The following is a 57347-nucleotide window of genomic DNA, read 5'->3' on the forward strand; positions in this document are numbered from 1 at the left end:
GTCCAGCGAGCTGGCGGTTGCCACCACCGTTGCCTACGCCAAGAAAATGGGCAAGAACCCGATCGTCGTCAACGACTGCCCGGGCTTCCTGGTCAACCGCGTACTGTTCCCGTACTTCGGCGGTTTCGCCAAACTGGTCAGCGCCGGTGTGGACTTCGTCCGTATCGACAAGATCATGGAAAAATTCGGCTGGCCGATGGGTCCGGCGTACCTGATGGACGTGGTCGGCATCGACACTGGCCACCACGGTCGTGACGTGATGGCTGAAGGTTTCCCGGACCGCATGAAGGACGACCGTCGCTCGGCCGTTGACGTGCTCTACGAAGCCAAGCGCCTGGGCCAGAAGAACGGCAAGGGCTTCTACGCCTACGAGACCGACAAGAAGGGCAAGCAGAAGAAAGTTGCCGATCCTTCGGTACTGGAAGTGCTCAAGCCAATCGTCTTTGAACAGCGCGAAGTCACTGACGAAGACATCATCAACTGGATGATGATCCCGCTGTGCCTGGAAACCGTGCGCTGCCTGGAAGACGGCATCGTCGAAACTGCCGCCGAAGCCGACATGGGTCTGGTCTACGGTATTGGTTTCCCTCCATTCCGTGGCGGTGCGCTGCGCTACATCGACTCGATCGGTGTTGCAGAGTTCGTTGCCCTGGCTGACCAGTACGCTGATTTGGGCGCGCTGTACCACCCGACCGCGAAGCTGCGCGAAATGGCCAAAAACGGCCAGAGCTTCTTCGGTTAAGCGCCCCCAACTAGAGTGAGAGTGAACTTATGAGCTTGAATCCTAGAGACGTCGTGATTGTCGACTTCGGTCGTACTCCGATGGGCCGCTCCAAGGGCGGCATGCACCGCAACACCCGCGCCGAAGACATGTCGGCGCACCTGATCAGCAAACTGCTGGAACGCAACGTCAAGGTTGACCCGAGCGAAGTCGAAGACGTTATCTGGGGCTGCGTCAACCAGACCCTGGAGCAGGGCTGGAACATCGCGCGCATGGCGTCTCTGATGACCCAGATCCCGCACACCTCGGCCGGCCAGACCGTCAGCCGTCTGTGTGGCTCGTCGATGAGTGCCCTGCACACTGCAGCGCAAGCGATCATGACCGGCAACGGTGACGTGTTCGTCGTCGGCGGCGTCGAGCACATGGGCCACGTGAGCATGATGCACGGTGTCGATCCGAACCCGCACATGTCCCTGTACGCGGCGAAAGCCTCGGGCATGATGGGCCTGACCGCTGAAATGCTCGGCAAAATGCACGGCATCACTCGCGAACAACAGGACGCTTTCGGCGTGCGCTCCCACCAACTCGCCCATAAAGCGACCGTGGAAGGCAAGTTCAAAGACGAAATCATCCCGATGCAGGGCTACGACGAGAACGGTTTCCTGAAAACCTTCGACTACGACGAAACCATTCGTCCGGAAACCACCCTGGAAAGCCTGGCGGCATTGAAGCCAGCGTTTAACCCGAAGGGCGGCACCGTGACAGCCGGTACTTCGTCGCAGATCACCGACGGTGCTTCGTGCATGATCGTGATGTCGGCGCAGCGTGCACAGGACCTGGGCATTCAGCCTCTGGCGGTGATTCGCTCGATGGCAGTGGCAGGTGTGGACCCGGCGATCATGGGCTATGGTCCAGTACCGGCCACACAAAAAGCATTGAAGCGCGCAGGTCTGAGCATTTCCGACATCGACTTCTTCGAGCTCAACGAAGCTTTCGCCGCACAGGCCCTGCCAGTGCTGAAAGATCTGAAAGTGCTCGACAAGATGAACGAGAAGGTTAACCTGCACGGCGGCGCGATCGCCCTGGGCCACCCGTTCGGTTGCTCCGGTGCGCGTATCTCCGGCACTTTGCTCAACGTGATGAAGCAAAATGGCGGCAACCTCGGGGTAGCCACCATGTGCATTGGTCTCGGCCAAGGCATCTCCACCGTCTTCGAACGCGTTTAAGCGTTTCGTCGATGGAAGCCGGGGCCAAGTGCCCCGGTTTTTGTTTTTCCGGATTTATTTTTGTTTTTATTTTGAAAAAATTTGAGTGAGGGCCAAAGCATGCCGATACAACCTGGGCTCTACCAACATTACAAAGGTCCGCAGTACCGCGTATTCAGTGTCGCGCGGCATTCGGAAACCGAGGAAGAAGTGGTCTTCTACCAAGCCCTGTATGGCGATTACGGCTTTTGGGTACGTCCCTTGAGCATGTTCCTGGAGTCGGTCGAAGTTGACGGCGAACAGGTGCCACGCTTTGCTTTGGTGCAGGTCGAAGAAAGCCTTTTTACCAAGCCATAAGCTGAGTTCGCGCTAACCCCTGCGCTTGACCTCATCTTGTTGCCACTATATATAGCGGTGCCGCGTCAGGCGCCAACCGCCTTTCACTTCTCGAATTCAGGAATTTTCTGATCCATGGGCAAATCGCTGGTCATTGTGGAATCCCCGGCTAAGGCCAAGACCATCAACAAGTATTTGGGCAACGAATACGTGGTGAAGTCGAGTATCGGCCATATCCGAGACCTGCCCACCAGCGGTTCGGCTAGCGCCAGCAAAGAGCCAGCCGCCAAGCGTGGCAAGGCTGCTGCGGGCGAAGCGCCGGCCTTGTCGCCTAAAGAAAAGGCGCGCAAGCAGCTGGTCGCGCGCATGGGGGTCGATCCGGATCATGGCTGGAAAGCCAAGTACGAGATCCTCCCGGGCAAGGAAAAGGTCATCGAAGAGCTGCGCCGGCTCGCCAAAGATGCTGACACCATCTATCTCGCAACCGACTTGGACCGCGAGGGGGAAGCCATTGCCTGGCACCTGCGCGAAGCCATCGGTGGTGACGACACCCGCTACAAGCGCGTGGTGTTCAACGAAATCACCAAGAAGGCGATTCAGGAAGCCTTCTCCAAACCAGGCGAGCTCGATATCGATCGCGTCAACGCCCAGCAGGCGCGTCGTTTCCTCGACCGCGTGGTGGGTTACATGGTTTCGCCGCTGCTGTGGGCCAAGATCGCTCGCGGTCTGTCCGCCGGCCGTGTGCAATCGGTTGCCGTGAAGCTGGTGGTCGAGCGCGAGCGTGAAATCCGTGCGTTCATCCCCGAAGAGTACTGGGAAGTTCACGCCGACCTCGGCACCGCCAAAGGCGCGACCGTGCGTTTCGACGTGGCCCGCGAGAAGGGCGAAGCCTTCAAACCGCTCAACGAAGCCCAGGCCATGGCCGCGCTGGAGAAGCTCAAGGCTTCCAGCTACAGCATCGTCAAGCGTGAAGACAAACCGACCAGCAGCAAGCCGTCGGCACCGTTCATCACTTCCACCCTGCAACAGGCCGCGAGCAACCGCCTGGGCTTCGGTGTGAAGAAAACCATGATGATGGCCCAGCGTCTGTACGAAGCCGGCTACATCACTTACATGCGTACCGACTCGACCAACCTTTCGGTTGATGCCGTGGCGATGGCGCGTACTTATATTGAAGGCGAGTTCGGCAAGAAGTACCTGCCGGAAACCCCGAACGTCTACAGCAGCAAGGAAGGCGCACAAGAGGCTCACGAAGCGATTCGTCCTTCCGACGCCAACACCGAGCCAAGCAAGCTGTCGGGCATGGAGCGTGACGCAGAGCGGCTCTACGAGCTGATCTGGCGCCAGTTCCTCGCTTGCCAGATGTTGCCGGCGCAGTACCTGTCGACCATCGTCACTGTCGGTGCGGGCGATTTCGAGTTGCGTGCCAAGGGCCGTATTCTCAAATTCGACGGTTACACCCGTGTCATGCCGCAAATCGCCAAGCCAGGCGATGACGATGTACTGCCGGACATGGCCCAGGGCGACGCGATGAAGCTGATCAAGCTTGATCCGACCCAGCATTTCACCAAGCCGCCGGCGCGTTACTCGGAAGCCAGTCTGGTAAAAGAAATGGAAAAACGCGGCATCGGTCGTCCTTCGACCTACGCGGCAATCATTTCGACCATCCAGGACCGTGGCTACGTGGCGCTGCACAACCGTCGTTTCTATTCGGAAAAGATGGGCGACATCGTCACCGAGCGTCTGTCCGAAAGCTTCTCCAACCTGATGGACTACGGCTTCACCGCCGGCATGGAAGAACATCTCGATGACGTGGCCCAGGGCGAGCGCGACTGGAAAAACGTGCTCGACGAATTCTACGGCGACTTCAAGAAGAAGCTCGAAGTAGCTGAAAGTCCGGAAAGTGGCATGCGTGCCAACCAGCCGGTAATGACCGACATTCCGTGCACCACTTGCGGCCGTCCGATGCAGATTCGTACAGCATCGACCGGCGTGTTCCTCGGTTGCTCCGGCTACAGCCTGCCACCGAAAGAACGCTGCAAGGCGACCGTCAACCTCGTACCAGGCGACGAAATCGCCGCGGACGACGAGGGCGAGTCGGAATCGCTGGTATTGCGTGGCAAGCATCGCTGCCCGATCTGCAGCACGGCGATGGATGCCTACCTGCTCGATGAGAAGCGCAAGTTGCACATCTGCGGTAACAACCCGGATTGCGATGGCTACGAAATCGAAGAGGGCACCTATCGCATCAAAGGCTACGAAGGTCCGAGCCTGGAGTGCGACAAGTGCGGCAGCGAAATGCAGCTCAAGACCGGCCGTTTCGGCAAGTTCTTCGGTTGCACCAATCCCACCTGCAAGAACACCCGCAAACTGCTGAAGAGCGGTGATGCGGCGCCGCCGAAGATGGACCCGGTGAAGATGCCTGAGCTGAAATGCGAAAAGGTCAACGACACCTACATCCTGCGCGATGGTGCTTCCGGCCTGTTCCTGGCGGCCAGCCAGTTCCCGAAAAACCGCGAGACCCGTGCGCCGCTGGTCATGGAAATCATCCCGCACAAGGATGAGATCGATCCGAAGTATCACTTCCTCTGTGAAGCACCGAAGAAAGATCCGGACGGCCTCCCGGCTGTGATCCGTTACAGCCGCAAGACCAAAGAGCAGTACGTGCAGACCGAAGTCGACGGCAAGCCGACTGGCTGGAAAGCGTATTACGACGGCGGCAAGTGGACCGTTGAAGACAAGCGTCCAGCTGCGAAGGCTTAAAGCGTCGCGGTAACTGAAAAGGCCGCATGACAACCCTTGGGGTTTTCATGCGGCCTTTTTGATGCTCCTGTAAAAAGGAGGGCTTGCGATCAGATCGGGTGATCCACGACACTGTCCGACCTGTGTGAAGCAATTATTTCGCTGTGGAGGCTGCCGTCATGGCCCACGAACTCTATACCCGTACCAACCAGAAGATTTATTTCGCCGGCCTGTCGCTGGAAGCGCTCGCCAAGGCTGAAGAGGGGCGGGCGATGAATTCCCTGGCGCTGATTCAGGCTAACCGCGAATCGGCGTTGTTTCACCTGTACGGCGCGCTGCTGGGGCTGTGTCACGAAATCGCCGGTTTCTATCGTTTGCCTCAAGCCAATGCGCCCCGGGCTGAATCTCTGCTGACGCGCGAAGTGCTGGACAGCATCGCCATTCCTGAAATGGCCGAGATGGTTGAACTCGCCAACAATCCGGAAACCTGGCTGGCCAAGCTGCTAGCGGCTAATGCTGCGCTGTTTCAGCCACCGAGGGCGCCGCGCAAGCCTAAAGGTGACGTGACACAGCCGCTGATCGTGGCGGTAAATCTGGACGAAGAAGAGGCGCCCAAAGAGCTGAGTCGTGAGGAACTGGAGAGTTGGCGTCAGAACCTCAAAAGCCTGGCGATCCGCTTTCGCGAAGGCTTGAACGAGTGCTGAAATAGGGAATGTTTTAACGGATGGCCTACAAGGCTGTCTGTTCAGGGAAGAGTGTTGTCAGAAATTTCTCTTCGTGATGGCATCTGGTCAAGATCCCGAGCGAAGCCTGGCTGATGCCTATATAATCCCCGCCTTTCGTGGAGAACAAACCTTTATGCCAACGTCCTTTCTAGAAATTGTCGAGTTGCCAGACGGCCGTATCGAGCTGCGTAGGGCTGAGGACGAGGGTTCTCTGGTTACTTTGGATTTCTCCGAGGACGCCAAAGCATTCCTGCAAGGTCAGCATGTCGAAGTCGCCAAAGCGATGTTGAGTGTCGGCGTTCAGATGGCCGGACGCTTGGTTGAAGGTGAATTTGAGAAGGAAGAGGGTTCACGGGTTCTTCATTGATACCCGTCCGTCGAATTTATCCACTACCGCTCCAGATCGGCTTCTCTATCCTTTGAGAAGCCCTGCGTTGTTCAACGCGCACCCTTAACCCAATCGAATATTCAGGCTTTGTGCGTCCCCGGTCCGGGCGGCGCTGACTAGCTGTTGCCGCGAAGTAGTGCTCAGCGGATTGAGCCAGCTGACGACCGTGTGACTGCGACCTAGACGAAGGGCTTCGCAGGTCAATTGCTGGGCACTCTGGGTTCCGCGTGGTTGCAGTATCAGAATGCGTTCGCGATTGAGGCCTGCATCCCGTAACCAGGTCTGCGTCAGGCTGGCAGGTGGGGCGATTAGTGTCAGCCAGCGCGCGTCTTGATCGTCGCTCAATTCCCGGAGGATTGGAGCCAGAAGGTTCAGGCAGTTCCCGGCTGCACCACGCAGAGACAATTCACTGAAAACCTCGGGTTCGGCGCTCCAGGGCGACTCGACCACTTCCTTCAGAATCGGCGCCATCGGCTGCGCCAGGAATGCCTCGAACAGCAGTGGCAGTTGGGCTTGCTGTGATGTGTGTGGGAACTGCATAAAGCCTCCTTTAGCGGCGAATCACGCCAACGCTCAAGCCTTCGATCACCAGTTCCTGATCTTTAAGGTTTACTTCGATAGGGGCGAAATCCGGATTTTCGGCAATTAGCCAGACCTTGCTGCCGTCACGCTTGAAACGCTTGACGGTCACTTCGTCGCCGATCCGCGCCACCACGATCTGGCCATTGCGGGCCTCGCGGGTGGTATGGACGGCCAGCAGGTCACCGTCGAAAATACCCACGTCCTTCATGCTCATGCCGTGCACTCGCAGCAGATAATCGGCGCGTGGATGGAAGAAGGCAGGATTGATGTTGCAGGATTCTTCAACGTGTTGCTGGGCCAGGATCGGCGCGCCGGCCGCCACTCGACCAATGATCGGCAGGCTGGACTCATCGGCCTTGGCTTCGAAGCCCGGGATGCGAATTCCGCGAGACGCGCCCGGGGTCATTTCGATCGCGCCCTTGCGGGCCAGTGCCTTGAGATGTTCTTCCGCCGCGTTGGGCGATTTGAAACCCAGTTCCTGAGCGATTTCCGCACGGGTCGGCGGGTAGCCGTTGTCTTCCAGGCAGCGTTTGATGAAGGCAAGAATCTCGGCTTGGCGTGGCGTCAGCTTTAGCATATTGATCGCTCTGTTTTTTTATACAGTGACTGGGATTATATACAGTGAAACGGTCTTGGCAATGCCCCTTTTTTTGCCGGCCGCCAGACGGTCGATCAGCCTGCTGATTGAAGCTTTGCGGTTGTATGGTTAAATGTCTGACTGACCATTCCCAAAACGAACTGCCAGGCTTGACAAGGCACAGGCTGAAACGTATGTTTCAAACAAGTGTTTGTCAGGCGGAGTAGCCATGGCCCAGTCGGAAACCGTTGAACGCATTCTTGATGCTGCCGAGCAGTTGTTCGCGGAAAAAGGTTTCGCTGAAACCTCATTGCGTTTGATCACCAGCAAGGCCGGTGTCAATCTGGCGGCGGTGAACTATCACTTCGGTTCGAAGAAGGCGCTGATCCAGGCGGTTTTCTCACGATTCCTCGGGCCATTCTGCATCAGCCTCGATAAAGAGCTGGAGCGGCGGCAGGCCAAGCCCGAAATCAAGCCCTCGCTTGAAGAACTGCTGGAGATCCTCGTCGAGCAGGCCCTGGTGGTTCAGCCGCGTAGTGGCAACGATTTGTCTATCTTCATGCGGTTGCTGGGGCTGGCCTTCAGTCAGAGCCAGGGGCATTTGCGTCGTTATCTGGAAGACATGTACGGCAAGGTATTTCGCCGCTACATGATGCTGGTCAACGAAGCCGCGCCGCGTATTCCTCCCATCGAATTGTTCTGGCGCGTGCACTTCATGCTCGGTGCGGCGGCGTTCAGCATGTCCGGCATCAAGGCGCTGCGTGCGATTGCCGAGACTGACTTCGGGGTAAATACCTCCATCGAGCAGGTCATGCGTCTGATGGTGCCGTTCCTCGCGGCCGGCATGCGTGCAGAGTCCGGTGTCACCGACACGGCCATGGCTGCCGCGCAGTTGCGTCCACGTAGCAAATCGACACCGGTTGCCGCCAAGGTTTGACCGCGCACGGGTGGGCGCGGCAGCTTACATCCGCTAAGCTAGCCGCCCATGCCGACTCTCGTTTTTAATCCGCTCCCAATTTTTATCGCCGACCTGCCGGGCACAGCCCTTGGCGGCGTATCGGCGCGAGCCGGATTTATCGTTATCAAGGAATCTCTATGACTTCTGGCCTGCAAGGCTCGTTGATGGTGGACGTCGCCGGTACCTGGCTGACGGCCGAAGATCGCCAATTGTTGCGTCAGCCCGAAGTGGGCGGCCTGATCATTTTCGCTCGCAACATCGAACACCCGCGTCAGGTCCGCGAGTTGAGCGCATCGATTCGCGCCATTCGCCCCGATCTGCTGTTGGCGGTGGACCAGGAAGGCGGGCGGGTTCAGCGTCTGCGTCAGGGTTTTGTCCGGTTGCCGGCCATGCGTGCGATTGCCGATAACCCAAATGCCGAATATCTGGCTGAGCAGTGTGGCTGGATCATGGCCACCGAGGTGTTGGCCGTTGGCCTGGATTTGAGCTTCGCGCCGGTCCTTGATCTCGATTACCAGCGCAGCGCCGTGGTTGGCACCCGTTCGTTCGAAGGCGATCCTGAGCGTGCAGCGCTACTCGCGGGTGCATTCATTCGCGGCATGAACAATGCCGGTATGGCCGCTACCGGCAAGCATTTCCCCGGTCACGGTTGGGCGGAGGCGGACTCCCACGTGGCGATCCCGAACGACGAGCGCAGCCTCGACGAGATCCGCGCCAACGACCTGGTGCCGTTCGCCAAACTCAGCAAACAATTAGCCGCCGTCATGCCGGCTCACGTTATCTACCCGCAAGTCGATTCCCAGCCCGCCGGTTTCTCTCGGCGCTGGTTGCAGGACATCCTGCGTGGCGAGTTGCAGTTCGACGGGGTGATTTTCAGCGACGACTTGTCCATGGCCGGCGCCCATGTGGTCGGCGATGCCGCCAGCCGAATTGAAGCGGCCTTGACCGCCGGTTGTGACATGGGGCTGGTGTGTAATGATCGCGCAGCTGCCGAGCTCGCCTTGAGCGCCGCCCAGCGCCTGAAGGTCAAGCCGTCCGAGCGAATCGCGCGGATGCGCAGTCAGTCGTTCGCATCCACTGAATACCGTCAGGACCCGCGCTGGCTGGCAGCCGTCGGCGCGCTCAAAGAAGCTCAATTGATTGATTAAGGACTGTTCGTTATGACGGTTTACGCGATTATCGGTGGTACCGGCCTGACTCAGCTCGAAGGTCTGAGCATTCGTCAGTCATTGGCGGTCGACACCCCTTACGGCGCGCCTTCGGCCGACGTGCAGATCGGCGAGTACGCCGGCAAGGAAGTACTGTTCCTCGCGCGCCACGGTCACCCGCACCGCTTTCCGCCGCATCAGGTGAATTACCGCGCCAACCTCTGGGCGCTGAAACAGGCCGGCGCTGAAGCCATTCTCGCGGTCAACGCCGTGGGTGGTATTCATGCGGCGATGGGCACCGGGCATTTCTGCGTGCCGCATCAGTTGATCGACTACACCAGCGGTCGTCAGCACACCTATTTCGCCGATGACCTGGAGCAGGTCACGCACATCGATTTCAGCTATCCGTACAGCGAGCCGCTGCGTCAGCAATTGATTGCGGCACTGGCGGCTGAAAGCGTTGGTTACAGCAGTCATGGCGTGTATGCCTGCACCCAGGGCCCGCGCCTGGAAACCGTGGCCGAGATCGCGCGTCTGGAGCGTGACGGTTGCGACATCGTCGGCATGACCGGAATGCCGGAAGCGGCATTGGCCCGTGAGCTGGAACTGGATTACGCCTGTCTGGCGCTGGTGGTGAACCCGGCGGCGGGCAAGTCGACGGCAGTGATTACCATGGCCGAGATCGAGCAGGCGCTGCATGACGGGATGGGCAAGGTGAAGTCGACGTTGGCGCGGGTGCTCAAGGGCTGAGTCAGGCTACATCAACGAGTTGGCCCTATCGCTGGCAAGCCAGCTCCCACAGGTCTTGAGTCGATCACCGAATTCGTGATCAATACCGAACCTGTGGGAGCGTGGCTTGCCCGCGATGCGATCTGTCTGGCTACACACATCTCAGCGCTTCTCCAACTTATCCGGCAACGGCGCAAACAACGCCTCGATATCATCATTCTGCAATTTCCAGTCCCCAGCCTGACGCCCATCCAGCACGCCCGCCGCAAGGTCGGATTTCTCTTTCTGCAAATGCTGAATCTTCTCTTCCACCGTGCCACGCGCAATCAGTTTGTAGACGAACACCGGCTTCTCTTGGCCAATGCGATACGCGCGGTCGGTCGCCTGGTTCTCCGTCGCCGGGTTCCACCACGGGTCGTAATGAATCACGGTGTCTGCTTCCGTCAGGTTCAGGCCGACGCCACCGGCCTTCAAGCTGATGAGGAAAATCTGACGCTTGCCGCTCTGGAAATCCTTCACGGGTGTACGGCGATCGCGGGTCTGTCCGGTCAGCAGTGCATAGGCCACACCGCGTTTTTTCAGTTCGTCCTCGATCAATGACAGCATCGAAGTGAATTGCGAGAACAGCAGGATGCGTCGGCCTTCTTCGAACAACTCTTCGAGCATTTCCATCAGGCTGTCGAGCTTGCCCGAGGTGCTGCCGCGAGCCGGCAGTGCGGCATCGTTTACCAGGCGCAAATCGCAGCACACCTGACGCAGTTTCAGCAGCGCTTCAAGAATGATGATCTGGCTGCGAGCCACGCCTTTGCGGGTGATCTCGTCGCGGACTTTCTTGTCCATGGCCAGGCGCATGGTTTCGTACACGTCACGCTGGGCTTCGTTGAGCTCGACCCAATGGATGATTTCGGTTTTCGGCGGCAGCTCGGTTGCCACCTGTTCCTTGGTCCGGCGCAGCAGGAACGGTTTGATCCGACCGTTTAGGTGCTGAAGTCTTACTTCGCTGGTGCGCTTTTCAATCGGCACGCGGTAATCGCGGTTGAAGCTTTTCACATCGCCGAGCCATCCCGGCAGCAGAAAGTGAAACAGCGACCACAACTCACCCAAGTGGTTTTCCAAAGGCGTGCCGCTCAGGCACAAGCGCTGGCGGGCATTCAACTCACGGGCGGCCTGCGCGGCCTTGCTGTTCGGATTCTTGATGTACTGCGCTTCGTCCAGCACCAGAACGTGCAACGGCTGCGCCGCCAGGCGTTCGACATCCTTGGGCAGCAACGCATAAGTAGTCAGGATCAGGTCGTAATCCGCCAGGTTATCGAAATGCTTTTTGCGGCTCGCGCCGTACAACGCCAATACCTTGAGCTGCGGCGCGAAGTGCGCCGCCTCATCGAGCCAGTTGGGGATCAGACTGGTCGGCATTACCACCATGCACGGGCGGTCGAGGCGACCGGCGATTTTCTCGGTGAGCACATGCGCCAGGGTTTGCAACGTTTTGCCCAGGCCCATGTCATCCGCGAGAATCCCGCCAACCTCCAGTTGCCGCAGTGACTGCATCCAGCTCAAACCTTCAAGCTGATACGGGCGCAACGTTGCGTTCAGGCCTTCCGGTGCGACGGCGGTGTAGTCCTTGATGTCGCGCAGGCGTTGGGCAAAGGTGCGGATCTGTTCTCCACCCTCCCAAAGCAGCGGTAAGTCTTCCAGCGGGTTCAGGCGCGTGGCGTCGGCCTTGCTCAAGCGCAGTGCGGTTTCGCCGGGCCCCTGAAGATAGAAATCGCCGAGTGTCACCAGTACCGGCTTCAAACGGCCGAAGGGCAGGGCGACTTGCAAGGGGCCGTACTCGGAGTTCGGGCGGTTGGGAATGTTGACCAGAATCAGCTCGTCATCGCGACGTCGGGCCAGGCGCTCCGGGTTGAGAATTTCGGTGTGCGAGCGCATCAGGTTCAGCAGGATGGGCAGAAGGCTGAGCCGCTCACCGTTGACGATGATCCCCAGTTCCAGGTCGAACCAGTCACGTTCCGGCGCCTGTTCAACCGTGGCGTACCAGTCGTCCACCGCCGTCAGGTCGAAACCGAAATCCTCGTTGATCTGCAATTCCCAGCCCTGGGTGCGCAGCTTCGGCAATTCATTGAGGGTGAAGGTCAGCCAAGCACTGTCATTGACCATCTCGAACAGTTCGCCAGCGCTTTCCGGCAAGGCTTTGCTTTGGCGGGTGGCGATCTTGAAACCGAGAATCCGCAGTTGTTCCCGGTAGGACTGTTCCACTTCCGGATGCCGCTTTATGCGTAACGTCTGTGTTTCCTGTCGGATCAGGATGTCGGTGTTTTTCTGTCCGGAAACGTACTCGTCCAGATAACTGAAGGACAGCGCCGCTCGATGCTGGATGTAACGCTGCATCCGCCCGTTGCGCGGTTCGAAAGCACTGAATTCAATGCTCGCCAGCCACAGGCGCGGTACCGGTTGCACATTGTCTACCAGCACTTGTGGCGGAGCCTTTGGGCTACGGTTTTCCAATACGGCCTGGAGTTTTTCCAGCAGCTCGGCGTCTTTGGCGGCAGCGGGGTAGTCGAGGGTTTCCTGCACTTGCAGCAATACCGCCGCGCAATGTTTGCAGTTGCTGTGGACGGGGCAGGAGCACGTGGCATCGACCATCAGCAAAGTGTCTTTGGCTGACTCGCGCAAGCGAATGGTCTGACGGTAAACGTTACCGCCAGATCCCTCGCAAGCAGCAATGATCGTAGCGTCGCCGGCTTCGACGATCCTGACGCGGTTTTCCAGTGCGTAGCGACGGCCACGCTCCAGGCTCTGTTCCTTGAATCGGCTGACCCAGGAAGGTGCCAGGGGTTTGCTCAGGGTCGCGGACATGGAGGCTTCGATCAGTCTGGGACCACTTCAGGGGCTTCCCGGGGAGCGGGCGCCGTCAATGAAGTGATCTTGATCAGCAGGCCGAGATGGCCGGCGTCGAGGAAATTCAGCTGACCGTTTTTGGTATGGCTTTCCTGTTTCAGGCGTTCGCTGGCGGTCACGAGGCCATCAGAGTTGAACTGGTTGACCCAGAAGTCGGCGTCAACATCGGTGAAGCGCCCCAGTTTGACACTGAGGGTGCCTTCAATCGGAAACTGGCCGAACTGTTCCTTGCCGTCGCTGATCGCGACTTTGGTGGCTTCCTCGCCAAGGTTTTGTTGCCAGGCCTTGTGCAGCAATACGGTGTAGTCGTTGCTGGCGGTGAGCTTTTCCACTTCAGGGTTCAGGCTTGGCGTGCGAAAGCTGTCAGGGTTGATGCGTTGGGCACCGGCATCCCAGTCTTCCGGCGCTGCGCGGCTGTCAATCGCCGGCACGGCATTCTGCCGCACCAGAATCATTTCAATCTGATACAGGTCATCGGCAAACGCCGTGGGTGCGACCAGCGCTGTGATTAACGTTGTCAGCAAGGTCAGTGAGCGAAACAGGCGCATGCGGCGTCCTTCAAGCAGTTTTCGGGATGAGACGCTCGAACAGCGCCTCTACAGTATTAAAGCGCTCTTCCGGGCGTTCCATCGGGACCTGGAATTTAAACATCGTCGCGCCTTCGAATTTGTAGCGTTTTGGCTGACTCTGGATCAGTTTGATCAGGGTCAGCGGATCGACCGGTGTTTGCGCCGCGAACTCGATTCGCCCGCCCTGCGGGCCGCCGTCGACTTTCTTGATGCCCAGTAACTCGGCCTGCAATTTCAGGGCGGTGATGCGCATCAGGTTCTTGGTCGGCTCCGGCAACAGGCCGAAACGATCGATCATCTCCACCTGCAAATCCTTGAGACCTTCTTCGTCGGTGGCCGAGGCGATTCGCTTATAGAGAATCAGGCGGGCGTGAACGTCCGGCAGATAGTCTTCGGGAATCAATGCAGGTACGCGCAAATTGACTTCGGGTCCGCCGCCCAGCGGTTGATCGAGGTTCGGCTGTTCGCCCTTGCGGATCGACTTCACCGCACGTTCGAGCATTTCCATGTACAGCGTGAAGCCGACCGCCTGGATCTGCCCGCTCTGGCCGTCGCCGAGCAGTTCGCCAGCGCCACGGATTTCCAGGTCGTTGGTGGCGAGCACGAAGCCCGCGCCGAGGTCCTGAGTATTGGCAATAGCTTCCAGACGCTTTTCCGCGTCCGCGGTAATTTGCTGGCGCGGTGGTGTCAGCAGGTACGCATACGCCTGGTGGTGACTGCGTCCAACACGGCCGCGCAACTGGTGCAGTTGCGCCAGGCCGAATTTGTCAGCGCGCTCTATGATGATGGTGTTGGCGCTCGGTACGTCGATGCCGGTCTCGATGATGGTCGACGCAATCAGTACGTTGAAGCGCTTGTGGTAAAAGTCGCTCATCACCTGTTCGAGATCGCGTTCGCGCATTTGCCCGTGGCCGATGCCGATCCGTGCTTCAGGCACCAGTTCGGCCAGATCGGCGGCGCATTTCTCGATGGTCTTGACGTCGTTGTGCAGGTAGTAGACCTGACCGCCACGCAGCAACTCACGCAGCAGGGCCTCTTTGACCGTGCTCTTGTTCTGCTCCATGACGAACGTGCGCACCGACAGGCGACGGGCTGGCGGCGTGGCGATGATCGACAGGTCGCGCATGCCCGACACTGCCATGTTCAGCGTGCGCGGGATCGGCGTGGCGGTCAGCGTGAGAATGTCGACTTCACTGCGCAGCGCCTTGAGCTGTTCCTTCTGGCGCACACCGAAACGGTGTTCTTCGTCGATGATGACGAGGCCGAGGTTTTTGATTTTCACGTCGTCCTGCAGCAGCTTGTGCGTGCCGATGACGATGTCGATCTTGCCTTCGGCCAAGTCCGCGACCGCCGCGTTGACTTCCTTGGTCGACTTGAAGCGGCTCATCACTTCCACGGTCACCGGCCAATCGGCAAAGCGGTCACGGAAACTGTTGTAGTGCTGCTGGGCGAGCAGGGTGGTTGGCACCAGAATCGCCACTTGGCGACCACCATGAACCGCGATGAACGCGGCGCGCATGGCGACCTCGGTCTTGCCGAAGCCCACGTCACCGCACACCAGTCGATCCATCGGTTTGGGCGCAAGCATGTCTTCGCGCACGGCTTCGATGGTGGTTTGCTGGTCGGGGGTTTCTTCGAACGGGAAGCCGGCACTGAACGTGGCATAGTCGGCTTTCGGATCGGCGAAGGCATAACCTTCGCGGGCGGCGCGGCGGGCATAGATGTCGAGCAATTCCGCCGCCACGTCGCGCACCTGTTCGGCGGCCTTGCGCTTGGCTTTCTGCCAGGTCTCGGAGCCGAGACGGTGCAGCGGGGCCAAGGCGTCGTCGCTGCCGGTATAGCGTGCGATCAAATGCAGGTTGGCCACCGGCACGTAAAGCTTGGCGCCTTCGGCATATTCCAGCGCGAGGAACTCAGCGGCCTGGTTGTCGATTTCCAGCGTAGCGAGGCCGAGGTAGCGGCCGACACCGTGGTCGATATGCACCACCGGCGCGCCTTCGCGCAGCTCGGTGAGGTTCTTGATGACTGCATCGTTGTTGGCGTCGGCGCGTTTTTCGCGGCGACGGCGTTGCATCACGCGTTGACCGAACAGCGGGCTTTCGGCAACCAGCGCCAGAGCTGGATCGTCCAGCAACAAACCTTCATCCAGTGGCGCGATGGTGATCGCCAGGCGCTCTTTGCCGGCAACGAAATCCGGCCAACTGTCGACGGTCTTCGGTCGCAGCTTCAAGCGTTCCAACAACTCCAGCAGCACTTCGCGACGGCCCGCGGACTCGGCAGTAAACAGCACGCGACCGGGGAACTGATCGAGGAAATCCGCCAGCGCTGCCAACGGCTGCGTGGCCTTGGCTTCAATCGCGAGGTTCGGCAACTCACGCGCAGGGAAGCGCTCGCGACCGCCACCGCTTTCCACATCCTGTTGACTGGCCACCACGCGCGGCCAGTTCTTCAGGCGTGCGAAGCAATCCTCCACCGGCAGGAACAGTTCGGCGGGTGGCAATAAAGGACGGGACGGATCGACGCGGCGCTCTTCGTAGCGATTGCGCACGTCGTTCCAGAAGTTTTCCGCCGCCTGTTCGATGCCGGGCAAAGAGAACACTTGGGTGTCCTGGGGCAGGTAATCGAACAGCGTGGAGGTTTCCTCGAAGAACAGCGGCAGGTAGTACTCGATACCGGCCGGGGTAATCCCGCTGCTCAAGTCCTGGAAGATCGGGCAACGGCGGAAATCGACATCGAAGCGCTCGCGGAACCGTGCCTTGAAGCGAGTGACCGCTTCTTTTTGTAGTGGGAACTCCTTGGCCGGCAACAACTTGACCGAATCGACCTTGTCGATGGAACGCTGGTTTTCCGGATCGAAGGTGCGCAGGGTTTCGATTTCGTCGTCGAACAGGTCGATGCGATACGGCAGTTTGCTGCCCATCGGGAAGAGGTCGATCAGCGACCCGCGCACAGTGAATTCGCCGTGTTCGTACACGGTATCCACATAGCGGTAACCGGTGGCTTCAAGGCGGGTGCGCATTTGCTCGACGTCGAGCTTCTGGCCGACATCCAGCACCAGGCTGCTGCCGAGCAGGAATTTGGTCGGTGCGAGGCGATGCAGGGCGGTTGTGATCGGTACCACCAGCACGCCGTGGCTCAGTTCCGGCAGCCGATACAGACTGGCGATGCGCTGGGAAATGATGTCCTGGTGTGGCGAGAACAGATCGTAGGGCAGGGTTTCCCAGTCGGGAAAATGCAACACCGGCAAATCCGGGGCGAAGAAACTCAGCTCCTGTTCCAGCCGTTCGGCACTTTGGCTGTCGGCTGTAAGCAGCAGGGTAAAGCGCTTGGCAGCGCTGGCGGCCTCGGCGATGGCCAGGCTCAGGGCGGCACCGGGCAGGTTGCCCCAATGCTGTTTACCTGCCGCGGCAGGGAGATGCGGTAGACGCAGAACAGGCACGGAAGGTTGAGCTCCAAGCGTTGCGACAAAGTCGGTAATTGTAGCGGCCCCGGGTGCCGCCTGTCAGTTGCAGACTGCGTCTATTACGCAGGTTTGACGAAATGTAGTGGTAAAGACAAAAAAACGAGGTTTTTTACTGATAAATACCGAATATGTAGTGATAAAACCAGCGAGTGTTACGGAGGGTTACGGACAAGGTAGCGTTGTCTCCAAAAAATTGACTGTGCTGAAAGCCCCGGTTTTACTGGGCTTTAGCGCAGCGTAAATTTTTTGAACGGAAATTTGTTACCGATTGCACGACAGGCGCGCATTGCTACAAGAGGAACAGAGCGGCATAATGTAGCCCCTTTTTTCTGCCCCTACATGTGGAAGGTTCCCGTGACTCAGAAGCCCGACCAGTGTCTTGGTGAATGGATCGACCGTGAAGCACTCGCAGAAGCGATGATTCCGCTTATCGGTCAGCTCTACCGCAATAACAACGTGGTGAGCTCGATCTATGGCCGCAGCCTGATCAATCGTTCAGTCATTGCGATTCTCAAAGCTCACCGCTTTGCTCGTCACCGTCAGTCCGACGAAAGCGAGCTGTCCGTCCACGAAACATTCCCGCTGATCAAGGCGATGAGCGAACTCAAGCTCGGCGCCGCTTCGGTGGACCTGGGCAAGCTGGCGGCCAAATTCAAGGCCGAAGGCAATGGCCGTACTGCCGAGCAGTTCGTCCGTGAAGAACTGGCCGACGTGGTTGGCCAGCAGAACGCTTCCGCCCGCAAAGGCACCGACGTTGTCCTCTACGGCTTCGGTCGTATCGGCCGTCTGCTGGCGCGCATCCTGATCGAGAAAACCGGTGGTGGCGACGGCCTGCGTTTGCGCGCCATCGTTGTCCGCAAGGGCGCCGAGAACGACCTGGTCAAGCGTGCCAGCCTGCTGCGCCGTGACTCGGTTCATGGTCCGTTCGATGGCACCATCACCATTGATGAAGCCAACAACACCATCAGCGCCAACGGCAACCTGATCCAGGTTATCTACGCCAAGAGCCCGGCTGAAGTCGACTACACCCAGTACGGCATCGAAAACGCTCTGATCGTCGACAACACCGGTGTATGGCGTGACGCCGATGGCCTGGGCCAGCATCTGGCCTGCCCGGGCGCTGCCCGCGTGATCCTCACCGCACCTGGCAAGGGCGCGCTGAAGAACATCGTGCATGGCATCAACCATGGCGACATCACCCCTGACGACAAGATCATCTCGGCGGCTTCCTGCACCACCAACGCCATCGTGCCGGTGCTCAAGGCAGTCAACGACAAGTACGGCATCGTCAACGGCCACGTCGAAACCGTTCACTCGTTCACCAACGACCAGAACCTGATCGACAACTTCCACAAGGGCAGCCGTCGTGGCCGCGCCGCGCCGCTGAACATGGTAATCACCGAGACCGGTGCCGCCACCGCAGCCGCCAAGGCGCTGCCAGTGCTCAAGGGCAAGCTGACCGGTAACGCGATTCGTGTTCCTACGCCGAACGTGTCGATGGCCATCCTGAACCTGAACCTGGAAAAGGCCACCACTCGCGAAGAGATCAACGAGTACCTGCGCCAGATGGCCATGCACTCGGATCTGCACAAGCAGATCGACTATGTGAGCTCCCAGGAAGTGGTTTCCACCGACTTCGTTGGCTCGCGCCACGCAGGCGTTGTGGACGCTGAAGCGACCATCACCCAAGACAACCGCGTTGTTCTGTACGTTTGGTACGACAACGAGTTCGGTTACAGCTGCCAGGTGGTTCGCGTGATGGAAGACATGGCCGGTGTAAACCCGCCAGCATTCCCGCGCTAAGCCTTAGCTGCACATGAAAACGCCCCGACTTTGGTCGGGGCGTTTTTGTTTGGTGCGCCCAGCATGGGCGCAATCTTGTGGGTGAAAGTCCCGCCGTAAGCTGACCACAGCGAACGAAGTGAAGCGCAACTGCATGAGGGTGACCGAGTGTGGGGAGGAAGCGTGAATCGAAGCCGTGAGCCGATGAACAAGAACCGGATACAAGGCGAAGCCGATCAGGGCGAGCGAGCCAAAAATCGCGAAGCTCTTGTGGTCAAAGATTAGGCTGCGTAAATCCGGCGGTTGTGCGGTGAAGGATTGCGGTCTTACCTGGGGAGATCTCGCCTTGTGCCTGAAAGGGCGACGGCGCCAGCCGGAGCGAGAAGTCAGCAGAGGCCGTAGTAGTCTTTTTTTTTTGACGAAGGGCCGAACGAGAGAAAGCGTTATAAGCCATGTTGATGCGAAAGACCGGAAGTCAGATGGATCAGGCGGTTATCCGGCTGATTCGCGCCTATCTGGATGCGGGAACGCTGATCAATGGAGCGGTCGAGAAAAGCCGCTGCGGGGCGCCACAAGGCGGCCCGCTGTCGCCGTTGCTAGCGAATGTTCTGCTGGACGAAGTGGATCGGGAGCTTGAACGTCGAGGTCATTGCTTCGTGCGCTATGCCGACGATGCGAATGTGTATGTTCGCAGCCGCAGGGCGGGACAGCGGGTAATGGCTTTGCTGAAGCGTCTGTATGAAAAGCTGCACTTGAGCGTCAACGAGAGCAAGAGTGCGGTGGCGAGTGCATTTGGTCGCAAGTTTCTTGGATACGCCTTCTGGGCATCTCCACAAGGCGTCAAAAGAGCAGTGGCGGTCAAGGCGCGCAAGCAGTTCAAGCAGCGGATACGCGAACTCACCCGTCGCTCAGGCGGGCGCAGTATGCGGCAAGTTGCCGAGAACCTACGGCCTTATCTCTTGGGCTGGAAAACTTACTTTGGGTTGTCACAAACACCGAAAATCTGGCGAGAGCTTGATGAATGGATACGACACCGACTGCGAGCGATCCAGCTTAAGCAATGGAGGCGTGGACCGACGATCTACCGCGAACTGAGGGCGCTGGGAGCCAGCAGCCATTCGGCCCGGAAAGTGGCGGCCAACTCATATAGTTGGTGGCGTAACAGCCGATTTGAGCTGAATCGAGTGTTGGATTTGGCGTGGTTCGACAGGCTGGGACTGGTACGACTCTCATGACCTCAATCTCTCGAACCGCCCGGTGCGGACCCGCATGCCGGGTGGTGTGGCAGGGGTACGGCCTATGAAGGCCGTCCCCTATGCCGATTGTTATTGAAAAGGCAAGATCAAAAGATCGCAGCCTTCGGCAGCACCTACAAAGGTATGCAATCCTGTAGGAGCTGCCGAAGGCTGCGATCTTTTATCTTGGTGTCAGTAGAGGCGAGATTTTTTGAGCGGATGGAAGGTTTTTTTTCTGGCGCTGATGGGTGTGTTGTCCGCTTGCGGCAACGGCGACACTCTGGAAAGCTTCGGCGGCCCGACCATGGGCAGCACTTATTCGATCAAGTATGTGCGCCATGCCGGCCTTGCGGCGTCGGACGAGGTCCGCGTTCAGGTCGAGCAGATCCTAGCCGACATTGACCGGCAAATGTCGACCTACCGCAGCGACTCCGACATCGAACGCTTCAACCAATTGCCCGCCAACCATTGTCAGAAAATGCCCGCGCCGGTTCTTGAATTGATCCGCGTTGGCGAGCAGCTGTCAGAGCAAAGCGAAGGCTCCTATGATTTGACGGTAGAGCCGCTACTCAATCTCTGGGGTTTCGGCCCCCAGGCACGAGAAGAAAAAATCCCGACGGCGGAAGCACTTGCCGAGGTACGCCGGCGAGTCGGTCATGATCATTTGCGCATCAACGGTGATCAGTTGTGCAAAGACGCTGCGGTCGAAGTCGATTTCAACAGCATTGCTGCCGGCTACGCGGTGGACACGATTGCCGCGAAGCTCGATGCGCTCGGAGTTCAGAACTTTCTTGTCGAAGTGACTGGCGAACTCAAGGCGTCCGGCAAGAAGCTCGATGGCTCACCGTGGCGCATTGCCCTGGAAGAACCTCGCGATGATCAACAAGTGGCCGAGCGCATCGTCGCCATCGACGGCTACGGGCTCTCCACGTCTGGCGACTACCGCAATTATTTCTCGCAGGGCGGCCAGCGTTATTCCCACACCCTCGATGCCCGCACCGGTGCGCCGGTCTCACACACGCTGGCGTCCGTCACGGTAATTCATCCTTCTGCGTTGATGGCCGATGGCTTATCGACGCTGTTGTTGATTCTCGGCCCTGAGCGCGGTTGGGACTACGCGGAAAAACACGATGTCGGCGCATTTTTTGTGATTCGTGCCGATACAGGTTTCGTCACACGCAGCAGTCACGCTTTTGAACGTCTCAGTGGCAAAAAAACCGAATGATTTCGGCGATTTGAGCATTGAAAACTGGCGTTGTAGCGCAGGCAAAAGTAGCCTACGACGCGACCAAGGGTTAATGTGCGCGGCGTTGACGCTTCTATAGACTGTGTCCGGGTTCTGCACTGGCCCCAAATTGTTCCTTCACGCCACAGATTGGCGTGATTTAGCCGCAGGCGCCGATGGCGTCACGGCCTGTTCTGAGGAGTACGCATGGCTGTCTACAACTACGACGTGGTGGTGCTGGGTTCCGGCCCGGCAGGGGAAGGCGCGGCAATGAACGCCGCCAAGGCAGGGCGCAAGGTGGCGATGGTCGATAGCCGTCGCCAGGTCGGCGGCAACTGCACTCACTTGGGCACCATCCCGTCCAAGGCACTGCGTCACTCGGTCCGGCAGATCATGCAGTTCAACACCAACCCGATGTTCCGGGCCATTGGTGAGCCGCGCTGGTTCTCGTTCCCGGACGTGCTGAAAAGCGCTGAAAAAGTCATCTCCAAACAAGTCGCCTCGCGTACCGGCTACTATGCCCGTAACCGCGTCGACGTGTTCTTCGGCACCGGCAGCTTCGCCGACGAGCAAACCGTGGAAGTGGTCTGCGCTAACGGCGTGGTCGAAAAACTGGTGGCCAAACACATCATCATCGCCACCGGTTCGCGCCCGTATCGCCCGGCCGATATCGATTTCCATCACCCGCGTATCTACGATAGCGACACCATCCTCAGCCTTGGCCACACCCCGCGCAAACTCATCGTTTACGGGGCCGGCGTAATCGGTTGCGAATACGCCTCGATCTTCAGTGGTCTGGGTGTACTGGTTGAACTGGTGGATAACCGTGGTCAGTTGCTGAGCTTCCTCGACTCGGAAATTTCCCAGGCGCTGAGTTATCACTTCAGCAACAACAACATCACAGTTCGCCACAACGAAGACTACGACCGCGTCGAAGGCGTGGACAACGGCGTGATCCTGCACCTCAAGTCCGGCAAGAAGATCAAGGCCGACGCCTTGCTCTGGTGCAACGGCCGTACCGGCAACACCGATCAGTTGGGCCTGGAAAACATCGGCGTGAAGGTCAATGGCCGTGGCCAGATCGAAGTCGACGAAAACTATCGCACCGGCATCCAGAACATTTACGGCGCCGGTGACGTGATCGGCTGGCCAAGCCTGGCCAGTGCCGCGCACGACCAGGGCCGTTCGGCTGCGGGCAGCATCGTCGATAATGGCAGCTGGCGTTTCGTGAATGACGTGCCGACCGGCATCTACACCATTCCGGAGATCAGCTCGATCGGCAAGAACGAGCAGGAACTGACCCAGGCTAAAGTGCCGTACGAAGTGGGCAAGGCGTTCTTCAAGAGCATGGCGCGTGCGCAGATCGCCGGTGAGCCGCAAGGCATGCTGAAAATCCTGTTCCACCGTGAAACCCTGGAAGTGCTGGGCGTTCACTGCTTCGGTTATCAGGCGTCGGAGATCGTGCACATCGGTCAGGCGATCATGAACCAGCCGGGCGAACTCAATACCCTGAAGTACTTCGTCAACACCACGTTCAACTACCCGACCATGGCCGAAGCCTATCGGGTAGCGGCTTACGACGGCCTCAACCGGCTTTTTTGAGCGGCTCCGGCCGGTGGCCTGAGCCGGCCGGGGAGACCGATTTCAGCAATTCTCGAGCGTGGCAGTGGCCAAACCGGGAAAGTCTGTAATCAGGCTGTCAACGCCGAAGTCGGCGAGTCTGCGCATCAGCGCGGGCTCGTTGACTGTCCATACCGACACATGCAGCCCCTGACGCTGCGCCTTCTGCAGGCGTTCCGGCGTACACAGGGTCCAGTTCAGCGCCAGAATCTCACAGCCATAGCTTGCCGCGACCTTCAACGGATCGAGCCAGGCGTACTCGGCCACCAGTCCACGGGAAACGTCTGGCACCAGGTCCAGCGCGGCTTTCAGCACTTCCCGAGAACTTGAGGTGATGGTCACCTTGTCCAGCAGGCCATGCCGTTGTGCCATTTCGCGGATCGCCAGCACGGTGGTTGCAGCGCGGGTCCGTGAGGCGCTTTTGACCTCCAGTTGCCAGTGGTCGAAGTCGCATTTCTCGAACAGTTCTTCCAGCGTCGGAATCGGGCAGGGTTTGATCCAGCCCGGGCCACCCTTGCGCGCGTCGTAGGTCACCAGATCCGCCGCCGTGTGTTCGACGACCTTGCCGCGCCGGTCAGTAGTGCGCTTGAGTGTCGGGTCGTGGATGACCATCAACTCGCCATCCATGGACAGGTGCAGGTCCAGTTCGCAACGGCGTACGCCGTGCTTGAGACATTCCTGAAAACTGGTCAGGGTATTTTCCGGTGCTTCGCCCTTGGCGCCGCGATGGCCGTAGATGAGGGTCACGGTTCTTCCTTAAATTAATTGCCGGATTCGAGTTGTTCGCGGGCCAGGCGTCGTTCCTGGGCCTGCTTCTGCAAGATGTGGCGGGCGAGCAGCTGTCGCTGGGCGTCGGTCAGGTGTTCGAACTCGGTGCCGACGTCGTAGCCATCGCCCTTGCGGTCGCAATGGGTGACGCGAGCGCGCAGCAACAGGCCCAGGGCTTGCGGCATCAGCACCAGTTTGACCGAAAGGCGTGCGTCAGTGGCGATAGGCGTTGGATGCTGAAAGTCGATGCCGCCTTCGGAAATGATCACCGGCTGCGGCTCGCCGATCTGCCCAAGTACCGTCAGCGCGACGACCTGGCTCAGCAAATCGATGCGCTTGTTCTGCGACTTGAGGAATGCAGCGGTCGTGCGGTCGCGTTCGCTGATCTGGCGCAACAGGTGCTGCGACTCGAATTCGCTCAGGTGCAATTCGCTGAGCAGGTTGAAGAGTGGGGAAGCATCCTGCAACACTTCCTGGCCTGCGGCTTCGGGAGCGGACAGGGGCCGAATTTCCAGTGCGATCGTGTCCTCGATACGGTAGTATTCGCGGCGATCTTCTTCATCTAATGTCGACATGGCGAACCCATGGTAGCGGCGGTGGTCTGAGTGTAAAGCTGGTTATCGACCCCCGCCACAAGGACGTTCCTTTTCCCTCCGAACAAGCCCCGACATGTTCAGACCTCTCTTCGTATTTATCGGCACGCGTTATACCCGTGCAAAGCGTCGCAATCATTTTGTGTCATTCATTTCGCTGACTTCGATGATTGGGCTCGCCCTTGGCGTGGTCGTGATGATTGTAGTGCTGTCGGTCATGAACGGCTTCGATCATGAGATGCGCACCCGCGTGCTGGGCATGGTGCCCCACGCGACCATCGAATCCGGCGAGTCGATCAGCGATTGGCAAAGCCTGGCCGCCAAGGTCAAGCAGAACCCGCAGGTGACGGCCGTGGCGCCGTTCACGCAAATGCAGGGTTTGCTGACCAACAACGGCAAAGTCTCGAAAGTCCTGCTCAATGCCATCGACCCGGCGCTGGAGCGCCAGGTGTCGATCATTGATCACTTCATGCAGCAGGGCAAACTCGACGCTCTGAAGCCTGGCGAGTTCGGCATCGTTATCGGCGACAAGGCAGCGGCCAAGCTCGGCGCGGCGATCGGCGACAAGCTGACCTTCGTCGCGCCGGAAGTCACCGTGACCCCGGCCGGGATGTTCCCGCGCATGAAACGCTTCACCGTGGTCGGCATCTTCCATGTCGGCGCCGGCGAGATCGACGGCTACCTGGGCATCACCAATCTTCAGGACCTGGCGCGCTTGCATCGCTGGAAACCGGATCAGGTCCAGGGCATCCGCCTGAAATTCGACGATCTGTTCCAGGCACCGCGCACCGCGTGGAGCATCGCTCGCGAGCTCGGTGAAGATCATTACTACGCCCGCGACTGGACCCGCACCCACGGCAATCTGTATCAGGCAATCCGCATGGAAAAAGCCATGATCGGCCTGCTGTTGCTGCTGATCGTTGCGGTCGCCGCGTTCAACATCATTTCCACGCTGGTGATGGTGGTGAACGACAAGAAGGGCGACATCGCGATCCTGCGCACTCTCGGCGCCACGCCGGGCACGATCATGCGCACGTTCATGGTGCAAGGCACGGTCATTGGCGTGGTCGGTACGGCGATCGGCGCTGTGGTCGGGATCTTCGCCGCGTTGAATGTCAGTGCCGCGATCTCGGCACTCGAAGGCCTGATCGGGCATAAATTCCTCAACGCCGACGTTTACTTCATCGATTACCTGCCGTCGCAAGTGCAGAGCCAGGACGTGGTGATGGTCTGTTCTGCGGCGTTGGTCCTGAGTTTCCTCGCCACCCTGTATCCAGCCTGGCGTGCCGCGCGCACCCAGCCTGCGGAGGCGCTACGTTATGAGTGAGTCGGGCATGACTGATAAAGCAATCTTGAGCTGCCGCAACCTCGGTAAATCCTACGAGGAAGGTCCTGAGTCGGTAGAAGTTCTGGCCGGTCTGCAACTGGAGCTGCATCCAGGTGAGCGCGTGGCGATCATCGGCAAATCAGGTTCGGGCAAAAGTACCTTGCTCAATTTGCTCGGCGGTCTCGATACGCCGACCCAAGGCAGCGTCTGGCTCGACGGCGAAGAGCTCTCGGCGCTGAGCGAGAAGAAGCGTGGTTTGTTGCGTAACCGCGCCCTCGGCTTCGTGTACCAGTTCCACCACTTGCTTCCCGAGTTCACCGCCCTGGAAAACGTCTGCATGCCGCTGTTGATCGGCAAGACCGCGATCCCGGAAGCGCGCAAGCGTGCCACGGCGTTGCTGGAGCGGGTAGGGCTGGGCCATCGCTTGGAACACAAACCAGCCGAATTGTCCGGTGGTGAACGCCAGCGCGTAGCCATCGCCCGTGCCCTGGTGAACAATCCTGGCCTGGTGATGCTCGACGAGCCGACCGGCAACCTCGACTCCCACACCGCCGAAGGCATTCAGGACTTGATGCTGGAGCTCAGCACCTCGATGCGCACGGCGTTCCTGGTAGTGACCCACGACCTGAACCTGGCCCGCCAGATGGACCGCGTCCTGCACTTGCAGGAAGGTTGCCTGACTCCCATCTAACGGATTGAAACCCGACGCGGCTGAAAGGTGCGTCGGGTCTTTTATTTTTATACGGTGCCCCAGCGAATGTTCAGACCGTTATCGATCTTTATCGGCACGCGCTATACCCGCGCCAAGCGCCGCAATCGCTTTGTTTCCTTCATTTCGATGACCTCGATGATCGGCCTCGCCCTGGGCGTGCTGGCGATGATCGTGGTGCTGTCGGTGATGAACGGCTTCCAGCGCGAAATGAGCTCGCGCATCCTCGGCATGGTGCCTCACGCGACCATCGTCGGCGTGAATCCGATTGACGATTGGCAGCCCGTTGCAGCGGCCGCCATGAAGAACCCGGAAGTCACCGCCGCCGTGCCGTTCACCGAGATGGAAGGCATGCTGTCCTACAAGGGCACGATGCAACCGATCCAGGTCAGCGGCGTCGATCCTGCGCTGGAAGGCCAGGTGTCGATCGTGGCCAAGCACATTGTCCAGGGGCGTCTCGATGCCTTGAAACCGGGCGAGTTTGGCGTGGTGATCGGCGAGATCACGGCGCGGCGCTTCCGCTTGAATGTCGGCGACAAGATCACCCTGATCGTGCCGGAAGTCAGCAATGCACCGGGCGGCATTACCCCGCGCATGCAGCGCTTGAATGTGGTTGGCGTGTTCAAGGTCGGCGCCGAACTGGATGGTTCCATGGCGCTGATCCACGTTGCCGACGCCGCGCAGATGCAGCACTGGGAACCGAATCAGGTACAGAGCGTGCGCCTGGCGGTGAAGGATCTGTACGCCGCGCCGCAAGTGTCGAGCACCATCGCCACCGGGCTGGGCGCCGCTTACAAGGCTGACGACTGGACCCACACCCAGGGCAGTCTGTTCAGCGCGATGAAAATGGAAAAAACCATGATCGGCCTGCTGTTGCTGATGATCGTCGCGGTGGCGGCGTTCAACATCATCGCGACCTTGATCATGGTGGTGAACGACAAGGGCGCGGACATCGCGATCCTGCGCACCATCGGTGCCACACCGCGACAGATCATGGCTATCTTCATGGTCCAGGGCACTGTGATCGGGATCGTCGGCACCTTGATTGGTGGCGTGCTCGGTGTCATTGCGGCGTTGAACGTCAGCGAGATGGTCGGCTGGGTGGAGCGGGTCACCGGGCAGCACATCTTCAGTTCAGACGTGTATTTCGTCAGCAACTTGCCGTCTGAATTGCAGGGCGGGGATGTCGCGTTGATCTGCACGGCGGGGTTTGTCTTGAGCTTCCTGGCGACGGTTTACCCGGCTTGGCGGGCGGCGAAGATCGAACCGGCTCACGCGTTGCGGTATTCGTAACCACTGAAATCGCTATCGCTGGCAAGCCAGCTCCCACAGGGTTTTGAGTTGTTCACACAGGTGTGATTCAACCCTTAATTTGTGGGAGCTGGCTTGCCAGCGATGAGGCCAGTGCTGCCAGCCTCAATCCTTCTTTGGTAACTCGATCAAAAACCTGGTCCACCCATCAGCTGATTCGCAACGAATCTGCCCACCATGCGCGCGGATGATCGACTGAGTGATCGCCAGCCCCAGTCCCGCATGTTCACTGCTACCTTCCTGCCTCGCCGGATCAGCTCGATAAAATCGGTCAAACAACCGTGGCAACAACTCCGCTGAAATGCCCTCGCCACTGTTCTCGACCGACACGCGCACCCCTTTTGGCTGATCGAGAATGGACAAGCGCACATAGCCCTCCGCCGGGGTAAACCGTAGCGCGTTATCCAGTAAATTCGACAAGGCTCGGCGCAACATGCTGCGATCACCCTCGATCTGCGCATTGCCCTCTCGACTCAGCTTCACCCCGGCGTCCTCCGCCAGCGGTGCAAAAAACTCCAGCAACACGTCCGTCTCATCCGCCAGTTCCAGCGTTTCGCGTTTAGGCGTCAACAGGCCGTGGTCGGCTTTCGCCAGATACAACATGTCGTTGACCAGTTGTGCCATCCATTGCAGTTCTTCGAGATTGCTGTGCAGCGCTTCTCGATAGTCCTCGAGAGCGCGCGGGCGGGTGAGGGTGACCTGGGTGTGGGTCAGCAGGTTCGACAGCGGCGTGCGCAGTTCATGGGCAATGTCGGCGGAGAACGCCGACAGCCGTTGAAATGAGTCGTCGAGACGTCCGAGCATGGCGTTGAAGTGGTGGGCCATTTCCGCCAGTTCCGGCGGCATGTTTTCTTCTGGAAGGCGCGCATTGAGCGATTGTGCCGAGACGCCGCTGGCGACGGCACTGATGCGCCGCAATGGCCGCAACCCGCTGCGCGCCGCCCAGGCACCGAGCAGGGCGGTGGCCAGGGCAGACAGGCCAACGGTTAGCCAGATCAAGTGCTGCATGCGTTGCAGGAAATGCTGGTGATGGGTGATGTCCAGCAAAAGCGTCAGTTGCGGGGAGTCGGGTTTGTCGACGAATAGCGGCGCATTGAGTACACGGTAGTCGGTGCCGTCGTCGTTTAGGGTCGACAGGCCCGGTTGTTGCGGGAGATTGTCGGGCAGGCTCGCCGAGCTGTCGTACCAACGCTTGCCATCGCTTCCTGTGATCCGCAACGAGAGATCTGCTTGCCGGCTCAACTCATCGGCCAGTTTGATTTCGCTGTCACTCGATTGAATGTCGTGTAGCGCGCGGCGCAAGCCAATCAGCTTGCCATCCAGCAATTGCTGATCGAGCTCAATGAAGTGCGTCTCGCTGGCGCGGCTGAACAACACTCCGGCAAACAGCGATACAACGGCGGTGCACGCCGCAAACAGTAGTGCCAGACGGTTGCTCAAGGACAATCGGCGCATCAGGCAGGACGCTCTTCAAGCACGTAACCCATGCCGCGCACGGTGTGGATCAGTTTGTTGGGGAACTCATCGTCGATCTTCAGGCGCAATCGACGGATCGCGACTTCGATGACATTGGTGTCGCTGTCGAAATTCATGTCCCAGACCTGGGAGGCGATCAACGATTTGGGCAGGACCTCGCCCTGGCGACGCAGAAGCATTTCCAGCAGGGCAAATTCCTTGGCTGTCAGGTCGATGCGCTGGCCGCCACGTTCCACTCGGCGACGGATCAGGTCCAGGCGCAGATCGGCCAGTTGCAGGCTGGTGTCCTGGGTTGCGCTGCTGCCACGGCGCAACAGGCTGCGCACCCGGGCCAGCAATTCGGAGAAAGCGAAAGGCTTGACCAGATAATCGTCGGCGCCGAGTTCGAGGCCGTGAACCCGATCCTCCACAGCGTCGCGAGCGGTGAGAAACAGCACCGGCGTGTCCAGGCCCGCGCTGCGCACCGCTTGCAGAATCTGCCAGCCATCGCGACCGGGTAGCATCACATCGAGAATCAGCAGCGCGTACTCACCACTCAACGCCATTTGCTGGCCGGTGCTGCCATCGGCCACCAGTTCGGTATTGAAACCGGCCTCGGCCAGGCCTTGGCGCAGGTAGTGGCCGGTTTTCGGTTGGTCTTCGACGATCAGCAGTTTCATGGGCAACTCAGGGCTAAATGGAACCAACGCTTTATACCGCGGGCGACGGTAATGCAGGTCAACCTGACAAAGTTGTAATCTGGCTGTCAGGTTGCGGGCAGCGGTGGAAGTTTAGAGTTTTCCACAGGCTGAACCTTATTTTGTTGGAGTACGACAATGTTTTTGCGCAAATCTGTGCTGCTGGTCACCTGTGTGCTGGCATTGAGTTCGCCGGTATGGGCGTCACCGGCGCATACCTATGACTTCGGTCAGCCGGCCCCGGCGTCCAAGGCGAGCCGCAGCGTTGAAGTGGTGATGGGCGACATGACGTTCACGCCCAAGGCCATCGACATCAAGGCTGGGGAAACCGTGCGCTTCGTCCTGGTGAATAAAGGTCAGTTGCTGCACGAATTCAACCTCGGTGATGCGGCGATGCACGCTAAACATCAACAGGAAATGTTGCAGATGCAGCAAAGCGGCATGCTGACGCCTACAGGCGTGAAGGAAATGGACCACGGCAGCATGGCCGGTATGGATCACGGTGCCATGGGACACGACATGAAGAGCGGCATGAAGCACGACGACCCCAACAGCGTGCTGGTGGAACCGGGCAAAACCGCCGAACTGACCTGGACTTTCAGCAAGGCTACCAACCTGGAATTTGCTTGTAACATTCCCGGCCATTACCAGGCCGGCATGGTCGGCAAATTGACTGTCAGTCAGTAAGCACTCAAAGGCGCGAGCAAAGGCTGATAGAATCCGCTGATTCTTCAGTCAGGTTTCCGCCATGCATCCCGCAGCCGAACACTCGCCGCTGGGCAAATCCAGCGAATACATCGCCACTTACACACCGTCCCTGCTGTTCCCGATCCCGCGCACCGCGAAGTGGGCCGAGCTGGGCCTGACGGCGCAAACCCTGCCGTACAAGGGTGTGGATTTCTGGAACTGCTTCGAACTGTCGTGGCTGTTGCCGTCGGGCAAACCAGTGGTGGCGATCGGCGAATTCAGCATCCCGGCGGATTCGCCGAACATCATCGAGTCTAAGTCGTTCAAGCTGTACCTCAACTCCCTGAACCAGACGCCGTTTGCCGATACCGCCACTCTGGAAGCGACGCTGGTCAAAGACCTGTCGGCTGCTGCCGGCAAAACGGTCGGCGTGCGCGTGCGAAGCCTGAAAGAGGTCGAGGCAGAAGGCGTCGTTGCGTTGCCGGGTGTGTGCATCGATGAACTGGATATCAGCGTCAGCAACTACGAACATCCGCGTCCGGAACTGCTGCGTTGCGATGATTCGCGCATTGTCGAAGAGAGCGTGCACAGCCACTTGCTCAAGTCCAATTGCCCGGTGACCAGTCAGCCTGACTGGGGCAGCGTGGTGGTGGAGTACCGTGGCGCGGCGCTGGATCACGCCAGTCTGCTGGAGTACATCGTCAGCTTCCGCCAGCACTCGGACTTTCATGAACAGTGCGTGGAGCGGATTTTCCTCGATCTGCAACGGTTGCTGAAGCCGGAGAAACTGACGGTTTATGCGCGCTATGTGCGACGTGGCGGGTTGGATATCAATCCGTATCGCAGCACGGAAGAGGTGCAACTGCCGAACCATCGTCTGGTCCGTCAGTAACCCTCTATCTGTGGGAGCTAGCCTGCTAGCGATGGTGTGTCAGTCGACATCAAGTTAGCTGACACTTCATCGCGAGCAAGCTCGCTCCTACAAGGTTTTGTGAGTTCAGATCCCCATGTTGACCAGGGCTTGCCCGATATTGCGCAGGGTGCCGGCGAGGGTAGGGTGTTCGAGTTCGAAGCGTTCGACGGCTAGGTTTACGTTGTCGGCAATGCTGGAGTCTTGGGTTTTGGTTTCGAGCTCAAGCTCCAGTTCGATCTGTTGCATCAGAGTACGCAGGTCTTCGCGCTCGACTTCAGTCAGCGGAGGATTCTGTTCCAATTGCTCGCGCAGGGCATTGAGCTGTTCTTGCAGTTCGCGGGCAGGCATGGCGTTCTTCCTTCTCTCGATTGGCACTGGCATAGACCGCAGCGTCAGGCCAAAGGTCTATGGCTGACCTTTAGATTAATCCACTCCCGCATAACCTGCATGCTTCATAGGTGTTAGGCCGCGATCAGGGCTTTTCGCCCTTGAGTCGACGCAGGCTGATATCCGCCAGGCAGGTGTCGAGCTCACCAAGATGATCGATCACCGAATGCACACCGAGACCAAACAATTGCATCGTTGCCTTCCCTCGCTTGATGTCCCGTTCCTGCGGCGACAATGCCTGCCATTGCATGGGCGAAAGTCCGCAAAGCGAGCCGCAGGATGCCAGGCCGATGGTCCACAGACCGGCATTGAGCCCTGATTGAAGCAGGCGTGGTTCACCGCTGACCAGCACGCAACCATCGAGTCGTTCGACGTTCAGCTCCATCAATGCCTGCCAGCACGCATTGGGCGCCGGCCAAGGTTTGATTGTTGCAAGGTGTTGCGGAGGTTTGACCCATTCCGGCAGGGCGATTGCCAGGGATTGGCTGAGGGCAGGGGGCAGTTCATCGAGCCAGGCGCAAGGTATTTGCTGGCGCTGCAAGCTGCGCAGGCTGTCGAGCGCGCCGGGGGTTGCCTCGGCGTGTTCGGCCAAATGGCCGCTGTTCAGACGCGTGTGAGCGCCGAAATCCACCAGGCAACCACTGAGGCCGAATAGCACGGCAGTCAGGTTCGGCGCGGTTTGAGGCTTGGTTTCGGCGTGCGGCATGTCAACGTCCCTGAAATAGCCTCAAGGCTAAGGTCCGTCGGTGACAGTTGAGTGACATGGATGTGAATCGCTCACAATCGACAGGAACTACCCGCAGACGCCCGGCTGCGATGCTGCCTAAAGTGGCGTTTCCGTCTTATACTAGCGGTCTTTGCGTCGAGCCCAGCGCTCGGCGACGGTCAGTCCAAGGAGTTCTTCTATGCGCTGGAGCAATCATCTAGCTCAGTTTTGTGTGTGCGCCAGCGCGATGCTGGTTCCGTTCGTTGCCCAGGCAGCGTCGGAAGATGACCCTTGGGAAAGCATCAACCGCCCGATCTATAAATTCAACGACGTGCTCGATACCTATGCTCTGAAGCCTTTGGCCCAGGGCTACCAGTTCGTGACGCCGCAGTTCCTTGAAGATGGCATCCACAACATGTTCCGCAACGTCGGCGATGTGACCAACCTTGCCAACGATATCCTGCAGGCCAAACCGGCAGCGGCTGGTGTCGACACTGCACGCTTGATCTTCAACACCACCTTCGGCCTGCTGGGTTTCTTCGACGTCGGCACCAAAATGGGCCTGCAACGCAACGACGAAGACTTCGGCCAGACCCTCGGTTATTGGGGCGTAGGCAGCGGTCCATATGTGATGCTGCCGCTGCTCGGCCCAAGCACCTTGCGTGATGCACCTTCGAAACTCGTCGACAGCTACACCGGCCCGTATCGCTATATCAATGATGTGCCGGTGCGCAATTCGGTCTTCGGCCTGAACATTGTCGATACCCGGGCGAACCTGCTGTCCTCCGAGAAATTGATCACTGGCGACAAGTACACCTTCATCCGTAATGCGTACTTGCAGAACCGTGAATTCAAGGTGAAAGACGGCCAGGTCGAAGACGATTTCTGATTTCTACCGGTAAAAAAGAAGGCGGCCATTGTGCCGCCTTCTGCATTTTTCGACCGCGAACGTCCTTACTTTGAGTTTCGGTTTTGGCTGTTCTTATAACTCCCGGTGATTTGACACAAGTGGATGTCAAGCGACCATCGGCGTGAGCTTGAAACGCCTCGCGGATGGGAGTACCGTCTGCGCCTTAGAAGGGCACCTCTGGTGAACCTGTGTGTAGGGCAAGTGCTCGATAACAGTGCGACAGAGAGGCTAGAAAGCGAATCCAGTAGTGTGAGCCGGGCCAAAATCCCGAGCCGCTACGCCAACCTAATTCTGGCGCCGTTTGCCCACATGCCAAAAACCAGTGCCACGCTGCTGATAATCGATGATGACGAAGTAGTGCGCGCGAGCCTCGCCGCCTATTTGGAAGACAGTGGTTTCAGCGTCTTGCAGGCCAGCAATGGTCAGCAGGGTCTTCAGGTATTCGAGCAAGACAAGCCCGACTTGGTCATCTGCGATCTGCGCATGCCGCAGATGGGCGGGCTCGAACTCATTCGCCAGGTCACCGAACTGTCACCGCAAACCCCAGTGATCGTGGTGTCGGGTGCCGGTGTGATGAACGACGCGGTCGAGGCTTTGCGCCTGGGCGCGGCGGATTACCTGATCAAGCCTCTCGAAGATCTGGCTGTGCTTGAGCACTCTGTGCGTCGGGCCCTGGATCGCGCGCGCCTGCTGCTGGAAAATCAGCGCTACCGCGAGAAGCTGGAAAAGGCCAACCGCGAACTCGCCGCCAGCCTGAACCTGCTCCAGGAAGACCAGAATGCCGGTCGCCAGGTGCAGATGAACATGCTGCCGGTCAGCCCTTGGACCATCGACGAGTTCAAGTTCGCTCACCAGATCATCCCGTCGCTGTACCTGTCGGGTGATTTTGTCGACTACTTCCGGGTCGATGAGCGTCGTGTCGCGTTCTATCTCGCGGACGTTTCCGGTCATGGCGCCTCTTCAGCCTTCGTCACCGTGCTGCTGAAGTTCATGACCACGCGCCTGCTGTTCGAGTCCAAGCGCAGCGGCACATTGCCGGAATTCAAGCCTTCAGAGGTTCTTGGTCATATCAACCGGGGCCTGATCAGTTGTAAGCTGGGTAAACACGTCACAATGGTCGGTGGAGTCATCGACGAGGAGACAGGTTTGTTGACCTATAGCATCGGTGGTCATTTGCCGTTGCCTGTGTTGTACACACCCGACAGTGTTCGTTATCTGGAAGGGCGTGGCTTGCCGGTGGGCCTCTTCAATGAAGCCACCTACGAAGACCACGTGCTGGAGTTGCCTCCGACGTTCAGCCTGACGCTGATGTCTGATGGCATTCTGGACCTTTTGCCAGAACCCACACTCAAAGAAAAAGAAGCTGCGTTGCCCCAACGGGTCAAGGCAGCGGGCGGCAGCCTGGATGGTCTGCGGCAGGTTTTTGGATTGGCCACGCTAGGGGAGATGCCGGATGATATCGCCCTGTTGGTGTTGAGCAGGAATCTTTAATGAGTACCGGTAGAATCCAGTTCGCCGAGCAGGACGGCACCTTCGTCCTGAAATTCGTCGGTGAAGTTCGCCTGACCCTGTGTTCGGCGTTGGATGCGACTATTGAGAAAATCTTCACCGCGATGAATTTCAACACGATCGTGATCGATTTGACCGAAACCCGCAGCATCGACAGCACCACCCTTGGGCTGCTGGCCAAACTGTCGATCCTGTCGCGGCAGAAAGTCGGCTTGCTGCCGACGGTCGTCACCACCCACGAAGACATTACCCGTCTGTTGCAATCCATGGGCTTCGAGCAGGTATTCAACATCGTTGACAAGCCTGTGCCATGCCCGGAATGCCTGGACGACCTGCCAGACCAGGACCAGTCCGAAGAAGTGGTGCGGATCAAGGTGCTTGAAGCGCACAAGATCCTCATGGGCCTGAACGACTCCAATCGTGAAGCTTTCCATGATCTGGTGAATGCGCTGGAGCGGCACTGACACCATAAGCAAGCGCGCATAAAAAAGGGCGAACCTGTGAGGGTTCGCCCTTTTTGCGTTTGCCTGTCAGCCGTTACAGCTTGGCCTGCAGCAACGCCTCCAGCTTCTCCTGGTCGCGAGCGAACTGGCGAATACCTTCAGCCAGTTTCTCGGTCGCCATGGCGTCCTCGTTGGACAGCCAGCGGAACTGCGCTTCATTGAGGTTCAGGCGCGCTTCACCGGCGTGACCGGGTGCCAGTTTGCGCTCCAGTTTGCCGGTATCTGCCGCCAGCTTGTCGATCAGGTCCGGGCTGATGGTCAAGCGGTCGCAACCGGCCAGTTGCTCGATCTGGCTCAGGTTGCGGAAGCTCGCGCCCATCACCACGGTTTTGTAATCGTTGGCCTTGTAGTAGTTGTAGATGCGCGTCACCGACTGCACACCAGGATCGTCCGCACCGGTGTACTCGTTGCCGGTGGCTTTCTTGTGCCAGTCATAGATACGGCCCACGAACGGCGAAATCAGGAACACCCCGGCGTCAGCGCAGGCGGCTGCCTGAGCGAAGGAGAACAGCAGGGTCAGGTTGGTCTGGATGCCTTCCTTCTCGAGGATCTCGGCCGCGCGGATGCCTTCCCAGGTGGAGGCGATCTTGATCAGTACGCGGTCGCGGCCAATACCGGCCTTTTCGTACAGCTCAATCAGACGATGCGCACGCTTGAGCACGGCGTCGGTGTCGAACGACAGGCGCGCATCCACTTCAGTGGAAATACGCCCCGGGATCACTTTAAGGATCTCTTGCCCAACCGCAACGCCAAAGCGGTCACTGGCCAGGCCGACATCGCCCTTGCAATCTCTGACGCAAGCGTTCAGCAGCTCGGCATACGCAGGAATGGCCGCAGCCTTGAGCAGCAGTGAAGGGTTGGTGGTTGCGTCTACCGGTTTAACGCGAGCGATCGCTTCGAAGTCGCCGGTGTCGGCAACCACGGTGGTCATTTGTTTGAGTTGTTCCAGCTTGGAAGTCATGGGCGTGCTCTGTCCTATGGGTCTGATGACATTACCCGAGCGCTGACAGCCACTCAAGGGCGCGTACGTGTATCAATGGCCCCGATGGCGACAACCTGAAAACGGTTGTTTGAATGGTGGGGGCGCAGTACCGGTAAATACGATGCCAAAACGGCGCGCAGGTTCAAAGCAAATGACCGGTGACGCCGCTGCGGCAACTTTCTCTCACATGGGTCAAGTCGGTGACTCAACGCCATTTGCCGTTCCAGGCGATATTGGGGCATGCGTAGTGGCATTAATCAACGCACTCAGTCGATGCAAGTTATAACGTTAAAATATGTCAAATAGTCAGGTTCAAATGCCATGTAATGTGAAGCTGATATGTATTTGTACTGGATGGGGTTATGACTTCACAGGGTAAGCGGGTGGCTGGCATTGTGGAGACCTTCGATGATCTCGTTCTTGGTTATACCTTAAAGAAACTGACTGAGGTTTTTGAGCAGCTGATGGCTGTTTCGAGATGCAATCATCCGGACAATATGGCTGGAATACTTGGAATGGGCCAAGTCAAGGCCGCAAGGAAGATTCCCGTCTGGCTAAAACGTGTGGGATGTAACACGCCCCTCCATGTTACCCATGTGTTGATCAGGCAAATGAACGACTCGCGTAACTTCAAGCAAGATCAGCGCCTTGAGGCGCAAACGGTATTATTGGAAGCCTTGGTGGAGGCAGCATTGGCCATGGATGAGGCGAGTTATACGCAGGCCACTAACAAAGTCAGCGGCCCGTCAGCGGAAATTTGATTGGTTACTGGGGGTTCAATATCGCTTGTACGGCAATTGCAGCAGGCTTGGGTTTACCATCCGACGTTACCAAACCAAAATTTCTCTCTCCATCGTTACTCCCTGAGTCATTGTTTTTCCATTCGTAGATTGAAAACAACGGTACGTTCAGCTTTTTAATCTCTGTAATGAAATTTGTGATTTTTGATGCTTGGCCGGCTGTTCCTCCGGTGCCGCTGACTGACGGCACTCCCCACTCGGAAGCGACACCCGGTAACTTGAAAGTGTCCAATATGAAAGTCTGGGTGCGGCTGATTTCTGTGGTCGACATTCCATAGGGGTGATATGAAATCGCGTTCAGGCATTTTGGGTGGTCAGTGAGAATCCTGGTCAGGGCAATCGTGCTCTTGGAGTCTTTGGTTGGTGCCTTTGCGAACCCGAAACCGATGACCGGGGTTGAGGCGGCGCGTTTATTCAATGAGGTACAGACTGCGCTCATGAAAGGAACAAAGGTGGTCTCGAAGTTGCCGGTTGGCCAGTAGGTCGGCAAGTCCGGTTCGTTCCAGATTTCAATAGCCAAAAGCTGAGAGTGATAGGTTTTCTCCAAATCAATGACTGACTGGGCGAACAATTCTCCTGCGGTCGTTAGGTCGTGGCTGCCGTCGGTGGTGTTGCTGGTCAATGCTTTTAACGAGCGAACCGTCATCAGCACCGGCAAATTCGCGGAGCTTGCAGCGGTAAAGGCATTTTTTAGCTGGGTTTGATATGCAGTGCTTCCCAGGCTGTTGGACCATACATCAAGGCGCACAAACGCGAAGCCGGCGGCCTTGATCTGTTGAGCGTCGGACGTGGTGAAATTTTGAATCTTTACTTGAATGCCGATCGTTTTGTTGTCTTGTGTAAGTGCGGGAAAGGTTTCACTGGCGAAGGCAGTGCAAACTGCGTTGAGCAAGACAAAGCTTGAGGTTGCGAGCAATCTGGATTTTGTCCATTTCATGTCTGACTCTCCTGGCAAATATATAAGCTTCTCTTTTATATGGGGTGGTAGGAGGCTGTTTGCTGTTCGGTTCCCCATATCACTGATTGATTGCGGCTAAAAGTAAAAGTTCTTCAATGTTATTTTTTGTCGGGTTTTTGGCTTTTGGGGCGTTCTGGTTATTTTTGGTCCAGATATTCTCTTTGGGCGTTTTTTATATGTCGTGGTATTTAATGCACCAGCATTGGCAATATTGAGCCATCTCTGAATGCGGGACCGATTCTGTCGGTTCACTCATGTCCCCGAAATACATTGGCCGAATCGACACAGCACGGGAAGAGTAGCCTTGTTCAGAAATATTCTTATTGTTTGCGTTGGCAACATTTGTCGAAGCCCTACTGCCGAACTGTTGCTTCGCGACGCGCTGGAATCTTCAGATATCGTAGTGAGTTCCGCAGGTCTGGCCGCGCGGGTGGGCGAGCCTATGGAGCCCGACGCTCGGCGCGTTCTTGAAGAGAAGGAAGTCGTTGTTGACGGTTTTAAAGCGCGGCAGATTACTCCAGACATTATCGATGAGTCAGACCTCATTCTGGTGATGGAGAACAAGCATGTAAAAGACGTGCTAGGTATCGCATCGCACGCGAGAGGTAAAGTGTTTCTTCTGGGGAAGTGGCAGAGTGAACGCGAAATAAAGGACCCGTATCGTCAAGGAAAAGCTGCTTTTGTCCATGCCCATGCATTGATTGAAGATGCGGTTTGCGCATGGGCGCAGCGCCTCGGACGTTAATGGATGATTTTTCAGATTAGCATTAATGGTAAAGAATATAACTTATGCAGTTACCGTCAGTAGTCAGCGACCGAGATAAAGATAGAGACGAAATTGATCTTCTTGGTTTGCTTGGCACATTGATTGATCATAAGTGGTTAATAGGTGCCATTACCGGAGCATTCATGGTGACCGGTGCCGCCTACTCGATATTGTCGTCACCCGTGTATCTGGCAAACGCCCTGGTACAGGTCGAGCCGAAAAAGAACGACATGTTGGGCTTCTCGGATATCAGCAGCATGCTCGGTGGGCAATCCCCGGCGGCGACCGAGATTGGAATCATCAAGTCCCGTGCGGTCATTGGTAAAACCGTCGATGATCTGCGCCTGGATATTGTGACAACGCCCAAGACCTTTCCCATCGTGGGTGGTTTTATTGCCCGGCGCTATAAAAGTACCCCTGCGCAAAGTGTTTCGCCTCCGCTCTTCGGCATGAACAGTTTTGCCTGGGGTGGCGAGCGTCTTGAAATCGAAAAGCTCAAACTGCCTGATGAACTGTTGGGCGAAAAATTGACCCTGATTGCCGGAGAGCAGAACCGCTTCCAGCTCTACGATGACGATGGCGCTTTGTTGGCCGATGGCACCGCAGGCGCTACCGTCGTAGAGAACGGGGTCGAGGTGCTTGTCGCGCACATGGACGCTAATCCTGGCGCCAAGTTCGAAGTCGTTCGCAATCCACGAATTGTCACCATCCAGAATTACCAGGACATTCTTGAAGTGTCCGAGCAAGGCAAGGAGTCGGGCATTATCAGCCTGGCGCTGGCCAGCACTGACTACGCCCTGGCGGTAAAGATTCTGAACAAAATCTCGTCGCTTTATGTAGAGCAGAACGTGCAACGCACGTCTGCCGAGGCGGCCCAGAGTCTGGATTTCCTGCAGGCACAGCTGCCTCAAGTCAAAGAGGATCTGGCCAAAGCCAGCAATGCGCTGAACAGCTATCAAACCCACGGCAACACAGTAAATATCTCACTCGAAACCAAGTCTGTTCTTGAGCAGATGGTGGTTTTGGATACGCGTATTTCCGATTTGAAACTGCAACAAGCGGACCTGGATCGCAAGTTCACCCGAGAGCATCCGGCCTACCGCGCCTTGATGGCCCAGCTGGGGGATTTGAACAAACAGCGCCACGGTTTGGAGAAGAAGGTCCAGGATCTTCCTGCAACACAACAGGAGCTTCTGAACCTCACTCGTGATGTGGAAGTGGCGACGCAGATATATACCCAACTGCTGAATAAATCCCAGGAGCTGGACATCGTCAGGGCAGGGGCGGTGGGCAATGCACGATTGATCGATACGGCCGATGTCGACATTACCTCGCCGGTAAAACCACGCAAAGCCTTGATCATTCTTGCTGCAACTCTCCTGGGTGGATTTGTCGGTGTTGCCTTGGTGTTGGTGCGTAAATCGTTGGGTCGGGGTATCGAAGGGCCGGACGCTATCGAGAAACTCGGGCTGCCCGTCTATGCCTCCATTCCATACAGCGTCCTGCAGCAGGAAGAAGACAGTAAAAAGCTTCGGTTGGCCAATGGCGTCAACAGTCAGGCTTTCCTGCTGGCGCAGCGTAATCCCACTGACCTGTCCATCGAATCGATACGCAGCTTGCGCACCTGTTTGCATTTTGCGGGGCTGGATGCGACCAATAACCGGATCATGATTTCCGGTCCTAGCCCGCAAGTGGGCAAGACGTTTGTTTCCTCTAACCTGGCCGCAGTCATTGCTCAAAGCGGGCAGCGGGTTGTATTGATCGATGCCGATATGCGCAAAGGTCATCTGCACAAGTCCCTCGCTACTCCAATCAGCAACGGTTTATCAGATCTTCTAACCAAGCGCTGCAGTATTGAGCAGGCAATCAATAAGCTCGAGGTTGATAACCTGCATTTCATCAGCCGTGGACAGGTACCGCCTAATCCATCAGAACTGTTGATGCATGCCAACTTCAGAGAGCTCTTGGCAGAGCTGAGTAAACTCTACGATGTAGTCATCATCGATACGCCACCGCTCCTGGCAGTTACAGATGCTGCAATCGTTGGGCGTGAAGCTGCCATTAATTTGATAGTGACTCGCTTTGGTGTGAACCCCGCCAAAGAGATCGAATTGACAATTCGTCGGTTTGCGCAGAACGGTATCGAGTTGAAGGGCGCTATTTTTAATGGTGTCGAAAAGCGGGCGGCCAGCTACTACGGTAATGGCAGTTATGCCTATTACAACTATGAGTACGCCTCTGACAAGTCCTGATGTGAGCTCTATTTGCCAGTCAGTTTGATTGAGAGTGGGTTAGCGATAACTGCCCGCTCTCAGCGCTGTTTTGCCTGCGACTAAGTTCATGGAAAAGGTGGATTATGAAAAAAATACTACACGTGGCGGAAACCATTAAAGGTGGCGTTGCAACGGTCATTCGTACGATATCGAGATCCCCTCAAGATGACGCTTCGCAGTACGAGTTAGTTTATCTGGTTCCGCTCGACCAGAAGAAAGAACTGCACGGCATTAATGAAGAAAACATCAGAACCTTCTCAAGAAAAAAAAGGGATGTGATGTCCCTGTTGCGGTTTGCCTGGCAACTGACCCGTGTGATCTTCAAGGAAAAACCGGATGTCGTGCATCTGCACAGCACCTTTTCCGGTGTCATTGGCCGGTGCGTCTGCCTGGTCATGCGCCCTTGGCGGTCACCGAAAATTGTGTACTGCCCGCACGCTTTTTCTTTCTTGATGGAAGGTTCTCCAGTCAAGCAGAAAGTGTATTCGCTGGTTGAACGGCTTTTGCAGAAAGTGACGGATGTCATTATTTGTGTCAGTCAGTACGAGCTGGATAAAGCAGCGTCATTTGGCATCGATCGTCACCGTATGAAGCTGATCTACAACGGCATTCATTACAAAAGTGATGAAGCCACATCAAGTGAGGGAGCGAATATTCAGCTCCTGTTTGTGGGGCGACTGGACTACCAGAAGGGCTTCGATGTGTTGCTGAAGGCTTTCACTGAAGTCGAGCGAACTGACTTGAAACTCACTGTCGTCGGTAGTGCGGTCAATGATGACTCCGTCGAATGCCCCGATATAGACGCCGTGGAGTACTTGCCTTGGGTGACTCCCGCTGAAGTAAACGAATTGTACAAAACGGCGGATGCCCTGATTGTTCCAAGTCGTTGGGAGGGTTTTGCCATGGTTCCCCTCGAAGGGATGGCCATGGGCGTGCCGGTGATTGCCAGTGACTGCACATCGCTTCCCGAATTGGTGACGAACGACATCACCGGCTACCTGTTTTCGACGGGTGACTATCAGGCGCTTGCCAGCATATTACTGAGTCTCAGGAAACAAAGGTTGTTGGAACTCGGTACCGAAAGCCGCAATAAGGTGCGCGAACGCTTTAGCGCAACGTTGATGATTCGGCAAACCTATGACGCGTATTCTGTTTGAACTTGTTAAGTAGAAGCTCCGATATGAACGTAACTATTGTGCATGGCTACAGTGCGGCCGACTCGGGGGATGGTCTACTCGTGGATTTGGCAATAGACACGGTGCTGCGCAATTTTGGTGCTGCCTTCGATCACATTTTTCTGTCGAATGAAAATATCATCAAAGGGGTTGTTCGATGATATTTCGATTGTTGTTAAGAGGAACTGCACTAGGCGCAAAGTTTTTACTGGTGTTGGCCATCACTCATTATTTGGGTTATGAGGCGTTGGGCTTCTACGGCGTTGTGATGGTCGCCCCTATATTGGCCTCAAAGTTTTATAGCGTCGGGTTTAGCTCTGAAATCAATCGGCTGATCAGTATCGGGGGTAGCTCCCGGGTCGTCGTTGATAAAGTATTGTCCTTGTACCTGGCCGTAGGCTTGTTGTTTTCGATGGTGACGGTCGCACTTTACTCACACTTCAGCGATGTAGAGGCGAGTGCTGGATTGATCGCCTGCGTCATGTTGCTCCTGATTACGGAGCATCTGTCCTTCGAATTGAACTCGTTTGTTTTTTCGGCACAAAAAACCAACTGGGGAGCGTTGCTGTTCTTCATAAAAACCGGGCTCTGGGCGCTCATCGCTGTTGGAGGGCTGATGACTGGCGTGGTGTCCAGCGTCGCCAGTGTTCTTTGGTTGTGGGTGATCAGCAACCTTCTGGTGATGGTGGCCGGGTACTTTATTGTGGTTGACGTGCATAAGGGGCGGGAAGTCAGGGTCGTTAACACGGCTTCTGTCTGGAGAGCCGGGCTGCCTTTTTATCTGGGTGACGGTTTGATCGCATTGTGTCAGTTCGCCGAGCGTTTTCTCATTGTGAAGCTTGAGCCCTACGACAGCCTTGGCAAGTATGTGTATTCCTGGTCCGCGGCTAACACCTTGCAAGCGCTGTCGTTTGCAGTGGTTGCCGTCATTGGCATTCCCGTTCTCGCCAAGCGTTACAAGAATCACCAACAGGCACTGACAGTCCGGGAGCTATTTTTCAATCAATGGGTGTTGCGATCCCTGGTAGTTTCCTTTGCGGTCGCGGTGCTGATTTATACCTTCTTCAATGTCGTGCTCGATTATGTGGACGTAGCGGTACCGCGGCCGGATAACGGGATTTTAAGCATTCTGATTTTCTCGTTTGCCCTTCGAGCAGTCGGTGACATTGTCTGGGGAGGTCTTATCGCCTCGAAGAACAATCGGGTATCACTGGCAAGTGCGGTGATATGCCTGATGATTTCAATGCCTGTCAGCTATGTCCTGATTAAACATTATTCAATTTATGGGGCCGCCTGGGGGAATGTTTTCTCGATTGTGGTGCAGCTCGTTGTTATTGCTTTGCTGGCCAGGTCCGCCCGGGCGAAGGGGGCCTTGTAATGGCTTTATCTCTGCCATCCATAGAGTTTCGCGGAAGAAAACTGGATTCGTCGCTTTCATTCCTGATTTTGGCATGTGGTCTTTTTCTGTCCGTGGCAATGCCGCTGCTGGTTCACCGAGAGCCCGGCCCGGATGCAATGACACTGTGGGGTTCATACGCTCGTGCAGACTACTGCAATTTCTGGAATCCCTTTTCGCCAGACCGGTCTTCCTACGATTGCACCGCTTACGTGCTGCGTCCCACCGGCATCAACCTGGACAATGCATGGGCTTACGGGATGCTGTGCAATTTTTTTCTCACGTCTATCCCGATTTTCATCTTCAGAAGAATACCGCTGACGATTTTTCTGACCTTGTGCCTGTGGGGCGTGGTCAGGTCGTTTTTTCTCGATAACCTGACCAAGGAAATCATTGTCTCGGTGGCGATGATTACGATCCTGCTGTCTTCATTTTCGAAAGGGTACAGAGCGGGCTTTTTTCTTTCGGCGCTGTTTTATGGCGTATTGGTTCGACCCTATTGGATATTGTTTTCACTGGTCTGGGTCGGCGTGTGCGTCATTAAAAAGCATGTGTCGCGTTTCAGCTTTTTCCTGATGTTGTTCATGTTCTATCTGGCGATTGCGACGGCGATCCAGTTAGTGGCTGGCTATTCGGTTTCGTCCATTCGAGCCAATAGCAATGAAGAGCGCACGTTGGGCGAGGAGGGCTCAAGGTCACTGATCATCTCTTGGATCAACGGCGGTGATTTCGTTTCGCAGGCCGTGGATTCGATGAGCATATTTTTCAGGTTGTCTTTCCCTGCTGAGTTGATTCTTCTTTCCGGCTTGGGGCAGATCATCTTTGTGGTCTTGATGATAATGACCTCTTTGCTGATGTTCAAAATGATGACGTCGAGTTACTACAAGGGCGCAATCATCGAGCACAAAGTCAAAGAGCTTGTCGCTATCCCGCTGTCCTTTTTGATGGTCCAGGGTTTGTTCGAGCCCGACTTCGGCTCGTTTGCCCGACATTTCTCCATGGTGGTGCCGGTTCTGTTTGTAGGGCTGGGGTTACAGCTGCGCTCAAAAAAACCTGAGTTGGTTGAATCACGTGTCTTGAACTGAGGTTTGTGGTCTATGCAAAGCAAGAACAAGTCGTTGGAAATAGAAACGCTCAGAGGTCTGGCATGTCTGCTGCTGGTGCTCTACCACGTGATAGGACCACTGGGCGGTGGATTGAAAATCGACCTGGGCTCGCCTTATCGAGTCATGGCCGACTCGATGGTGTACGTCAGGATGCCGTTGTTCACCTTTATATCCGGCTATATCTATTCCATTTACAAAATCAGGGGCAATGACTTTTCGGCTTACTGTGTCGGCAAGGTAAGAAGGTTGATCGTGCCGCTGTTTTTTGTCGGCATTCCCTTTTCGGTGCTGCAGGCCTTCGCGCCGGGCGTTAACAAGGATCTGAGTTTGATCGATGCCTTGTTGTCGTTTTATGTGCCGGTCAACCATTTCTGGTTTTTGCAGGCTGTTTTCATCATTTTCATGTTTGTCGGCCTTCTTCAGTGGCGCGGTCTGTTGCGCACCCCCCTGCACCTGTATCTGCTGTTTTTGTTTTCAGCGGTTGTGTTTTTACTGCCGGAATTCCCCGTCGATGCGTTTGGCATCAATGGGGCCATCTATCTGCTGCCTTTCTTTGTCACGGGGATGATTTGCCAGGAGAACGTTGGCGCATTGAAACGATCGCTTGGAGTGATCGGGCCTGTCGTGTTCATCGTGATCTCGATTGCCTTGCTCTACATCGCTACGGTGGATCGCGAACTCATTGTCGATCGCAGAAGCCTCGTCGGATTGATCGTCGGTTGTGTGTCGTGCATCGCATTGTTGTCGAGTGACATGCGCTCAAGATTTCTGATCTGGCTTGGGGCGTATTCCTACGCAATATTCCTTTTCCACGTACTGTTTGCCGTCACGTGGCGGTTTGCCTTGGGCCGACTGGGGGTTACGGATCAAAGTGTCCTGGTCGTTGGCGGGCTGTTATGCGGATTGTTGGGGCCGGTAGTGCTGGCGAATGTTTTCAGCCGCTTCACGGTGACGTCTGTCTTGTTTTTGGGCGAGCGTGCCGTTCGCAAACCCATCGCACAACCGATGTTGAAGGCCTCTCAATCCTGAGTTGCCACTGGCGGGGGAACCCATGGTGTCTGTCGATGAGGTACGTCCCGCTCCGGTTCCGGTGATCGAAGTCAAAAGTGCACGCCAACGGCTCGCACAATGGGATGAACACAAAGGCCAGGTGTTGGCGATTTCGGTGATCGGCGACAGCTACAGCGCCGGCCAGGATTTTTATCTCAATCGGCTCACTCAGCGGTTGGCGAAAAATTTCGGCTTCGCCGGGCCTGGCTACATTGGTTTCAACCACGGTGCGGCACTGGGCAGTACCAACTACAAATACACCCGCAGCAGTGAAAAGTACTTCGGGGGAGATTGGACCGTTTCCGCGCTCGGGCAAGCGAGCCCGGACAGTCGCACCCTTACCGGCAAAGCGGGGGCCTATCTTGAGGTCGACGCCAGCGCAACGCCTGCCATCAACACGTCCGTCGCCCAGGCCAGATTGCTTTACCTGGGCAATGGAGAGGTCAATGAGCTGCGGTATCGGTGGGTCGCGTCAGGTACATGGCATGCGTTGGCGCTTACCGGTTCTGGCGTTCAAGCGGTGGACCTGAGCGACGTGCCGGCCAGCACTGATTGGGCATTGAGATTCGAGGTCGTAAAAGGTGCGCCCACGTTGTTCGGCTTGTGGATGGCCAGCGATGGGGGCGGCGTCAGGGTCTCCAAGCTCGCCGCGTCCGGCGCTGCTTCCGCCGATTTTTTTCAGCGTGACAGTCAATGGCAGACCCAGTGGAAAACGGCAGTTTCAAAGATTCCCGCGGACGTTTACCTGATTATGTTGGGTGGCAATGATCAGGGGTTCGGGGTGAGGCCCGAGGACTATCTGGAGAACATGAAAGGGTTGGTGCGGATGATTCGCGAGGTTCATCCGGCGGCCAGCATCAATGTCATCCTGCGTCAGGACACGACTCGATCCAGCGCCTATCCGATGTCGGACTATGCTCGCAAACTTGAACCCTGGGCACGCTCGCAGAGCATCGGGTACTGGAATCTGCAATGTGCGTTCGGCCCTGACTTCAAGCGCTATGCCAGCGATGGGCCGACACCAATGATCCGCCCCGATAAAATCCATCCCGTCCCGGGAACGGGCGGTCGGCTTATCGCGGATTTTTTCTATGGTTTGATTGTGGGCGAGACCAAGGACGGTTGCCCTGCAGCGATCCAGTGATTATTCACCGTCGAAGCAGCGTCATGCCGTTCTCGAAGTGTTGCAAATGGTTCAGCAATTCCGCAGTTTTCAGCGGCATCAGATCCGGATCACGGCGTGTCTCGACATTAATGACGATCGCCGCGCCGCTGTGCGGAAGGAGCACCCGGAATCGCCAATCATTGAAGATCACTTTGAGGCCGTCACGTTCGTCCACATCCAGGGATTGATCGGCGTACAGGTTTTTCAGGTAGGCCAGAAGCAGTCGCGGGTGGTTGATCCGGCAATGGATGTCGCCCGATGAAGGAAACACCCCGATGCGTTCTACCAGCAGGGTTGTGCCTGCGCTATCGGCCGCTTCGCAGGAGAGCGACGGACTTTTTGACCGCCACGCCATCGCTCCGAAGTTGTTCGCTTTCAGTTCTATCTCTACCGAGCTTTTGACTGTGTTCATAGTGGTGGCCTGGATGAAAGAATTGGACGGAGGCTCCGGAGCGGGAGCGGGGAGTGCGTTGCACCGTTTAGGTTAAAGGCCCTTGAGATACAGCTGTTCATAACAAAAGTTGGTCGCGTCGATGTAGCCTTCAGCGCTACCGCAATCAAAGCGCAGGCCATTGAATTTGTAGGCCAGCACGCAGCCGTTTTTTGCCTGCTTCAGGAGCGCATCGGTGATCTGGATTTCTCCACCCTTGCCGGGTTGCGTGTCTGCGATCAGATCAAAGATGTCGGGGGTCAGAATGTATCGCCCGATGATCGCCATGTTGGACGGTGCGTCTTCGGGAGCAGGTTTTTCAACCATGTTGTTGACCCGGTAGATGCCTTCGGAAATCATGTCGCCGGCTATTACGCCGTACTTGTGCGTCTGATCTCGGGGGACTTCCTGGATGGCCACGATCGAGCAGCGGAATTTTTTGTAGAGCTGGATCATCTGCGCCAGCACGCCGTCGCCTTGCAGGTTCAGGCACAGGTCGTCGGCCAGTACCACGGCAAACGGTTCGTCACCGATCAAGGGACGGCCACTGAGAATGGCATGCCCCAGGCCTTTCATTTCGACCTGGCGGGTGTAGGCAAACGTGCAGGTTTCGATCAGCTCCCGGGTGCTGGCGAGAAATTTTTCCTTCTCGGTACCGCGAATCTGATGCTCCAGCTCATAACTGATATCGAAATGATCTTCCAGTGCACGCTTGCCCCGACCGGTAACGATCGCCATATGCTGGAGGCCGGCGTCCCGTGCCTCTTCAACGCCATATTGAATCAAGGGTTTGTTGACGATCGGCAGCATTTCCTTGGGCATGGCTTTTGTCGCCGGCAGGAAACGCGTGCCGTAGCCAGCGGCAGGGAACAAACATTTACGAATCATGGATATATCCTGAAAGTTATTATTCACAGTCACGAATAGTCGCTGGGGACAGTGGTTGTGAATGTCGGGTATTACAGTGCTTGTGCTTTAATACATTAAATGTTTGTGTGGTCGCAATTGCTGGTTGTGCTAATGGGGGTGAATGTTATGAGTTGTCTGGATCTATATTGATTGGTTAGTTTTGGTCGGTGTCTGTTCGTAGTTTGGTGTTGGGTAAAGTGTTAATAAGTGCAAAGTTTCGGCGCGCTGATTGTAAGTTTAAGTAAGGCGTCTGATACACGTTATTTAACACTCCAAATACCTTGTATGGACCACTCTATGAAAATTCTGGTAACGGGTGGAACCGGTTATATCGGTTCGCACACAACGCTTGCACTGCTTGAAGCAGGTTATGAAGTGGTTGTGCTGGATAACCTCAGCAACAGTTCGGACGCCTCATTGCATGCGGTGGAGGCCATCTGCGGGAAAACCGCGCTGATGATCCATGGCGATGTCTGTGACCGAGCATTGCTGGACCGGATTTTTCAGGAGCATGCCATTGATGCCGTGCTGCATTTCGCCGGACTCAAGGCCGTTGGCGAAAGCGTGCGCAAGCCGCTCGAGTATTACCAGGCCAATGTCAGCGGGAGCATTACGTTGTGCCAGGCGATGGCTGCGGCTGGAGTCTTTCGACTGGTGTTCAGTTCATCAGCGACCGTATACGGCGCGCCTGAGCAGATGCCAATCCGTGAAGACTTCCCTACGGGTACGCCCACCAATCCTTATGGGCAATCCAAGCTGATCATTGAAAACGTCTTGCAGGACCTGTGTGCTGCGGAACCGCGCTGGAGCATTGCGCTGCTGCGCTATTTCAACCCGATCGGGGCTCATCCCAGCGGGCTGATGGGGGAGGATCCCCGCGGCATTCCAAACAACCTGGTGCCTTATATCAGCCAGGTGGCCGTCGGCAGCCTGCAAGAACTGTCGATTTTTGGTGACGATTACCCCACGGCCGATGGCACCGGCGTGCGCGACTACATCCATGTTGTGGACTTGGCCGACGGACATCTCAAAGCGTTGCAGGCGATCTCCGGGCGTACCGGCATAAATACCTGGAATCTGGGCACGGGAGATGGTTACAGCGTTTTGCAGGTGCTGCGGGCGTTTGAACAGGCGTCGGGTCGCCCGGTGCCTTATCGCTTGATGCCGCGTCGCTCGGGCGATATTGCGGAGTGTTGGGCCGATCCATCCAAGGCTGCGCAGGAGTTGGGCTGGAAGGCTTCGCGGGATCTGCAGCAGATGATGATCGATACCTGGCGTTGGCAGTCGAGTCACCCGGCGGGATACCAGGGCTAAGACTTCGTCAGCAGCGATTCACACGTAGTTTTCGCCTCAATTGTTATATCCGAAGGCGATGTTAAAGAACGTCGGGAAAATTGACTGGTCATGCGTTGGACAAGTCCGTAGATATAAACACTGCCGTTCGACGTGTGTCAGTCATGCGGTGTTGGCGACGAATAACGGATTCGATTCGACACCCTGCGGCTTGTTCATGTTCTGCAATTAACTGAGCACCTGGTATCAATCCAAAGAATCGAGCACCAGGGAGGAATTTGATATGAAAAGAATGATGGTAATAGCCTTATTGTCCATGATCAGCAGCTGGACAATCGCCGCAGAAGAACCGCTTACGACGGATACTGCAGTGGTGGGTAGCGTGACTGCCACGGAGGCCGTCCTGGCGGGTACAGCGTTGGTTGCGGCCGCAGTTGCAGCATCCAACAGTGGCGGAAGTTCCAATGGTGGCACCGGAACTACCGGAACCACTGGCACTACAGGGACCACCGGTACCAGTAACTGATAAATCCCGCAGGTTTAATACAAGGTTGCCCGGTCAAAGCCGGGTGATCTTGTTTTGGTTTGCCCTTGACTAGCGTAGTGCCATTATGAATCGCAGTTTTCCTTTTTTAATGCTGGCAAGTATTGCTTTGCAAGGTTGCATGTTTTCTCCAGGTCAACATTTGAGCACCAGTGATATTACTCGTGAGGGCTCCAGTGAAAGCAGTCGGGTCGAACTGATTCCGATTACTCCAAAACTCATCGCGATGGAAAGAGCCACACCCCTGCGTGAGTCATTGCCTGCGGAACTGCTGAAGGCTCCCGGCGAGTACCTCATCGGTAACAATGATGTGTTGTACATCACGGTATGGGATCACCCGGAGCTGACGGCCCCTTCCGGAGCGCAGCAACAGATTGATGCGAACGGCCGCCTGGTGCGTTCCGATGGCACGTTGTATTACCCGTATATCAAAGAAATCCAGGCCGCCGGCAAGACCATCCAGCAACTGCGCTCCGATATCGCCGGAAGGTTGTCGACGTTCATTTCCGACCCACAAGTGGATGTTGCGGTGCTGCGCTTCGCCAGCCAGAAAGTCGTGGTGTCGGGTGCGGTATTGAAGGCCGGTCCGCAGCCCATTTCCACCAATTCACTTACTGTGGTCGAAGCCTTGGGTTCCGCCGGCATTGACCCGCTCAACGCCGATCTGTCCGGGTTGCTGTTAACGCGCAACGGGCGGGTCTATACGCTCGATCTCGACGCGCTCAACCAACCGGACTCCGAGTTGCAGAAGGTATACCTCCGGGGTGGTGACCAGTTGTACCTGCCGTACAACGACAACAAAAAGATTTATGTGATGGGGGAGGTCAACCAGCCGCGTGCGTTGACGTTCAAGACCCGGACCATGAATTTGTCCGACGTCATCGGCTCGGTGGGCGGACTGAATCAGACCACTTCGAACGGCAACGCGGTGTATGTCATCAGGGGTGTGGAAAACCTCGATGTCGAACCGGCGAAAATCTTTCAGCTGCAAGCTGAATCTCCTTCCGCGATGGCCCTCGCCACGCACTTCGATGTTCATCCCAAGGACATTGTTTACGTTGGACCTGCCAACGTCACTCGCTGGAATCGCTTCATCAGTCAATTGGTGCCATCGGCTTCGATTCTCGGCATTGGCGCAGCCGCGCAAAACAACATGAGCGAAGCCAACAACCGATAAGGTCTGGTCCAACTGTGAGAACGTTGAATGTTAGCGTCTGCTTGATGGCGGCGTTGCTGTTGTGTGGATGCAATCCCCTGATGACGGCCACGATGACCAACCTGAAAGGGGCGGTCAGCGGGCCCGACGAACTGGACGTGACACCGGACCAGGTGGCTGCGATCCGGTATCCCCAGATCAAGTTGAGCACCCCTTCCGGCGAAGGTGTGTTGGCAATGGTGCGCCAGAGAGGCGATTTGCAGTACTGGGTCGCTTCCGGCAAGCAAGTGCTGTTGCTGCGCGACGGGCTTGCGGTTCGCAGCGTCGGCCTTGGCTTGGGCGGCGAGCTGGACGGCACTCGTTTTGCCGCCGTTTCACCCTTCAAGCAAGGGCTCCACCGGTTGCCCGATGGCTACAGCAGCCAGCGCTTTATCGATCTTTATCAAGGCTACGAAACGGGTGTGGTGTTGAACAGCCGCTTTACGCGCCAGCCCATGGAAACCATCAGGATTCTGGACAAGGAATACGCTTTGCTGCGTGTCGATGAGCATATTGATGCACCGGCTATTGGCCTGCACGCGACCAATCATTACTGGGTCAATCCGGACAACGGTTTCATCCTGCAGAGTGAGCAACAGCTGACGAAGCAACTGCGGGTGAAGATCGTTCGGTTAACCGCTGAGCGTGAGGTCGTCCGTTGAAGTTTTCCGCCGTGTTATGGACGAGCCTGCTGTTGATCAGCAGCAGTGTGAGTGCGGCAGCGGTTTCCGTCAGTGGTGATGTGCGCAACCCCGGGGCCGTCGACTTGCCATCCGGGGCGCGCGTACTGGACGTGATCCGTTCCGCGCAACCCAATCCTGAAAGCTACTGGCTGGCCGCCGCCTGGTTACGCCGGCCATTGCTCGACGAGCAGACTCGGCTCAAGGCCGGTGTCCTGTTCGATTTGAAGGTACTGCAACGAACCGCTTTGCTCTTCGAACAAACCCAACGGTCTGCATTGGCGTTGCGGATGTACGAGCAAGTCAGCCGCATGCCGGTCACGGGACGCCAGGTTGCCATTCTCGACCCGGTCGCAATCGAGGTCGGGTTCGCGCGCAACTTCCGCCTCGATGACGGCGACAGCCTGATCTATCCGTCGCGACCCAGTGTGGTCGAGGTATTGGGCGCAGTGGCAGAACCGTGCCGGCTCGAACATCGCGCGATGCAACAGGCGCGGGAATACCTGCAGTCGTGTCCACCGCTGGCTGACGCGGATACCGATTACCTCTGGCTCATTCAGCCCGATGGCGTCACCCGACGTGTCGGCATTGCTCCTTGGAATCGCGAGAGCGGTCAGGTACCTGCCGCCGGCAGCAAAATCCTGGTTCCCGTCAGAACCGATGATCTAAATCCGCCCATACCTGAACTGAATCAGCAGTTGGCTGAATTTCTTGCCACACAACTGGCTGAGGTGGTTCCTTGAGTTTACGTTTTGCAGCCGTGTTGTTATTGCCCTGTGGTCTGGCGCATGCCGAGCCACGCTTCACTCAAAATGATTTCGGCGGAGTGGGCCTGTTGCAGACGCCGACGGCGCGCATGGCCCCTGCGGGCGAGTTGAGCGTGAATGCCAGTCGCACAGACCCGTACAGTCGCTACAGCATTTCTCTGCAGCCTTTCGATTGGCTCGAAGGCTCGTTCCGTTACACCGCGATCACCAATCGCAAGTACGGCCCCGAGTCGCTCAGTGGCGACCAGAGCTATAAAGACAAGGCCGTGGACGTCAAGGTACGCCTGTGGCAAGAAAGCCACTGGGCTCCCGAGCTGGCGTTGGGTTTCCGCGACGTGGGCGGGACCGGTCTGTTCTCCAGCGAATTCCTGGTTGCCAACAAACGTTATGACGACTTCGATTTCAGCGCCGGCGTGGCTTGGGGTTACCTGGGCAACCGGGGCGATTTCGATAACCCGGCCGGTTGGGTCGACGATCGGTTCAAGACCCGGCCAGACAGCGACGGAACCGGTGACGTCAATACCAATGCCTATTTCCGCGGGCGACCTTCACTGTTTGGCGGCGTGAGCTACCAGACTCCGTGGGACCCGCTCAGCCTCAAACTCGAATATGAAGGCAACGATTACAAGAATGAGCCAAAGGACAATCAGATCAAGCAGGACTCGCCGATCAACATCGGCGCGGTTTTCAAGCTGACTGATTCGGTGGACCTCAGCGCAGGTTGGGAGCGCGGCAACACCGCGATGTTCGGCATCACGTTGCACACCAACTTCGTCAGCCGCAAGGCGCCGGCCAAGACCTATGACCCACCGGCAGAACGGCTTCCCGCACAGGCTCCCGCTACCGCGCCGGACCAGGTCAACTGGGCCGATGTGTCCCATCGCTTGCAGAAAAATGCCGGCTACAACGTCGAGCGCATTACCCAGCGTGGCCCGGAGTTGTTTGTATACGGCGAGCAGACGAATTATTTCCACTCGGCAAAAGCCGTCGGTCGCGCCAGCCGGATTCTGGACAACAGCGTCAACGACGACATCGACTGGTTCACTTTGGTGAACAAGCGCTACGACATGCCTTTGGAAGAAACCAGCGTGCCGCGCGAGACGTTTCGCGAAGTGGTCAACAATGAGGAACCACTGCAAAGTCTGCACCGCACGACGGAGGTCAATGCCGCGATGCCGCACACGGAAACGACGCTATACACGCAGGCGCGCGATCCGTTCAACTATGGCATCGGGTTGGGCTACAAGCAGAACATCGGTGGTCCTGACGGGTTGCTCTATCAATTGACTGCCGATGCGGATGCCGAGTATCGCTTCACGCGCAATACCTGGTGGAGCGGCCTGCTCAGTGTCAATCTGGTGAACAACTACGACCACTTTACCTACGACGCACCCAGTGGTTTGCCGCGAGTGCGCACTGACCTGCGCGAGTATCTGACGACGTCCGACGTGACCATGCCCACCTTCCAGTTAAACCATGCCAAACAGCTGGACAAGGATTTGTATGGGATGGTTTACGGCGGTTATCTGGAATCGATGTTTGCCGGCGTCGGTGGCGAAGTGTTGTTCCGTCCGGCGGGGCAGCGGTGGTCTGTCGGTGCGGACCTGAACTTTGTTCGCCAACGCAATTTTGACCAGGGTTTCGGCCTGCGTGACTACTCGACCGTTACCGGCCACGTCACAGGTTATACCGACTTGCCTTTCGATACCCAAGCGGCTGTTAGCGTCGGACGTTACCTGGCGCGGGACTGGGGGGGCACGGTCGACCTGTCACGGGAATTCGCCAATGGCGTGCGGTTTGGCGCCTGGGTCACACTGACCACCGCGACCAGTGCGGAGTACGGCGAAGGCAGTTTCGACAAGGGTATTTACATGTCCATTCCGTTCGACGAGATGATGAGCATGTCGACCATGCGCCGCGCCAACATCGTTTGGTCGCCATTGACCCGGGATGGTGGTGCGAGACTCAATCGCAGTTACTCGTTGCAGGCGATGACCGACAGCCGTGACAGTGATCTGTTCTATCGTAACTTCGAGAAAATCACGGAGTGACCACAGGCGATCTACAGGGCGACAAGCGCTGTAGATCGCTTCACGTTCTACCGCAAGCGAACGTGTGTAAGGTGGTTGTACCGTGAGCAGCAAACATCGCAGCGTTCGTTGCGATTCCCACCCCTTGGAACACCCCTCGACCGACCGCGCCCGGAGCTGAAATGAGCTCCGGGGTGCTTTGACGTGGCAGGTTGATGAGGGGCAGAACCCGAATCTTGCCCACGAAAAAGGGGACTTGCGTCCCCTTGATGTTTGCCTGCTTCTGACTATCCAGCCATCAGTAGATGTCTTTAGACAGTAAGGTGAAGGGTGTCTTTACCAGGATTTTCAGATCCAGCCACAATGACCAGTTGTTGATGTACTTGAGGTCGATCTCGACGCGTTTCTGCATCTTGTCGATGGTGTCGGTTTCGCCGCGGCAACCGTTGATTTGAGCCAGCCCGGTGATACCCGGTTTGATTCGGTGGCGGGCCATGTAGGCGAGGATCTTGCCGGAGTAGAAGTCATTATGCGCAATGGCGTGCGGACGTGGCCCGACAAGTGCCATATGGCCTTGCAACACATTGAACAGTTGCGGCAATTCATCGATTGAGGTTCGACGGATAAAGCGCCCGACGGCTGTTATCCGTGAGTCATTTCGACTGGCCTGTTTGACTTCCGCATCGTCGTGAACGCGCATCGAACGGAACTTCCAGACCTGGATAACCTTGCCGTTCCAGCCATGCCGATCCTGTTTGAAAAACACCGGACCGTGAGAGGTGAGCTTGACGGCCAGACCGATGGCCAGCAGTAGTGGGCTTAGAACGACAATTGCCATCAACGCCACGCATTTATCGAGCAGGCTTTTACTCAGTGCGGCGGTGGGTTGGCTGGTCAGCGGGCTTTCATTCAGATGGATTGCCGGAAGACCGTCCACATCGCTGACCGAGTGATTGAGCAGGGTCAGGCTGTTCAAGTCCGGGACCCACACCACATCTACGTGGGCATCCAGCAAATCGCCATACATGGCTTCGATTTGTACCGCTTCACTCAAGGGCAGTGTGATGTACAGGCGTCGAATGTCATGGGTTTTGATCAGCGCCAACAATTCCTCTTGCGGGCCTACGATAGGTGGTGCACTCGCCGCCAATCGGGAGGTGGCATCGGAGCTTACCAGGCCAACCAGTGGGAAATGCTCGAGGGTGCGAAGCTTGTTGGCCAGTCCCAATGCCAGCTCACCAGTTCCGACGATCAGCGTTCTACGCTCTCTTTGAAGTGACCGTTGGTAGTACTTCGAAAAACCCTGCAGAGGAACGTACAACAGCGCTTGTCCAACATAGCTGCCGATAGCCCAAACCAGAATGATCTGGCGGGAAAACAGTTCATTGGCCTTACAAAGGAAGGCGACAATAGCCAGTGCCGCCAACGTCATTGACCAACCCATCAACAGTCTGATCAACCCCTCCAGGTAATTGTCTTTCTTGGCATAGACACCACACCATGTATAAGCGGGAACCGATGCAAGTACGGTCAATGTTGCGCATACTCGATAATAAAACTCTACCGCTCCTGTTTGGTAATAAACCAATGAAAATAACAGGGCAACAGCAAAGCCCTGGCCAACTACCCACTGTCCCCAGAAGGTCAATCCTTTGAGAGTGGTATTTCGATTGATACGAAGACTGTTAACCATGCGATATCCCCAAAATACGTCCATTTGCGTGTCGACAGACAAGAGCTAAGTTGATCTGGCAGCGTTATTATTCTTATAAGAGGGCCATGCGTTGACGAGCTGAAACGCCAAGGGGCGGCGCTGTCGTCAGTCAATAGATTAAGTTATCGATGCGATGACTGTCTGACGACTTCTAACGACGCGGTAGTGCCGAAGTCCAATATTGCGGGGAGGCAGGGTGTGTTAGAAAAGGTCGATAATTTTGATGGGTGGGGCGTGTCTTAAGGGAGGGAATGGTAGGTAACAAAGTTGGGGGTGTGCGTTTTTTATTGTTGTAGCGCACTGCCGTTGTGACCGTGTTAGTTGCTCAGGTCAGGCTTTTTCCGCGGACTATTTTTTGTATCAGGCAATACCCACGATTTCTGACTGCACGGAAAAGACGTTCGCCATTTGTGGCGCTTTTGAATTTTTCCTGAAGTCGGCTCAGACACATTTCGAGACCGCGATAGTGTTCCGGCTCTCTGCCGATACTGCGGATAAGATCGTCTTTGCTGACCACGCGATCATCATGGTGCAGCATCTTCTTGAGTAATGTGGCCTCCAGGCCAGTCAAGACAATCTCTATGTCATCCTTGATCAACGCGCCACTGCCATTACTGAATCGCCAGGTTTGAGCCAGAGGAGTGCGCGGCTCGACCAGATTGGAGGGGAATTCCCTAGTGGCGTCCTTGGGTTCGATTGCGATAGAGGTGATGTTGTTAATTAGAGGGCTGGGTT

At 56.9% G+C, this 57347-nt stretch carries 52 protein-coding genes and 1 pseudogene (2 of these 53 running past the window's edge); 36 read left to right on the forward strand and 17 right to left on the reverse strand.

The window, feature by feature from the left end; genetic code table 11:
• The 6 genes from fadB to ACM110_RS18475 form a co-directional block, all read left to right on the forward strand.
• On the forward strand, positions 1 to 742 hold the 3' portion of the coding sequence (gene fadB / locus ACM110_RS18450; RefSeq protein ID WP_338585634.1) for a fatty acid oxidation complex subunit alpha FadB. It extends 1406 nt beyond the left edge of the window; 742 of the gene's 2148 nt are visible here — the last part of the coding sequence; the start codon falls outside the window, past its left edge; it ends in the stop codon at positions 740 to 742.
• Positions 743 to 771: 29 nt separating this feature from the next.
• Positions 772 to 1947 (forward strand): acetyl-CoA C-acyltransferase FadA, encoded by a 1176-nt coding sequence (gene fadA, locus ACM110_RS18455; protein ID WP_150701104.1) that lies wholly within the window; start codon positions 772 to 774, stop codon positions 1945 to 1947.
• Positions 1948 to 2046: 99 nt separating this feature from the next.
• Positions 2047 to 2283 carry a DUF1653 domain-containing protein gene (locus tag ACM110_RS18460; RefSeq protein ID WP_075946000.1) on the forward strand — a complete coding sequence of 79 codons (237 nt, stop codon included), beginning with the start codon at positions 2047 to 2049 and terminating at the stop codon, positions 2281 to 2283.
• A gap of 114 nt (positions 2284 to 2397) precedes the next feature.
• Positions 2398 to 5025, forward strand: a complete 2628-nt coding sequence (gene topA, locus ACM110_RS18465) for a type I DNA topoisomerase (protein ID WP_416128893.1) — start codon at positions 2398 to 2400, stop codon at positions 5023 to 5025.
• Positions 5026 to 5183: 158 nt separating this feature from the next.
• Positions 5184 to 5708 carry a DUF6586 family protein gene (locus tag ACM110_RS18470; protein WP_416128894.1) on the forward strand — a complete coding sequence of 175 codons (525 nt, stop codon included), beginning with the start codon at positions 5184 to 5186 and terminating at the stop codon, positions 5706 to 5708.
• Positions 5709 to 5862: 154 nt separating this feature from the next.
• Positions 5863 to 6096: a hypothetical protein gene (locus ACM110_RS18475; RefSeq protein ID WP_223442005.1), complete on the forward strand. Its 234-nt coding sequence runs from the start codon at positions 5863 to 5865 to the stop codon at positions 6094 to 6096.
• A gap of 84 nt (positions 6097 to 6180) precedes the next feature.
• Here the strand turns inward: ACM110_RS18475 and sulA are convergent, their stop codons facing one another.
• Positions 6181 to 6657 (reverse strand): SOS-induced cell division inhibitor SulA, encoded by a 477-nt coding sequence (gene sulA / locus ACM110_RS18480; protein ID WP_416128895.1) that lies wholly within the window; start codon positions 6655 to 6657, stop codon positions 6181 to 6183.
• 10 nt (positions 6658 to 6667) lie between these two features.
• Positions 6668 to 7276 (reverse strand): transcriptional repressor LexA, encoded by a 609-nt coding sequence (gene lexA / locus ACM110_RS18485; protein ID WP_416128896.1) that lies wholly within the window; start codon positions 7274 to 7276, stop codon positions 6668 to 6670.
• A 229-nt stretch (positions 7277 to 7505) separates the two neighbouring features.
• Between lexA and ACM110_RS18490 the strand changes: the two genes are divergently transcribed.
• From ACM110_RS18490 to ACM110_RS18500, 3 genes are all read left to right on the forward strand, one after another.
• Positions 7506 to 8213 carry a TetR/AcrR family transcriptional regulator gene (locus ACM110_RS18490; RefSeq protein WP_416128897.1) on the forward strand — a complete coding sequence of 236 codons (708 nt, stop codon included), beginning with the start codon at positions 7506 to 7508 and terminating at the stop codon, positions 8211 to 8213.
• Between the two features lie 158 nt (positions 8214 to 8371).
• Positions 8372 to 9382, forward strand: coding sequence for a beta-N-acetylhexosaminidase (gene nagZ / locus ACM110_RS18495; protein ID WP_416128898.1), 1011 nt, complete (start codon positions 8372 to 8374; stop codon positions 9380 to 9382).
• 12 nt (positions 9383 to 9394) lie between these two features.
• A complete protein-coding gene (locus tag ACM110_RS18500) occupies positions 9395 to 10132 on the forward strand; it encodes an S-methyl-5'-thioinosine phosphorylase (RefSeq protein WP_416128899.1) in 738 nt (245 codons plus the stop codon).
• Between the two features lie 141 nt (positions 10133 to 10273).
• Here the strand turns inward: ACM110_RS18500 and ACM110_RS18505 are convergent, their stop codons facing one another.
• Genes ACM110_RS18505 through mfd form a run of 3 tightly spaced genes read right to left on the reverse strand, consistent with a single transcriptional unit; the run spans position 10274 to position 17017 of the window.
• Complete coding sequence (locus ACM110_RS18505) at positions 10274 to 12967, reverse strand: SNF2-related protein (RefSeq protein ID WP_416128900.1); 2694 nt, start codon at positions 12965 to 12967, stop codon at positions 10274 to 10276.
• A gap of 11 nt (positions 12968 to 12978) precedes the next feature.
• The gene (locus ACM110_RS18510; protein ID WP_338585643.1) at positions 12979 to 13557 is read right to left on the reverse strand and encodes a CsiV family protein; all 579 of its coding nucleotides are present in this window, start codon (positions 13555 to 13557) and stop codon (positions 12979 to 12981) included.
• A gap of 10 nt (positions 13558 to 13567) precedes the next feature.
• Complete coding sequence (mfd, locus tag ACM110_RS18515) at positions 13568 to 17017, reverse strand: transcription-repair coupling factor (RefSeq protein ID WP_416128901.1); 3450 nt, start codon at positions 17015 to 17017, stop codon at positions 13568 to 13570.
• A gap of 363 nt (positions 17018 to 17380) precedes the next feature.
• On the opposite strand from mfd, the gene ACM110_RS18520 reads away from it, so the two are divergent.
• The 4 genes and pseudogenes from ACM110_RS18520 (at position 17381) to sthA (ending at position 22885) form a co-directional block, all read left to right on the forward strand.
• The gene (locus ACM110_RS18520; protein WP_338585645.1) at positions 17381 to 18844 is read left to right on the forward strand and encodes a glyceraldehyde-3-phosphate dehydrogenase; all 1464 of its coding nucleotides are present in this window, start codon (positions 17381 to 17383) and stop codon (positions 18842 to 18844) included.
• 461 nt (positions 18845 to 19305) lie between these two features.
• Positions 19306 to 20058 (forward strand): annotated as a pseudogene (locus ACM110_RS18525) (group II intron maturase-specific domain-containing protein); the annotation flags it as partial.
• 244 nt (positions 20059 to 20302) lie between these two features.
• On the forward strand, positions 20303 to 21283 hold the full coding sequence (locus tag ACM110_RS18530; RefSeq protein WP_416128971.1) for an FAD:protein FMN transferase: 981 nt from the start codon (positions 20303 to 20305) through the stop codon (positions 21281 to 21283).
• 207 nt (positions 21284 to 21490) lie between these two features.
• A complete protein-coding gene (gene sthA / locus ACM110_RS18535) occupies positions 21491 to 22885 on the forward strand; it encodes a Si-specific NAD(P)(+) transhydrogenase (protein ID WP_338585647.1) in 1395 nt (464 codons plus the stop codon).
• 42 nt (positions 22886 to 22927) lie between these two features.
• Here sthA and ACM110_RS18540 read toward each other — a convergent pair whose 3' ends face one another.
• On the reverse strand, positions 22928 to 23650 hold the full coding sequence (locus tag ACM110_RS18540; protein WP_416128902.1) for a glycerophosphodiester phosphodiesterase: 723 nt from the start codon (positions 23648 to 23650) through the stop codon (positions 22928 to 22930).
• A 14-nt stretch (positions 23651 to 23664) separates the two neighbouring features.
• Positions 23665 to 24246: a PilZ domain-containing protein gene (locus ACM110_RS18545; protein ID WP_338585649.1), complete on the reverse strand. Its 582-nt coding sequence runs from the start codon at positions 24244 to 24246 to the stop codon at positions 23665 to 23667.
• Positions 24247 to 24340: 94 nt separating this feature from the next.
• Between ACM110_RS18545 and ACM110_RS18550 the strand changes: the two genes are divergently transcribed.
• From ACM110_RS18550 to ACM110_RS18560, 3 genes are all read left to right on the forward strand, one after another.
• On the forward strand, positions 24341 to 25591 hold the full coding sequence (locus ACM110_RS18550) for a lipoprotein-releasing ABC transporter permease subunit (protein ID WP_416128903.1): 1251 nt from the start codon (positions 24341 to 24343) through the stop codon (positions 25589 to 25591).
• 7 nt (positions 25592 to 25598) lie between these two features.
• Positions 25599 to 26282 (forward strand): lipoprotein-releasing ABC transporter ATP-binding protein LolD, encoded by a 684-nt coding sequence (gene lolD, locus ACM110_RS18555; protein WP_416128904.1) that lies wholly within the window; start codon positions 25599 to 25601, stop codon positions 26280 to 26282.
• A gap of 66 nt (positions 26283 to 26348) precedes the next feature.
• A complete protein-coding gene (locus ACM110_RS18560) occupies positions 26349 to 27593 on the forward strand; it encodes a lipoprotein-releasing ABC transporter permease subunit (protein WP_416128905.1) in 1245 nt (414 codons plus the stop codon).
• A gap of 123 nt (positions 27594 to 27716) precedes the next feature.
• On the opposite strand, the gene ACM110_RS18565 is transcribed toward ACM110_RS18560, so the two are convergent.
• Positions 27717 to 29066, reverse strand: a complete 1350-nt coding sequence (locus ACM110_RS18565; RefSeq protein WP_416128906.1) for a heavy metal sensor histidine kinase — start codon at positions 29064 to 29066, stop codon at positions 27717 to 27719.
• Positions 29066 to 29746, reverse strand: coding sequence for a heavy metal response regulator transcription factor (locus tag ACM110_RS18570; protein WP_416128907.1), 681 nt, complete (start codon positions 29744 to 29746; stop codon positions 29066 to 29068). Before ACM110_RS18570 ends, ACM110_RS18565 begins: the two co-directional genes overlap by 1 nt.
• Before the next feature lie 156 nt (positions 29747 to 29902).
• Here ACM110_RS18570 and ACM110_RS18575 point away from each other — a divergent pair, with 156 nt between their 5' ends.
• Both ACM110_RS18575 and queF read left to right on the forward strand, forming a co-directional pair.
• Entirely contained in the window at positions 29903 to 30451 is a 549-nt protein-coding gene (locus tag ACM110_RS18575; RefSeq protein ID WP_416128908.1) for a plastocyanin/azurin family copper-binding protein, read from the forward strand.
• 61 nt (positions 30452 to 30512) lie between these two features.
• On the forward strand, positions 30513 to 31343 hold the full coding sequence (gene queF, locus ACM110_RS18580; protein ID WP_416128909.1) for an NADPH-dependent 7-cyano-7-deazaguanine reductase QueF: 831 nt from the start codon (positions 30513 to 30515) through the stop codon (positions 31341 to 31343).
• Between the two features lie 105 nt (positions 31344 to 31448).
• Here queF and ACM110_RS18585 read toward each other — a convergent pair whose 3' ends face one another.
• Entirely contained in the window at positions 31449 to 31712 is a 264-nt protein-coding gene (locus tag ACM110_RS18585) for a DUF4404 family protein (protein ID WP_338585659.1), read from the reverse strand.
• 124 nt (positions 31713 to 31836) lie between these two features.
• The gene (locus tag ACM110_RS18590; protein ID WP_416128910.1) at positions 31837 to 32457 is read right to left on the reverse strand and encodes an HAD family phosphatase; all 621 of its coding nucleotides are present in this window, start codon (positions 32455 to 32457) and stop codon (positions 31837 to 31839) included.
• Positions 32458 to 32656: 199 nt separating this feature from the next.
• On the opposite strand from ACM110_RS18590, the gene ACM110_RS18595 reads away from it, so the two are divergent.
• The 3 genes from ACM110_RS18595 (at position 32657) to rssC (ending at position 35340) form a co-directional block, all read left to right on the forward strand.
• On the forward strand, positions 32657 to 33346 hold the full coding sequence (locus ACM110_RS18595; RefSeq protein WP_338585663.1) for a VacJ family lipoprotein: 690 nt from the start codon (positions 32657 to 32659) through the stop codon (positions 33344 to 33346).
• Positions 33347 to 33676: 330 nt separating this feature from the next.
• Positions 33677 to 34858: a two-component system response regulator RssB gene (gene rssB, locus ACM110_RS18600; protein WP_047531309.1), complete on the forward strand. Its 1182-nt coding sequence runs from the start codon at positions 33677 to 33679 to the stop codon at positions 34856 to 34858.
• Positions 34858 to 35340, forward strand: a complete 483-nt coding sequence (rssC, locus tag ACM110_RS18605; RefSeq protein WP_416128911.1) for an anti-sigma factor antagonist RssC — start codon at positions 34858 to 34860, stop codon at positions 35338 to 35340. The genes rssB and rssC overlap by 1 nt, the downstream gene beginning before the upstream one ends.
• Before the next feature lie 73 nt (positions 35341 to 35413).
• Here the strand turns inward: rssC and tal are convergent, their stop codons facing one another.
• Positions 35414 to 36340, reverse strand: coding sequence for a transaldolase (gene tal / locus ACM110_RS18610; protein WP_416128912.1), 927 nt, complete (start codon positions 36338 to 36340; stop codon positions 35414 to 35416).
• A gap of 383 nt (positions 36341 to 36723) precedes the next feature.
• On the opposite strand from tal, the gene ACM110_RS18615 reads away from it, so the two are divergent.
• Positions 36724 to 37122: a hypothetical protein gene (locus ACM110_RS18615; RefSeq protein ID WP_416128913.1), complete on the forward strand. Its 399-nt coding sequence runs from the start codon at positions 36724 to 36726 to the stop codon at positions 37120 to 37122.
• 4 nt (positions 37123 to 37126) lie between these two features.
• Here ACM110_RS18615 and ACM110_RS18620 read toward each other — a convergent pair whose 3' ends face one another.
• A complete protein-coding gene (locus tag ACM110_RS18620; RefSeq protein ID WP_416128914.1) occupies positions 37127 to 38098 on the reverse strand; it encodes a glycosyl hydrolase family 5 in 972 nt (323 codons plus the stop codon).
• Between the two features lie 325 nt (positions 38099 to 38423).
• On the opposite strand from ACM110_RS18620, the gene ACM110_RS18625 reads away from it, so the two are divergent.
• The 8 genes from ACM110_RS18625 (at position 38424) to ACM110_RS18660 (ending at position 47029) form a co-directional block, all read left to right on the forward strand.
• Positions 38424 to 38864: a low molecular weight protein-tyrosine-phosphatase gene (locus tag ACM110_RS18625; RefSeq protein ID WP_338585667.1), complete on the forward strand. Its 441-nt coding sequence runs from the start codon at positions 38424 to 38426 to the stop codon at positions 38862 to 38864.
• A gap of 44 nt (positions 38865 to 38908) precedes the next feature.
• Positions 38909 to 41137: a polysaccharide biosynthesis tyrosine autokinase gene (locus tag ACM110_RS18630; protein WP_416128915.1), complete on the forward strand. Its 2229-nt coding sequence runs from the start codon at positions 38909 to 38911 to the stop codon at positions 41135 to 41137.
• A 104-nt stretch (positions 41138 to 41241) separates the two neighbouring features.
• Positions 41242 to 42315, forward strand: coding sequence for a glycosyltransferase (locus ACM110_RS18635; protein WP_338585669.1), 1074 nt, complete (start codon positions 41242 to 41244; stop codon positions 42313 to 42315).
• 23 nt (positions 42316 to 42338) lie between these two features.
• Positions 42339 to 42494, forward strand: coding sequence for a hypothetical protein (locus ACM110_RS18640; protein WP_338585670.1), 156 nt, complete (start codon positions 42339 to 42341; stop codon positions 42492 to 42494).
• Positions 42491 to 43711, forward strand: coding sequence for a polysaccharide biosynthesis C-terminal domain-containing protein (locus ACM110_RS18645; protein WP_416128916.1), 1221 nt, complete (start codon positions 42491 to 42493; stop codon positions 43709 to 43711). The genes ACM110_RS18640 and ACM110_RS18645 overlap by 4 nt, the downstream gene beginning before the upstream one ends.
• A complete protein-coding gene (locus ACM110_RS18650) occupies positions 43711 to 44814 on the forward strand; it encodes a hypothetical protein (protein ID WP_416128917.1) in 1104 nt (367 codons plus the stop codon). The genes ACM110_RS18645 and ACM110_RS18650 overlap by 1 nt, the downstream gene beginning before the upstream one ends.
• 12 nt (positions 44815 to 44826) lie before the next feature.
• Positions 44827 to 45864: an acyltransferase family protein gene (locus ACM110_RS18655; RefSeq protein ID WP_416128918.1), complete on the forward strand. Its 1038-nt coding sequence runs from the start codon at positions 44827 to 44829 to the stop codon at positions 45862 to 45864.
• Between the two features lie 22 nt (positions 45865 to 45886).
• Positions 45887 to 47029, forward strand: coding sequence for an SGNH/GDSL hydrolase family protein (locus ACM110_RS18660; RefSeq protein WP_416128919.1), 1143 nt, complete (start codon positions 45887 to 45889; stop codon positions 47027 to 47029).
• 4 nt (positions 47030 to 47033) lie between these two features.
• Here ACM110_RS18660 and ACM110_RS18665 read toward each other — a convergent pair whose 3' ends face one another.
• Positions 47034 to 47462 (reverse strand): mannose-1-phosphate guanylyltransferase, encoded by a 429-nt coding sequence (locus tag ACM110_RS18665; RefSeq protein WP_416128920.1) that lies wholly within the window; start codon positions 47460 to 47462, stop codon positions 47034 to 47036.
• A 72-nt stretch (positions 47463 to 47534) separates the two neighbouring features.
• The gene (galU, locus tag ACM110_RS18670; protein ID WP_416128921.1) at positions 47535 to 48368 is read right to left on the reverse strand and encodes a UTP--glucose-1-phosphate uridylyltransferase GalU; all 834 of its coding nucleotides are present in this window, start codon (positions 48366 to 48368) and stop codon (positions 47535 to 47537) included.
• A 318-nt stretch (positions 48369 to 48686) separates the two neighbouring features.
• Between galU and galE the strand changes: the two genes are divergently transcribed.
• The 6 genes from galE (at position 48687) to ACM110_RS18700 (ending at position 54919) form a co-directional block, all read left to right on the forward strand.
• Positions 48687 to 49703: a UDP-glucose 4-epimerase GalE gene (gene galE / locus ACM110_RS18675; RefSeq protein ID WP_416128922.1), complete on the forward strand. Its 1017-nt coding sequence runs from the start codon at positions 48687 to 48689 to the stop codon at positions 49701 to 49703.
• Positions 49704 to 49965: 262 nt separating this feature from the next.
• Positions 49966 to 50208 (forward strand): hypothetical protein, encoded by a 243-nt coding sequence (locus tag ACM110_RS18680; RefSeq protein WP_416128923.1) that lies wholly within the window; start codon positions 49966 to 49968, stop codon positions 50206 to 50208.
• Positions 50209 to 50347: 139 nt separating this feature from the next.
• On the forward strand, positions 50348 to 51403 hold the full coding sequence (locus ACM110_RS18685; RefSeq protein WP_416128924.1) for a polysaccharide biosynthesis/export family protein: 1056 nt from the start codon (positions 50348 to 50350) through the stop codon (positions 51401 to 51403).
• Between the two features lie 14 nt (positions 51404 to 51417).
• The gene (locus ACM110_RS18690; protein ID WP_416128925.1) at positions 51418 to 52083 is read left to right on the forward strand and encodes a YjbF family lipoprotein; all 666 of its coding nucleotides are present in this window, start codon (positions 51418 to 51420) and stop codon (positions 52081 to 52083) included.
• Positions 52080 to 52844: a capsule biosynthesis GfcC family protein gene (locus tag ACM110_RS18695; protein WP_416128926.1), complete on the forward strand. Its 765-nt coding sequence runs from the start codon at positions 52080 to 52082 to the stop codon at positions 52842 to 52844. The genes ACM110_RS18690 and ACM110_RS18695 overlap by 4 nt, the downstream gene beginning before the upstream one ends.
• Positions 52841 to 54919, forward strand: a complete 2079-nt coding sequence (locus tag ACM110_RS18700; RefSeq protein ID WP_416128927.1) for a YjbH domain-containing protein — start codon at positions 52841 to 52843, stop codon at positions 54917 to 54919. The genes ACM110_RS18695 and ACM110_RS18700 overlap by 4 nt, the downstream gene beginning before the upstream one ends.
• Positions 54920 to 55196: 277 nt before the next feature.
• Here ACM110_RS18700 and ACM110_RS18705 read toward each other — a convergent pair whose 3' ends face one another.
• Positions 55197 to 56591, reverse strand: coding sequence for an undecaprenyl-phosphate glucose phosphotransferase (locus ACM110_RS18705; RefSeq protein WP_416128928.1), 1395 nt, complete (start codon positions 56589 to 56591; stop codon positions 55197 to 55199).
• A gap of 346 nt (positions 56592 to 56937) precedes the next feature.
• Positions 56938 to 57347 carry the 3' portion of a winged helix-turn-helix domain-containing protein gene (locus ACM110_RS18710; RefSeq protein WP_416128929.1) on the reverse strand. 277 nt of this gene lie beyond the right edge of the window, so 410 of the gene's 687 nt are visible here — the last part of the coding sequence; the start codon falls outside the window, past its right edge; it ends in the stop codon at positions 56938 to 56940.

This window comes from Pseudomonas sp. NFX98, from assembly GCF_047784845.1.
Lineage (GTDB): Bacteria > Pseudomonadota > Gammaproteobacteria > Pseudomonadales > Pseudomonadaceae > Aquipseudomonas.

Bases quoted from the DNA above. Each gene is read 5' to 3' on its own strand.
- sulA (WP_416128895.1), bottom strand. From the start codon at position 6,657: ATGCAGTTCCCACACACATCACAGCAAGCCCAACTGCCACTGCTGTTC.
- ACM110_RS18615 (WP_416128913.1), top strand. From the start codon at position 36,724: ATGACTTCACAGGGTAAGCGGGTGGCTGGCATTGTGGAGACCTTCGAT.
- ACM110_RS18500 (WP_416128899.1), top strand. From the start codon at position 9,395: ATGACGGTTTACGCGATTATCGGTGGTACCGGCCTGACTCAGCTCGAA.
- queF (WP_416128909.1), top strand. From the start codon at position 30,513: ATGCATCCCGCAGCCGAACACTCGCCGCTGGGCAAATCCAGCGAATAC.
- ACM110_RS18490 (WP_416128897.1), top strand. From the start codon at position 7,506: ATGGCCCAGTCGGAAACCGTTGAACGCATTCTTGATGCTGCCGAGCAG.
- fadA (WP_150701104.1), top strand. From the start codon at position 772: ATGAGCTTGAATCCTAGAGACGTCGTGATTGTCGACTTCGGTCGTACT.
- ACM110_RS18475 (WP_223442005.1), top strand. From the start codon at position 5,863: ATGCCAACGTCCTTTCTAGAAATTGTCGAGTTGCCAGACGGCCGTATC.
- topA (WP_416128893.1), top strand. From the start codon at position 2,398: ATGGGCAAATCGCTGGTCATTGTGGAATCCCCGGCTAAGGCCAAGACC.
- ACM110_RS18575 (WP_416128908.1), top strand. From the start codon at position 29,903: ATGTTTTTGCGCAAATCTGTGCTGCTGGTCACCTGTGTGCTGGCATTG.
- lexA (WP_416128896.1), bottom strand. From the start codon at position 7,276: ATGCTAAAGCTGACGCCACGCCAAGCCGAGATTCTTGCCTTCATCAAA.
- ACM110_RS18460 (WP_075946000.1), top strand. From the start codon at position 2,047: ATGCCGATACAACCTGGGCTCTACCAACATTACAAAGGTCCGCAGTAC.
- ACM110_RS18545 (WP_338585649.1), bottom strand. From the start codon at position 24,246: ATGTCGACATTAGATGAAGAAGATCGCCGCGAATACTACCGTATCGAG.
- ACM110_RS18470 (WP_416128894.1), top strand. From the start codon at position 5,184: ATGGCCCACGAACTCTATACCCGTACCAACCAGAAGATTTATTTCGCC.
- ACM110_RS18590 (WP_416128910.1), bottom strand. From the start codon at position 32,457: ATGCCGCACGCCGAAACCAAGCCTCAAACCGCGCCGAACCTGACTGCC.
- ACM110_RS18705 (WP_416128928.1), bottom strand. From the start codon at position 56,591: ATGGTTAACAGTCTTCGTATCAATCGAAATACCACTCTCAAAGGATTG.
- galE (WP_416128922.1), top strand. From the start codon at position 48,687: ATGAAAATTCTGGTAACGGGTGGAACCGGTTATATCGGTTCGCACACA.
- ACM110_RS18510 (WP_338585643.1), bottom strand. From the start codon at position 13,557: ATGCGCCTGTTTCGCTCACTGACCTTGCTGACAACGTTAATCACAGCG.
- galU (WP_416128921.1), bottom strand. From the start codon at position 48,368: ATGATTCGTAAATGTTTGTTCCCTGCCGCTGGCTACGGCACGCGTTTC.
- ACM110_RS18530 (WP_416128971.1), top strand. From the start codon at position 20,303: ATGGGTGTGTTGTCCGCTTGCGGCAACGGCGACACTCTGGAAAGCTTC.
- sthA (WP_338585647.1), top strand. From the start codon at position 21,491: ATGGCTGTCTACAACTACGACGTGGTGGTGCTGGGTTCCGGCCCGGCA.
- ACM110_RS18645 (WP_416128916.1), top strand. From the start codon at position 42,491: ATGATATTTCGATTGTTGTTAAGAGGAACTGCACTAGGCGCAAAGTTT.
- ACM110_RS18655 (WP_416128918.1), top strand. From the start codon at position 44,827: ATGCAAAGCAAGAACAAGTCGTTGGAAATAGAAACGCTCAGAGGTCTG.
- ACM110_RS18630 (WP_416128915.1), top strand. From the start codon at position 38,909: ATGCAGTTACCGTCAGTAGTCAGCGACCGAGATAAAGATAGAGACGAA.
- rssB (WP_047531309.1), top strand. From the start codon at position 33,677: ATGCCAAAAACCAGTGCCACGCTGCTGATAATCGATGATGACGAAGTA.
- ACM110_RS18585 (WP_338585659.1), bottom strand. From the start codon at position 31,712: ATGCCTGCCCGCGAACTGCAAGAACAGCTCAATGCCCTGCGCGAGCAA.
- ACM110_RS18640 (WP_338585670.1), top strand. From the start codon at position 42,339: ATGAACGTAACTATTGTGCATGGCTACAGTGCGGCCGACTCGGGGGAT.
- ACM110_RS18680 (WP_416128923.1), top strand. From the start codon at position 49,966: ATGAAAAGAATGATGGTAATAGCCTTATTGTCCATGATCAGCAGCTGG.
- ACM110_RS18520 (WP_338585645.1), top strand. From the start codon at position 17,381: ATGTGGAAGGTTCCCGTGACTCAGAAGCCCGACCAGTGTCTTGGTGAA.
- ACM110_RS18635 (WP_338585669.1), top strand. From the start codon at position 41,242: ATGAAAAAAATACTACACGTGGCGGAAACCATTAAAGGTGGCGTTGCA.
- rssC (WP_416128911.1), top strand. From the start codon at position 34,858: ATGAGTACCGGTAGAATCCAGTTCGCCGAGCAGGACGGCACCTTCGTC.
- ACM110_RS18560 (WP_416128905.1), top strand. From the start codon at position 26,349: ATGTTCAGACCGTTATCGATCTTTATCGGCACGCGCTATACCCGCGCC.
- lolD (WP_416128904.1), top strand. From the start codon at position 25,599: ATGACTGATAAAGCAATCTTGAGCTGCCGCAACCTCGGTAAATCCTAC.
- ACM110_RS18665 (WP_416128920.1), bottom strand. From the start codon at position 47,462: ATGAACACAGTCAAAAGCTCGGTAGAGATAGAACTGAAAGCGAACAAC.
- ACM110_RS18570 (WP_416128907.1), bottom strand. From the start codon at position 29,746: ATGAAACTGCTGATCGTCGAAGACCAACCGAAAACCGGCCACTACCTG.
- ACM110_RS18565 (WP_416128906.1), bottom strand. From the start codon at position 29,066: ATGCGCCGATTGTCCTTGAGCAACCGTCTGGCACTACTGTTTGCGGCG.
- ACM110_RS18685 (WP_416128924.1), top strand. From the start codon at position 50,348: ATGTTTTCTCCAGGTCAACATTTGAGCACCAGTGATATTACTCGTGAG.
- ACM110_RS18505 (WP_416128900.1), bottom strand. From the start codon at position 12,967: ATGTCCGCGACCCTGAGCAAACCCCTGGCACCTTCCTGGGTCAGCCGA.
- ACM110_RS18550 (WP_416128903.1), top strand. From the start codon at position 24,341: ATGTTCAGACCTCTCTTCGTATTTATCGGCACGCGTTATACCCGTGCA.
- ACM110_RS18650 (WP_416128917.1), top strand. From the start codon at position 43,711: ATGGCTTTATCTCTGCCATCCATAGAGTTTCGCGGAAGAAAACTGGAT.
- ACM110_RS18620 (WP_416128914.1), bottom strand. From the start codon at position 38,098: ATGAAATGGACAAAATCCAGATTGCTCGCAACCTCAAGCTTTGTCTTG.
- ACM110_RS18660 (WP_416128919.1), top strand. From the start codon at position 45,887: ATGGTGTCTGTCGATGAGGTACGTCCCGCTCCGGTTCCGGTGATCGAA.
- tal (WP_416128912.1), bottom strand. From the start codon at position 36,340: ATGACTTCCAAGCTGGAACAACTCAAACAAATGACCACCGTGGTTGCC.
- ACM110_RS18595 (WP_338585663.1), top strand. From the start codon at position 32,657: ATGCGCTGGAGCAATCATCTAGCTCAGTTTTGTGTGTGCGCCAGCGCG.
- nagZ (WP_416128898.1), top strand. From the start codon at position 8,372: ATGACTTCTGGCCTGCAAGGCTCGTTGATGGTGGACGTCGCCGGTACC.